The organism is Streptomyces sp. NPDC039424 (assembly GCF_055639495.1).
This window is the reverse complement of sequence record NZ_JBVKAI010000015.1, coordinates 55970-111841: the sequence shown is the minus strand read 5'-3', so window position 1 is coordinate 111841 and position 55872 is coordinate 55970. Positions and strand designations below refer to the sequence as shown.

54 protein-coding genes (2 of these 54 only partly in view) are annotated in these 55872 nt (G+C 70.4%); 28 read left to right on the top strand and 26 right to left on the bottom strand.

From position 1 onward, the window contains the following. From ACZ7L0_RS31070 to ACZ7L0_RS31060, 3 genes are all read right to left on the bottom strand, one after another. Positions 1-78: the 5' portion of an amidase domain-containing protein gene (locus tag ACZ7L0_RS31070; RefSeq protein WP_471245841.1), read on the bottom strand. It extends 1098 nt beyond the left edge of the window; only the first 78 of its 1176 coding nucleotides appear in the window; it begins with the start codon at positions 76-78; its stop codon lies off the left edge, out of view. 109 nt (positions 79-187) lie between these two features. Beyond that, entirely contained in the window at positions 188-1471 is a 1284-nt protein-coding gene (locus ACZ7L0_RS31065; protein ID WP_471245925.1) for a polysaccharide deacetylase family protein, read from the bottom strand. A 59-nt stretch (positions 1472-1530) separates the two neighbouring features. Continuing rightward, complete coding sequence (locus ACZ7L0_RS31060; RefSeq protein ID WP_471245840.1) at positions 1531-3900, bottom strand: transglycosylase domain-containing protein; 2370 nt, start codon at positions 3898-3900, stop codon at positions 1531-1533. A gap of 220 nt (positions 3901-4120) precedes the next feature. On the opposite strand from ACZ7L0_RS31060, the gene ACZ7L0_RS31055 reads away from it, so the two are divergent. Further along, entirely contained in the window at positions 4121-4345 is a 225-nt protein-coding gene (locus tag ACZ7L0_RS31055; protein WP_471245839.1) for an FmdB family zinc ribbon protein, read from the top strand. A 20-nt stretch (positions 4346-4365) separates the two neighbouring features. Here ACZ7L0_RS31055 and ACZ7L0_RS31050 read toward each other — a convergent pair whose 3' ends face one another. Genes ACZ7L0_RS31050 through ACZ7L0_RS31040 form a run of 3 tightly spaced genes read right to left on the bottom strand, consistent with a single transcriptional unit; the run spans position 4366 to position 8845 of the window. Further along, on the bottom strand, positions 4366-5178 hold the full coding sequence (locus tag ACZ7L0_RS31050) for an HAD family hydrolase (protein ID WP_471245838.1): 813 nt from the start codon (positions 5176-5178) through the stop codon (positions 4366-4368). Beyond that, entirely contained in the window at positions 5178-7652 is a 2475-nt protein-coding gene (locus ACZ7L0_RS31045) for a phosphoribosyltransferase (RefSeq protein WP_471245837.1), read from the bottom strand. The genes ACZ7L0_RS31050 and ACZ7L0_RS31045 overlap by 1 nt, the downstream gene beginning before the upstream one ends. A gap of 26 nt (positions 7653-7678) precedes the next feature. Continuing rightward, entirely contained in the window at positions 7679-8845 is a 1167-nt protein-coding gene (locus tag ACZ7L0_RS31040) for an HpcH/HpaI aldolase/citrate lyase family protein (protein WP_471245836.1), read from the bottom strand. A 186-nt stretch (positions 8846-9031) separates the two neighbouring features. Between ACZ7L0_RS31040 and ACZ7L0_RS31035 the strand changes: the two genes are divergently transcribed. After that, positions 9032-9838, top strand: coding sequence for a TerD family protein (locus tag ACZ7L0_RS31035; protein WP_471245835.1), 807 nt, complete (start codon positions 9032-9034; stop codon positions 9836-9838). Positions 9839-9884: 46 nt separating this feature from the next. On the opposite strand, the gene ACZ7L0_RS31030 is transcribed toward ACZ7L0_RS31035, so the two are convergent. From ACZ7L0_RS31030 to ACZ7L0_RS31005, 6 genes are all read right to left on the bottom strand, one after another. Next, a complete protein-coding gene (locus ACZ7L0_RS31030) occupies positions 9885-10622 on the bottom strand; it encodes a TerD family protein (RefSeq protein ID WP_471245834.1) in 738 nt (245 codons plus the stop codon). Between the two features lie 90 nt (positions 10623-10712). Next, complete coding sequence (locus ACZ7L0_RS31025) at positions 10713-11852, bottom strand: DUF475 domain-containing protein (protein WP_471245833.1); 1140 nt, start codon at positions 11850-11852, stop codon at positions 10713-10715. A 124-nt stretch (positions 11853-11976) separates the two neighbouring features. After that, complete coding sequence (locus ACZ7L0_RS31020) at positions 11977-12552, bottom strand: TerD family protein (RefSeq protein ID WP_471245832.1); 576 nt, start codon at positions 12550-12552, stop codon at positions 11977-11979. 103 nt (positions 12553-12655) lie between these two features. Further along, a complete protein-coding gene (locus tag ACZ7L0_RS31015) occupies positions 12656-13231 on the bottom strand; it encodes a TerD family protein (RefSeq protein ID WP_471245831.1) in 576 nt (191 codons plus the stop codon). Between the two features lie 148 nt (positions 13232-13379). Further along, the gene (locus ACZ7L0_RS31010; protein ID WP_471245830.1) at positions 13380-13838 is read right to left on the bottom strand and encodes a peroxiredoxin; all 459 of its coding nucleotides are present in this window, start codon (positions 13836-13838) and stop codon (positions 13380-13382) included. Positions 13839-13972: 134 nt separating this feature from the next. Further along, complete coding sequence (locus ACZ7L0_RS31005; RefSeq protein ID WP_471245829.1) at positions 13973-14410, bottom strand: DUF3052 domain-containing protein; 438 nt, start codon at positions 14408-14410, stop codon at positions 13973-13975. 356 nt (positions 14411-14766) lie between these two features. On the opposite strand from ACZ7L0_RS31005, the gene aceE reads away from it, so the two are divergent. Continuing rightward, positions 14767-17514 (top strand): pyruvate dehydrogenase (acetyl-transferring), homodimeric type, encoded by a 2748-nt coding sequence (gene aceE, locus ACZ7L0_RS31000; RefSeq protein WP_471245828.1) that lies wholly within the window; start codon positions 14767-14769, stop codon positions 17512-17514. A gap of 75 nt (positions 17515-17589) precedes the next feature. Beyond that, positions 17590-18342: a potassium channel family protein gene (locus ACZ7L0_RS30995; RefSeq protein WP_471245827.1), complete on the top strand. Its 753-nt coding sequence runs from the start codon at positions 17590-17592 to the stop codon at positions 18340-18342. Positions 18343-18393: 51 nt separating this feature from the next. Here the strand turns inward: ACZ7L0_RS30995 and ACZ7L0_RS30990 are convergent, their stop codons facing one another. Continuing rightward, the gene (locus ACZ7L0_RS30990) at positions 18394-18702 is read right to left on the bottom strand and encodes a small hydrophobic protein (protein WP_471245826.1); all 309 of its coding nucleotides are present in this window, start codon (positions 18700-18702) and stop codon (positions 18394-18396) included. A gap of 225 nt (positions 18703-18927) precedes the next feature. Then, positions 18928-20544, bottom strand: a complete 1617-nt coding sequence (locus ACZ7L0_RS30985) for an MFS transporter (RefSeq protein ID WP_471245825.1) — start codon at positions 20542-20544, stop codon at positions 18928-18930. A gap of 63 nt (positions 20545-20607) precedes the next feature. Between ACZ7L0_RS30985 and ACZ7L0_RS30980 the strand changes: the two genes are divergently transcribed. The 3 genes from ACZ7L0_RS30980 to ACZ7L0_RS30970 all read left to right on the top strand — a co-directional run bounded on the left by ACZ7L0_RS30980 (position 20608) and on the right by ACZ7L0_RS30970 (position 23453). After that, on the top strand, positions 20608-21234 hold the full coding sequence (locus ACZ7L0_RS30980) for a TetR/AcrR family transcriptional regulator (protein ID WP_471245824.1): 627 nt from the start codon (positions 20608-20610) through the stop codon (positions 21232-21234). 82 nt (positions 21235-21316) lie between these two features. Further along, positions 21317-22534 carry an alpha/beta hydrolase gene (locus ACZ7L0_RS30975; protein ID WP_471245823.1) on the top strand — a complete coding sequence of 406 codons (1218 nt, stop codon included), beginning with the start codon at positions 21317-21319 and terminating at the stop codon, positions 22532-22534. Positions 22535-22601: 67 nt separating this feature from the next. After that, positions 22602-23453: a DUF4429 domain-containing protein gene (locus ACZ7L0_RS30970; RefSeq protein WP_471245822.1), complete on the top strand. Its 852-nt coding sequence runs from the start codon at positions 22602-22604 to the stop codon at positions 23451-23453. Between the two features lie 13 nt (positions 23454-23466). Here ACZ7L0_RS30970 and ACZ7L0_RS30965 read toward each other — a convergent pair whose 3' ends face one another. Together ACZ7L0_RS30965 and ACZ7L0_RS30960 are read right to left on the bottom strand one after the other, a co-directional pair. Continuing rightward, positions 23467-24483, bottom strand: coding sequence for an aldo/keto reductase (locus ACZ7L0_RS30965; RefSeq protein WP_471245821.1), 1017 nt, complete (start codon positions 24481-24483; stop codon positions 23467-23469). Next, positions 24480-24950, bottom strand: a complete 471-nt coding sequence (locus tag ACZ7L0_RS30960) for a MerR family transcriptional regulator (protein ID WP_471245820.1) — start codon at positions 24948-24950, stop codon at positions 24480-24482. Before ACZ7L0_RS30960 ends, ACZ7L0_RS30965 begins: the two co-directional genes overlap by 4 nt. A gap of 99 nt (positions 24951-25049) precedes the next feature. Here ACZ7L0_RS30960 and ACZ7L0_RS30955 point away from each other — a divergent pair, with 99 nt between their 5' ends. Together ACZ7L0_RS30955 and ACZ7L0_RS30950 are read left to right on the top strand one after the other, a co-directional pair. Then, complete coding sequence (locus ACZ7L0_RS30955) at positions 25050-25520, top strand: GNAT family N-acetyltransferase (RefSeq protein ID WP_471245819.1); 471 nt, start codon at positions 25050-25052, stop codon at positions 25518-25520. Between the two features lie 18 nt (positions 25521-25538). Continuing rightward, entirely contained in the window at positions 25539-26360 is an 822-nt protein-coding gene (locus ACZ7L0_RS30950) for a serine hydrolase domain-containing protein (RefSeq protein WP_471245818.1), read from the top strand. A 13-nt stretch (positions 26361-26373) separates the two neighbouring features. Here the strand turns inward: ACZ7L0_RS30950 and ACZ7L0_RS30945 are convergent, their stop codons facing one another. Beyond that, positions 26374-27027, bottom strand: a complete 654-nt coding sequence (locus tag ACZ7L0_RS30945; RefSeq protein WP_471245924.1) for a pirin family protein — start codon at positions 27025-27027, stop codon at positions 26374-26376. A 74-nt stretch (positions 27028-27101) separates the two neighbouring features. On the opposite strand from ACZ7L0_RS30945, the gene ACZ7L0_RS30940 reads away from it, so the two are divergent. The 5 genes from ACZ7L0_RS30940 (at position 27102) to fabF (ending at position 32002) form a co-directional block, all read left to right on the top strand. Continuing rightward, entirely contained in the window at positions 27102-28307 is a 1206-nt protein-coding gene (locus ACZ7L0_RS30940) for a PucR family transcriptional regulator (protein ID WP_471245817.1), read from the top strand. An 89-nt stretch (positions 28308-28396) separates the two neighbouring features. Continuing rightward, the gene (locus ACZ7L0_RS30935) at positions 28397-29311 is read left to right on the top strand and encodes an ACP S-malonyltransferase (protein ID WP_471245816.1); all 915 of its coding nucleotides are present in this window, start codon (positions 28397-28399) and stop codon (positions 29309-29311) included. 12 nt (positions 29312-29323) lie between these two features. After that, the gene (locus tag ACZ7L0_RS30930) at positions 29324-30325 is read left to right on the top strand and encodes a beta-ketoacyl-ACP synthase 3 (protein WP_471245815.1); all 1002 of its coding nucleotides are present in this window, start codon (positions 29324-29326) and stop codon (positions 30323-30325) included. Between the two features lie 79 nt (positions 30326-30404). Next, entirely contained in the window at positions 30405-30653 is a 249-nt protein-coding gene (locus ACZ7L0_RS30925; RefSeq protein ID WP_015660680.1) for an acyl carrier protein, read from the top strand. Between the two features lie 86 nt (positions 30654-30739). Then, positions 30740-32002, top strand: coding sequence for a beta-ketoacyl-ACP synthase II (gene fabF / locus ACZ7L0_RS30920; protein WP_471245814.1), 1263 nt, complete (start codon positions 30740-30742; stop codon positions 32000-32002). A 70-nt stretch (positions 32003-32072) separates the two neighbouring features. Here the strand turns inward: fabF and ACZ7L0_RS30915 are convergent, their stop codons facing one another. Next, entirely contained in the window at positions 32073-32567 is a 495-nt protein-coding gene (locus ACZ7L0_RS30915; protein ID WP_361438040.1) for a DUF3145 domain-containing protein, read from the bottom strand. A gap of 264 nt (positions 32568-32831) precedes the next feature. On the opposite strand from ACZ7L0_RS30915, the gene ACZ7L0_RS30910 reads away from it, so the two are divergent. Further along, positions 32832-33725, top strand: a complete 894-nt coding sequence (locus ACZ7L0_RS30910; protein ID WP_471245813.1) for an SGNH/GDSL hydrolase family protein — start codon at positions 32832-32834, stop codon at positions 33723-33725. Positions 33726-33735: 10 nt separating this feature from the next. After that, a complete protein-coding gene (locus ACZ7L0_RS30905; RefSeq protein ID WP_471245812.1) occupies positions 33736-34710 on the top strand; it encodes an aldose epimerase family protein in 975 nt (324 codons plus the stop codon). On the opposite strand, the gene ACZ7L0_RS30900 is transcribed toward ACZ7L0_RS30905, so the two are convergent. Together ACZ7L0_RS30900 and ACZ7L0_RS30895 are read right to left on the bottom strand one after the other, a co-directional pair. Further along, complete coding sequence (locus ACZ7L0_RS30900; RefSeq protein ID WP_471245811.1) at positions 34707-35552, bottom strand: hypothetical protein; 846 nt, start codon at positions 35550-35552, stop codon at positions 34707-34709. The two genes, ACZ7L0_RS30905 and ACZ7L0_RS30900, sit on opposite strands and share 4 nt — an antisense overlap. A 280-nt stretch (positions 35553-35832) precedes the next feature. Beyond that, positions 35833-36162, bottom strand: a complete 330-nt coding sequence (locus ACZ7L0_RS30895; RefSeq protein ID WP_471245810.1) for a YrdB family protein — start codon at positions 36160-36162, stop codon at positions 35833-35835. Between the two features lie 109 nt (positions 36163-36271). Here ACZ7L0_RS30895 and ACZ7L0_RS30890 point away from each other — a divergent pair, with 109 nt between their 5' ends. Beyond that, positions 36272-37534, top strand: a complete 1263-nt coding sequence (locus ACZ7L0_RS30890) for a pyroglutamyl-peptidase I (protein WP_471245809.1) — start codon at positions 36272-36274, stop codon at positions 37532-37534. Positions 37535-37606: 72 nt separating this feature from the next. On the opposite strand, the gene ACZ7L0_RS30885 is transcribed toward ACZ7L0_RS30890, so the two are convergent. Together ACZ7L0_RS30885 and ACZ7L0_RS30880 are read right to left on the bottom strand one after the other, a co-directional pair. Beyond that, positions 37607-38398 (bottom strand): EI24 domain-containing protein, encoded by a 792-nt coding sequence (locus ACZ7L0_RS30885; RefSeq protein WP_471245808.1) that lies wholly within the window; start codon positions 38396-38398, stop codon positions 37607-37609. 42 nt (positions 38399-38440) lie between these two features. Continuing rightward, entirely contained in the window at positions 38441-38878 is a 438-nt protein-coding gene (locus tag ACZ7L0_RS30880; protein ID WP_471245807.1) for a MarR family winged helix-turn-helix transcriptional regulator, read from the bottom strand. A 120-nt stretch (positions 38879-38998) separates the two neighbouring features. Here ACZ7L0_RS30880 and ACZ7L0_RS30875 point away from each other — a divergent pair, with 120 nt between their 5' ends. Further along, positions 38999-39997, top strand: a complete 999-nt coding sequence (locus ACZ7L0_RS30875) for an NADP-dependent oxidoreductase (protein WP_471245806.1) — start codon at positions 38999-39001, stop codon at positions 39995-39997. A gap of 100 nt (positions 39998-40097) precedes the next feature. On the opposite strand, the gene ACZ7L0_RS30870 is transcribed toward ACZ7L0_RS30875, so the two are convergent. Then, on the bottom strand, positions 40098-41255 hold the full coding sequence (locus tag ACZ7L0_RS30870) for a serine hydrolase domain-containing protein (protein WP_471245805.1): 1158 nt from the start codon (positions 41253-41255) through the stop codon (positions 40098-40100). Between the two features lie 143 nt (positions 41256-41398). Between ACZ7L0_RS30870 and ACZ7L0_RS30865 the strand changes: the two genes are divergently transcribed. Then, positions 41399-42262, top strand: a complete 864-nt coding sequence (locus ACZ7L0_RS30865) for a hypothetical protein (RefSeq protein WP_471245804.1) — start codon at positions 41399-41401, stop codon at positions 42260-42262. Positions 42263-42389: 127 nt separating this feature from the next. Here ACZ7L0_RS30865 and ACZ7L0_RS30860 read toward each other — a convergent pair whose 3' ends face one another. Next, on the bottom strand, positions 42390-43217 hold the full coding sequence (locus tag ACZ7L0_RS30860; protein ID WP_471245803.1) for an SCO2400 family protein: 828 nt from the start codon (positions 43215-43217) through the stop codon (positions 42390-42392). A gap of 201 nt (positions 43218-43418) precedes the next feature. Between ACZ7L0_RS30860 and ACZ7L0_RS30855 the strand changes: the two genes are divergently transcribed. From ACZ7L0_RS30855 to ACZ7L0_RS30820, 8 genes are all read left to right on the top strand, one after another. Beyond that, positions 43419-44579 (top strand): mandelate racemase/muconate lactonizing enzyme family protein, encoded by a 1161-nt coding sequence (locus ACZ7L0_RS30855; RefSeq protein ID WP_471245802.1) that lies wholly within the window; start codon positions 43419-43421, stop codon positions 44577-44579. Continuing rightward, on the top strand, positions 44576-45580 hold the full coding sequence (locus ACZ7L0_RS30850) for a zinc-dependent alcohol dehydrogenase (protein WP_471245801.1): 1005 nt from the start codon (positions 44576-44578) through the stop codon (positions 45578-45580). The genes ACZ7L0_RS30855 and ACZ7L0_RS30850 overlap by 4 nt, the downstream gene beginning before the upstream one ends. Positions 45581-45691: 111 nt before the next feature. After that, the gene (locus tag ACZ7L0_RS30845; RefSeq protein WP_471245800.1) at positions 45692-46660 is read left to right on the top strand and encodes a hypothetical protein; all 969 of its coding nucleotides are present in this window, start codon (positions 45692-45694) and stop codon (positions 46658-46660) included. A gap of 38 nt (positions 46661-46698) precedes the next feature. Next, the gene (gene chvE / locus ACZ7L0_RS30840; protein ID WP_471245799.1) at positions 46699-47808 is read left to right on the top strand and encodes a multiple monosaccharide ABC transporter substrate-binding protein; all 1110 of its coding nucleotides are present in this window, start codon (positions 46699-46701) and stop codon (positions 47806-47808) included. 40 nt (positions 47809-47848) lie between these two features. Continuing rightward, positions 47849-49399, top strand: a complete 1551-nt coding sequence (mmsA, locus tag ACZ7L0_RS30835; RefSeq protein WP_471245798.1) for a multiple monosaccharide ABC transporter ATP-binding protein — start codon at positions 47849-47851, stop codon at positions 49397-49399. Then, complete coding sequence (gene mmsB / locus ACZ7L0_RS30830) at positions 49396-50640, top strand: multiple monosaccharide ABC transporter permease (protein WP_471245797.1); 1245 nt, start codon at positions 49396-49398, stop codon at positions 50638-50640. The genes mmsA and mmsB overlap by 4 nt, the downstream gene beginning before the upstream one ends. A 55-nt stretch (positions 50641-50695) precedes the next feature. Beyond that, positions 50696-51865, top strand: a complete 1170-nt coding sequence (locus tag ACZ7L0_RS30825; protein ID WP_471245796.1) for an aldose epimerase family protein — start codon at positions 50696-50698, stop codon at positions 51863-51865. Between the two features lie 102 nt (positions 51866-51967). Further along, positions 51968-53704, top strand: coding sequence for a pyridoxal phosphate-dependent aminotransferase (locus tag ACZ7L0_RS30820; protein ID WP_471245795.1), 1737 nt, complete (start codon positions 51968-51970; stop codon positions 53702-53704). A 24-nt stretch (positions 53705-53728) separates the two neighbouring features. On the opposite strand, the gene ACZ7L0_RS30815 is transcribed toward ACZ7L0_RS30820, so the two are convergent. Then, positions 53729-54688, bottom strand: coding sequence for an arabinan endo-1,5-alpha-L-arabinosidase (locus ACZ7L0_RS30815; RefSeq protein WP_471245794.1), 960 nt, complete (start codon positions 54686-54688; stop codon positions 53729-53731). A 173-nt stretch (positions 54689-54861) separates the two neighbouring features. Here ACZ7L0_RS30815 and ACZ7L0_RS30810 point away from each other — a divergent pair, with 173 nt between their 5' ends. Next, positions 54862-55650: an intradiol ring-cleavage dioxygenase gene (locus ACZ7L0_RS30810; RefSeq protein ID WP_471245793.1), complete on the top strand. Its 789-nt coding sequence runs from the start codon at positions 54862-54864 to the stop codon at positions 55648-55650. A 77-nt stretch (positions 55651-55727) separates the two neighbouring features. On the opposite strand, the gene ACZ7L0_RS30805 is transcribed toward ACZ7L0_RS30810, so the two are convergent. Further along, positions 55728-55872 carry the 3' end of a DUF4360 domain-containing protein gene (locus ACZ7L0_RS30805; RefSeq protein ID WP_471245792.1) on the bottom strand. Its footprint extends 506 nt past the window's final position, so the window shows 145 of its 651 coding nt (coding positions 507-651); the start codon falls outside the window, past its right edge; its stop codon occupies positions 55728-55730.

Genomic DNA, 55872 nt, shown 5'->3' with positions numbered 1-55872 from the left:
TCCGGCGACCACGGAGGCGGCAGCGGCCGTGATTATGGCGGTGCGGCTCCGCTTGCGGCTCAGTTTTCTAGATTTCAATGCTGTTCCCCTCTACACCGGTACACCTACCGGGGGATGGCATCTTCGCACGGCACGTGAGTCGGTTGTGAAGAGGGGATGCACAAGTGGAACCAACGGGTTACAGAGGTCACTTGACGACCGTCGACCAGTCTCCCGGCGCCTGCGCCGGGTCCAGGCTGCGCAGGTTCGCCAGGGTTTCGGGCTTCTGCACGTCCATCCAGTCGGCGAGCTCCTTGAAGGACACGCATTTGACGCCCTTTTTGGTGCACACGTTCTTGATGACCTGGTCGATGGCTTTCATGTAGATGCCGCCGTTCCAGTCCTCGAAGTGGTTTCCGATGAACATCGGCGCCCGGCTGCCGTAGTAGACGCGGTTGAAGCCGGCCATGTAGGCGTCGAGGGTCTGCTGCTCCCACTCGGCGTACTTGGCGGGATCGCCCTGGGTCTCACCGTTGGACTGGTTGTAGAGGAAGTTGAAGTCCATGGACAGGGCCTGGGTCTTGTCCGTGTACGGGAGCCCCTGCAGCGGGAAGTCCCAGATGCCGCTCTTCTTCTTCGGCCAGATCTGGAATTCGCCCGGGGAACTGGCGTCATAGCGCCAGCCGTAGCTCTTGATCGCCTTCAGCAGGTTGGGCTGGCCCTCCAGGCACGGCGCCCGGCCGCCGACGACCTCCTTCTTGAAGTCGAAGGGCAGCGCGGGGATGTCCTTGAAGCCGGTGTTGGTCTTCCACTTCTCCGCGAAGTCGAAGAACTGGTCTATCTCGCTCTTCCACTCCTTCACGCTCCAGTCGCCGCCGCCCTTGGCCTCGCAGAAGTGGCCGTTGAAGTGGGTGCCGATCTCGTTGCCCTCGTTGTACGACTCGCGCAGCTGCTCGATCGTGTCGCGTATGTGGTCGTCGGTGGCGTAGTCGATCGCGGCGTCGCCGGGCTTGTGCTGCGGGCCGTGGTAGAGGTCCTTCTTGCTCTTGGGCAGCAGGTAGATGCCCGTGAGGAAGAAGGTCATGTGGGCGTTGTACTCCTTGGCCAGCTCCCGGTAGTGCGAGAAGAGGTGGTCGTCGCCCTGCAGCGCGCCGTCCCAGGAGAAGACGACGAACTGGGGCGGCCGCTCACCGGGCTTGAGGGGCACCGGCTTCAACTGCCCCTTCTGCGGGCCCGTGTAGGAGGTCGACCCGTCCCCGAGGATCTTGGTCTTCCCGTCCCACTTGGGTTCCGCGGTGCTCTTGGGGGCGGCCTTGCCGGTCTCGCCCGCGCCGGCGGAGGCGGTGGGCGCGGTGCGGTCCGGCCGGGTCAGCACCAGGTAGCCCGCGATCACGGAGGCCACGACGAGGAGGGCGGCCAGGGTCATGACCTGCGGGCGGGTGGCCCGGGGGCGGCCTCGGGACTTGCGGCGGCGGCCGGTCGACGACTTCATGCGGGACATGCGCGGCTCATTCTGCGAGGGAGGTGGGGGTTCCATGGGGGCCACCGGGGTCAGCCGAGCCCCGTGGCACCCGACCAGACGGCGTACGGGACGCTGTCCGCGCCGGTGCCGGCCAGTCCCTTGAGCGGCAGCGGCTCCAGGGACTTGGTCAGATCGATGCGGTAGACGACCACCGCGGTGGACACGGAGGAGGCGGTCCCCGTGTACCAGGAGGCGGTTTCGTCCTCGGTGGTTCCGGCCTTTCCGGCCACCTGGGCGGTGGCGGGCGCCGCACTCGGGTGTGCGATGCGGAAGGACTCCGTCAGCGCCTTGGTGACCTGCTGGGCCACGTCCGCGCCGACCGCCCGCCGCGGGCGCGGGGTGGCCAGGGCGACCTGGGCGCCGTTGCGGGTGATCCGGCGCACCGAGTACGGCTCGGTGTGCTTGCCGGAGGCGGCGAACGTGGCGTATCCGCTCGCCATCCGGATGGCACTGGGCGTGGAGTTGCCCAGGGACAGCGCGGGTATCTGCGGGCCCATGCTGGAGGGGAGCAGGCCGGACGCCTCGGCGGTCTGGCGCACCTTGTCGAGGCCGGTGTCCATCCCGAGCTGCATGAAGGGCGCGTTCACCGACTGGGCGAGCGCACTGTCCAGGCTGATCGGCCCGTAGGACTTCCCGTCGTCGTTGTGGGCGGCGACCCTCTTGCCGCTGCGGTCCCAGTAGGGCCCCTCGGGCGTGGTGACGATGTGGCCGTCGTTGCCGTCGTAGACCGTCTCGGGCGTGACGGGGGTCGGGAGGCCGTTGCGCTTCTTGACGACGCCGTGCTCCAGACCGGCGGCGTAGACGAACGGCAGGAACGCCGAACCGGCCTTGACGGTGGTCGCGTTGGACTCGTTGTAGCCCTGTGTACGGTGGTCGGGGCCGCCGTAGACGGCGAGGATCCGGCCGTCGGCGGCCACCGAGGCGGCCCCGTAGTGCGCGGTCTTCGCCTCCTTGGGGTGGTTCTTCTTCGCCTGCTTGCGGGCCTTGGCGACGGCGTCGGTGAGCGCGGTCTCCCGCTTGCGGTCGAAGGTCGTGTAGATCTGGTAGCCGCCCAGGTCGAACTGCTTGTCCGTCATGTGCGCCGCCTTCTTGGCGTACTGCGAGGCGACCTCCACCAGGTAGTCGCTCTGCTTGCCGGTGTCGTACAGCGGGTTCGTCTTCAGGGGCTCGGGGAACTTCGTGTACTTGGCCCGCTCGGACCGCGACAGCTTGCCGATCTTGACCATCCGGTCCAGGGTCCAGGACCAGCGCTCCACGGCCCGCTTGTGGTTGGCCTTGCTGAGCGTCGGGTCGTACAGGCCGGCGCCCTTGAGCAGCGCGGCGAGGGAGGCGGCCTCGGAGGCGTTGAGCTTGCTGACGTCCTTGCCGTAGTAGGCCTGGGCGGCGCGCTGGATGCCGTAGGTGCCGCGGCCGAACCAGCTGGTGTTGAGGTATCCCTCGAGGATCTGGTCCTTGGTCATCTTGTTGTCGAGCTTGAGGGCGATCATCGCCTCGGTGAACTTGCGGCTGACCGTCTGGTTCTGGTTCAGGTAGACGTTCTTCACGTACTGCTGGGTGATCGTGGAACCACCCTCGGTGTCGCCCTCGCCGACCGTGCGCCACAGGGCCCGGGTGATGCCCTTGAGGGAGATGCCGGGGTCGCTGTAGAAGCTCTCGTTCTCCGCGGCGAGCACCGCCCAGCGGACGTCCTCGGGTATCTCCTTCAGCGGCATCGCCTGGCGCTGCACCCAGCCGGTGCGGGCCATGGGCGTGCCGTCGGACCAGAAGAAGACGTTGTCCTGCTGGGTGGCATAGGAGTTGAGGTTGTCGGGTATGTCCGTGGCGGCGTAGGCGACGACCAGGAACAGGCCGGTCAGGCCCACGGCCGTCATCCAGGCCCCCAGCCACTGGCGCCAGGAGGGTATCCAGCGGCGCCAGCCGGTGCGGCCGGGGCGCGGGTAGACCGGTTTCAGCTTCCGGGCGTACGGGGCTATTCGGGCGGCGTAGGGCGCGAGGTGCTGCGCGGCGGTGGCGGTGACACGAGCCAGGGCCGGTGGCAGTGCCGGTTTGGGGCGCGGTTTGCGGCGGCCGGTGGTCCGGGCGGGCTGCCGGGCGGGCTCCTTGGGCCGGAGCACGCGCAGCGCCATGGTCTCGTCCGGCCTGGGCGGGGCGTCCTCCTGGGGGGCGTCCTTACCGAGGGCTTTCTTGCGGAGGACGTCCTTGCGGAGGGCGTCCACGCTCAGCTGCATGGTTTCGTCGGCCTTGGGCAGGGCATCCGCACGTAGGGCGTCGACCTTCAGCTGCATCGTTTCGTCGGCCGGCAGCGGCGCCCCGTCCCCCTGCCGCCCGGGCGCGGCACGGCGCCCCCGGGAACGGCGGCCTTCCGGCGCAACGCCCTCCCCCTGCCCGTCCTCGGTCACTACTGCGTCTCCCTCCGCACTCCATGTTGCTCGCGCGGGTCGACGCAGCTGCCGCAGACACGGCTGCCGGCCCCCATTATCCCCCGCCGCCTCGCGGCTCTCGCGGCCCTACAAAATTATCAGCGATCTTTTCAATTTCTCCGCACAAGAGCCAGACAGAAACCAACACATAAGAAACGGAGAGCAGTGTGTGTTTGGTCTCGCCGGTTACCCTGGGCCCATGCCTCGCTACGAGTACCGCTGCCGGAGCTGCGGCGACACCTTCGAACTGAGCCGTCCCATGGCGGAGTCCTCCGCCCCGGCGAGCTGCCCCGCCGGCCACGACGACACGGTCAAGCTGCTGTCCACGGTCGCGGTCGGCGGCTCGGCCACCGCCCCGGCACCCGCGCCCCGCGCGGGCGGCGGCGGTGGCGGCGGGTGCTGCGGCGGGGGCTGCTGCGGCTGACGCCTTCGGGGCGCCGGCGGCTACCGGGGCGCCCGGGCCGCGCTCAGGAACTCCCGCAGGATCCGCTCCCCGGCCAGCACCCCGCGCTCGGGCAGGGCGGTGATCCCGGGCGCCGTCCAGCTGGTGTCGGCCAGCTCGCCGTGGCCCGGGCGCCAGCCCCGGTCCACCGCCAGCAGCAGGTCGGCGTCGAGGAGGGAGTCGCCCGCGCCGAGCACGAGCTCGGCGCCGGTGCGGCGGGCGACCTCGCGGACGGCGGCGCTCTTGGTGAGCGGGCCCGGCACGGCGTAGATCTTGCGGCCCTGCAGGGAGACCGTCCAGCCGAGGTTCTCCGCCCACACGGCGAGCTCCTTCACCCACTCCTCGGGCAGCAGCTCGCGCTCCACGACGAGGTAGGCGAACAGGTCCTCGGCGACGCGGTGCTTGCGCACCCAGACCGGGTCGGCGGTCCGCAGCAGATGGTCCTGCACCTGAGCGAGCGGCGCGCACTCGCCGGCCAGCCGGTCGGTGACCTGGCGGTGCCAGTCGCCGTCCGACACGCCGTCCACCAGCAGATGGCCGCCGTTGGCGCAGATCGCGTACGTCGGCTCCGGGCCCGGCAGGTTGATGCGCTGGTACTGCTTGCGGGTGCGGGTCGTCGTCGGCATGAACAGCGCCGTGTCGCCGAGGTCGGTGAGCAGCCGGGCCGCCGTCTCCGTCATGTACGACAGCGGCCTGCTCTCGTGCACCTCCACGCACAGCATCCGGGGGGCCCGAGCGTCCGGCATGGTCAGTGCCAGGGCCGCCGCGGAGTAGATCAGCGTACGGTCGAGGTCGCTCGCCACCAGCACCGGCATCAGACGTTCACCGCCTTGCCGTCGGCGCCGGTCGCGCCGCGCGTGTACTTGGGGTGGATCAGGCCCACGCAGGTGTACGGCAGGTCGTCCACCTCCTCCACGGGTACGCCCCGTTGCTCGGCCAGCAGGCGTACGTGGTCCAGGTCGGCGCCAGCCCCGGCCCGGGCCAGGATCTTCCACGGGACCCGGCGCAGCAGCACGCGGGTGGTCTCGCCGACGCCGGGCTTGACCAGGTTCACGTCGTGGATGCCGTACTCCTCGCTGATGCGTTCCACCGCCTTCCAGCCCTCCCAGGTGGGTGAGCGGTCACCGGCCGCGAGGTCCTTCACGGCCTCGGCCACGCCGTCCGCGACGTCCTGGAAGCGGGCGGAGACGGCGTCCAGGAAGGCCACGGACACATCGGCTCCGGCGAGTTCGCGGTAGAACTTCGCACCGTGGAAGTCGTGCGGGCCCACCAGGTCGGCGCGCAGCACGGTACGGGAGATCAGGCCGGAGACGGTCGAGTTGAGGCAGGCGGAGGGGATCAGGAAGTCCTCGCGGGTGCCGTAGGTGCGCACGCACGAGCCCGGGTCGGCCAGTACCGCGATCTCCGGGTCGAAGCCGGTGATGCCGTCGGAGGCCTCGAACTCCTCGATGGCGTCGGCGAGTTCCCGGGTGATGGCGCCCTTGCCGGTCCAGCCGTCGACGAAGACGACGTCCCTCGGGTCGTGGTGGGCGGCCAGCCAGCGCAGGGCGTTGGCGTCGATGCCCCGGCCGCGCACGATCGACACGGCGTAGTGCGGCAGTTCGAGGCCGTGCCGGAACTGGGCCCATCGGCGCATGAGGACGCCGACGGGGGTGCCGGCGCGGGCCAGGGAGACGAGGACGGGCCGCGGTGACCGCTCGGCGATCACCATCTCCGTCACCACGCCGACGGCCTGCGCGATCCGGGCGGCCGAGGTCTCCAGCGCCGCGTGGAACAGCGCCTGGTACCGCTCGCTCGGCTGGTACTCCACCGGCAGCGACTCGGCGTAGTGCGCCCCGCCGCTCTGGATCGCCTCCTCGCGCTCCTCGGTCGGCGCCTCCAGCGTCACGTCCGAGAGGTCCCGCAGCAGCCAGCCGACCTCCTCGGGCGCGTACGAGGAGAAGGCGGGGCCGCGGAGGGGCTCGGGCAGCATGGAGGGCCTTTCGGGGACGTACGAGGGTACGGCGGCGAGCAGGACGTGCGGCGTGTGCGCGGCGAGCTGGGCCAGCAGGCCGTCGGGGGCGTGCAGTGCGGGGGTGTCGGCGACCGAGTCGACGACGGCGACGACCGCGTCGAAGCCGGCGCCCGCTACGTTGTAGGCGTAGCGCTCGCCGGGGCCGTCGGCGGGGTCGTCGTGGGCGGGGAAGACGATCCGGCTGCGTATCGCGTAGCCCGGGTCGTCGACCGCGAGGACGGGCGAGCGGGTGGTCGTGGAGTACCGCACCTCGGCGTCCACCACCCGCTCCAGCGCCTCGGCCAGCCGCAGCGGGGCGTACATCAGCTCCTCGAACCCGAGCACCAGCACCCGCTGGGCGTCCGCGGGTATCACCTCGGCGACCCTGGCCGCCATGGCGGGCAGCGCCTCCTCCAGCCGGCCCCGGTGCCCGGGCGTGAACCCGTGCCGCCCCCCGTCGGGAAGCCCCACCGGCCAGTCGACCCGCATCCGCACGACCCGACCGGAAACACCCGCCCCGGCCCCCGCACCCTCGCCCGCCTCAGCCGCGCCCGCGCCGGACGCGCCCGGTGTGGCCGGCTCGTACCGGGACACCAGTTCCTGTCCCTTCGCGAGCACCCCCTCCGGGAGGAGGACCGTGCCGGAGGCTGCGGCGATCAGGTCCACACGGGCGCCGATCTCGTGGGCGAAGTCGGTGAGGCGGCCCAGGTCCTGCGGGGAGCGCATGTCGACCAGGGCGACCACGACGTACCGGTTGCGCGGGTAGCGCTCGTGGAGGTCGCGGATGGTGTTCAGGACCGTGTTGCCGGTGGAGAACTCGTCGTCGACCAGGACCAGCGGGCCGTCGCCGGTCAGCAGCGCCGGGTCCTCGGGGAGCAGCAGGTGCGAGGTGGCGTGCGAGTGGGACTCCTCGAAGCCGCCCGCCGGGGCGATGCCGGGGACCGGGCGGCGGGTGGAGTGCAGGTACGGGGCGAGGCTCAGGCCGTCGGCGACCGAGTGGCCGAGGCCGGTGGCGGTCTCCGCGTAGCCCAGGACGACCGCGCGGGCGGCCTCCTCGTCGCCGAGCAGGTCGCGGACCCGGCGGCCCAGGGCCACCCCGTGGCCGTACACCACCGAAGGGGACTGCGGTACGTGCTTGCCCAGCACGTTGGAGACGAGGAGGTGGGCCCGCTTGGGGTTGCGCCGCAGCGCGAGCCCCAGCAGGCCCGTCAGCGCGTCGTCGCCCGTGAGCTCGACCCCGAGCCGCTCGGTGACCCAGGCGCCGGACCAGACCCCGTCGTTCACTGCCTTGTTCATACGTCCCTTGTGTTCGAACCGGGTGTTCAGCCGGGTATCCCGGCGGCGAGCAGCTCCACGAAACCGACGTCCTCGTTGGCGACGCCGAACACCTCGGCGCGCAGCATGGTCCGCTCGGCCCAGGCGCGGTGCGGCTTCACCTCGTTCATCTTGTTCGTGTAGGCCGACCTGAGTACACCCCCGCCGCCCCGTTCCGGCCGCAGGATGTCCGCCGCGTCACTGAACTCCTCGTGACTGACCACGGACAGCGCGTGCACCGGGAGCACGTGGGAGGGGTGGATGCAGGTCTTGCCGAGCAGGCCGTTGGCCTGGTCGAGGGAGATCTCCCGCAGCAGCCCGTCCATGGCGTGCTCGATGAGCCTCTCGCGCAGGTCGACGGCCTGCCCCTCCAGGAAGGGGCTGTGCCGCAGCATCGGCTTGAACATGCGCTCGGGCACCCGGAAGTACTCCCACACCGGCCCGGTCACCGTGAACCCCGTCCCGTCGGCCCGTCCCAGCATGTTCACCACGTCGGCGATCACGGAGGCGACGATCTGGACGTCGTACGCGGTCATGTCGGGGGCCCGGCGCAGCCCGTAGGAGGAGCAGAAGTCGGTGACACCGAGGCGCAGGGCGAGCACCCGGTCGCGGTACTTGTCGACCGCGCGGAAGATCCCCTCCAGCGTCTCCACCCGCGACTCGCGGTACAGCAGCTCGGGCGACTCCAGCACCGGCATGACGAACAGCCGGCGCCCGGTCTCCGCCTCGGCGGCCGACAGCGCCTCCAGGAAGGGGATGCCGCGCTCCTCGGTGAACTTGGGCAGCACGAATCCGGACAGCAGCCGGATGCCGGGCCCCAGGCGGCGGGCGAGGTCGGGGATCTGCTCGGGGACACGGACCCGGATGAAGAGCAGGGGCAGCTGCACACCGTCCCGCCCGGCCAGGTCGGCGAACTGCTGTACGAGGTTCTCCTCGCCCGCCACGACGTCCGCGTCGGCGATCGAGTCCTCCAGGCACAGCACCATCGAGACCACGCCGTGTCCGGCCTGCTTGACGATGTCGTCGGCGAGCCGCGCCCGGGTGGCCGGGCTGTACAGCGTGGCGCCCAGGGCCGCGGAGAGCAGCCGGGCCGGGGAGTCGGCGGTGAACTCGCACGGCTCCTGGTGGAAGAGGCGCTGCCGCACCTCAGGGGCGATGTGCCCGAAATGACGCATATAACTCCCCCGTGGCACAAAGTAAGCCTGTGGATTCCGCAAACAGGTGGCCGGTAATAGTACGTAGGGATCCATGTCACGGGTTCCCCCCGGTCATGAATTTCAAGTAACGCCAGGTGAGCAAGGCCGTGACGGCAGCGGCACCCCGCATTGTCGTGGCCAGGACCGAGAGGGCAGGATGATCGCATGACGCACGCCATGCTGAAGGGGTCGAACGTCCCGCTCGAAGCCACGACGGTGCGCGCCGTGCTGCGCTGGGCGCCCGGGCAGGGGGTCCCGGACGTCGATGCCTCGGCGCTGCTCCTCGGCCCCGACGGTCGTGTGCGCTCCGACGAGGACTTCGTCTTCTACAACCAGCCCCGGCACCCCTCCGGGAAGGTGTGGCGGCTCGGCAAGAAGCGGGTCGCCGAGGGCCTCACCGACACGATCCAGACGGATCTCACCGGTGTCGAGCCCGGCGTCGGCCGGATTCTGCTCGTCGCTTCGGCGGACGGCGTTCCCTTCGACCACGTACAGGCCCTGCGCATCCTGCTGTACGACGCGGCCGTACCGGACGGGGAGCCGCTGGCCCACTTCGACATCAAGCCCGAGACCGGCGCGGAGACCGCGCTGATCTGCGGTGAGCTGTACCGGCGCGGCGAGGGCTGGAAGTTCCGCGCGCTGGGCGAGGGCTACTCCAACGGCCTCAGGGGCCTCGCGACCGACTTCGGTATCTCGGTGGACGAGTCGGAGGCGGCGGAGGAGTCCTCCCCGTCGCAGCCCCTGCCCCCCGAGCAGCCGACCACCTCGGTCCCGCCGCAGCCGGCGTACGGCTATCCCCAGCAGCAGCCCGCGACCGTGCAGCCCGTGACCATGCAGCCGCCGACCACGCAGCCCGCGTACGGCTACCCCCAGCCGGCCGGCCGTCCCGCGTACGGCTACCCGCCGGCGGCGGCGTTCCCGGACGCGGACTTCCGGCTGCCGCCGCAGGGGCCGCAGTTCGTCGGTCGGTGACCGGCGGGCCGCTGACCGGGGGGCCGGTGTCCGGCGGGCGGGTGGGTCACTTCTCCGCCTTGGCCTTGTAGCCCCGCCCCCACTGCAGGCCCCACCCGTAGAGCCGGTCCAGCTCGGCCTGGAAGCCGTACACGAACTTGACCTCGCGCCGGACGACCAGTTCCCCCTTGACGTTCTCGATCATCACCACGGCGCATGAGCGCGCCTGCTGGTGCCGTTCGTCCAGGCCTATCTCGATCCGGGGGCCGTTGCTGGGGTACAGCGTGACGATCGCGTGGGTGCGGTCGAAGGCCGGTGTCTGGTCGTAGATGTAGACGAAGACCAGCAGCCGCTTGATGTTCTCCCGGTGGTCCAGGTTGACGTACATCGTCTCGCCGGACGCCGAGCCGAACCGGTCGTCGCCGCTGAGCTTGACGTACGGCGGCGCGTTGACGTCCCCGAGGTAGCCGCCGAGCGGCTGTACGACTCCCTTGGTGCCGTCCATGAGCTCGTACAGGCAGCCCAGGTCGAGGTCGACGTTGACCATGCTCTGCCCGTGTCCGAGGACCTCCGGCGGCTTGAGCGCCTTGAAGGGGTCCCGGAACAGGCTCGGGCGCGGGCCGCCGTCGAGGTCGGACGTCCGCATCCGCCAGGTCAGGTTGACGCGCAGGTGCCCGGTGGCCGCGCCCTGCTTGGTGAGGGACACCTGGTGGTGCCGCTTGGTGAGCTTGATGGAGTTCGTGGCGGAACTGCCCGAGTCGAAGTCGTCCGCACGCGCGCCCAGCAGCCCGTCGAAGAAGCCCATTCCCGCCCCCAGGTACTCAGGTCAAAACAGCAGCGGGACGGCCGCCATCGACGGCCGCCCCGCTCAGAGCGTTCCTCACTCGGGGGTGCGTCACACCCCGGAGGAGACCTCAGCCTTCCTGCCCGCTTTTCCCTCCGCGTCCGCGAGGGCGCGGTTGCGGCGGACCGAGGACCAGAAGGACCAGGCGATCAGGATCACGCCGACGAGACCGGTGATCACCTCGTTGATCTGGTACTGGATGGTGACCATGAGGATCACGGCCAGCGCGCCGATCGCGTAGTGGGCGCCGTGCTCCAGGTAGACGTAGTCGTCCAGGGTGCCCTGGCGGACCAGGTAGACGGTGAGCGACCGGACGTACATCGCGCCGATGCCCAGGCCCAGCGCCATCAGCACGATGTCGTTGGTGATGGCGAACGCGCCGATCACACCGTCGAAGGAGAAGGACGCGTCGAGGACCTCGAGGTAGAGGAACATGAAGAACGCGGCCTGGCCGGCCAGCACGACCGCCGAGCGCTGCTTTCCGGTGCGGGCGGCCTCTTCCTCCTCCTCGTGCTCGCGCTCCTCCTCTTCCTCCAGCTTGTCCTCGAAGTAGCCGGAGAGACCGCCGACGACCATGTACGTGATCAGACCGGCGATGCCGGAGATCAGGACCGTCTGCGCCTTGTCGACGTGCGCGCCGCCGTGCTGGTGGGCGTGGGTGGCGAAGGTGAAGGAGGTGATCAGCAGGACGACCAGGGCGATGCAGACCGACAGCATGTCGACCTTGCCGAGCTTGGCCAGGGGCTTTTCCAGCCAGTTCAGCCACTTGATGTCGCGGTCCTCGAAGATGAAGTCGAGGAAGATCATCAGCAGGAACATGCCACCGAAAGCGGCGATCGCCGGGTGCGCGTCGGTGACGAGCTCCTGGTAGTGGTCCTTGTTGTTCAGCGCGAGGTCGACCGCGGCGATCGGGCCGATCTTGGCGCTGATGGCGACGATGACGACCGGGAAGACCAGCCGCATACCGAAGACCGCGATGAGCACGCCGACCGTCAGGAAGATCTTCTGCCAGAAGGCGTTCATCTTCTTCAGGATCCCGGCGTTGACCACCGCGTTGTCGAAGGACAGCGAGATCTCGAGGATGGACAGGATCGCCACGATTCCGAAGGCTTCCCACCCCCCGTACAAGACCGCCGCGGCCAGGCCGAGCACGGTGATCGCGAACGACCAGCCGAAGGTTTTGAGAAGCACTGCTTACCCCATCGTCTCTGTACGGGTCCGCCCCGCGCCGTACTCGGCTTTACTCACTGTTGACCCCGAAGTCTAGATCGTGCCTCTCGAGCCCGGCCAGGAGGGGCGTCCAGGCCGCCGAGCGCTACGAGACGTTGACGCCGAAGTCCAGGGCGATGCCCCGCAGCCCCGACGCGTACCCCTGACCCACCGCGCGGAACTTCCACTCGCCGCCGTAGCGGTAGAGCTCGCCGAAGATCATGGCCGTCTCGGTGGAGGCGTCCTCACTCAGGTCGTACCGGGCCAGTTCCTGGCCGTCGGCCTGGTTGACGACGCGGATGAAGGCGTTGGAGACCTGGCCGAAGGTCTGGCCGCGCTCATCGGCCATATGGATGGAGACCGGAAAGACGATCTTGTCGCAGCCGGCCGGCACCTTCGGCAGGTCGACCAGGATGGACTCGTCGTCGCCGTCGCCGTCACCGGTGAGGTTGTCCCCCGTGTGCTCCACCGAGCCGTCCGGGCTCTTGAGCTGGTTGTAGAAGACGAACCACTCGTCGCCGAGCACCCGCCCGCTGCTGCACAGCAGCGCGCTGGCGTCCAGGTCGAAGGGGGCGCCGGTGGTGGAACGGGCGTCCCAGCCGAGTCCGATCATGACGTTGGTGAGATTCGGTGCGGCCTTGGAGAGGGAGACGTTGCCTCCCTTGGCGAGCGTGACGCCCATGATGCTGGTCCTCCCCTGGTGATGCTTCTTCGGTTGTCCTGCGCGTCCGGCGCCGACCGTAAACGGTGCGGCGCCGGACAGGCCGTTGAGCGGTCGGGGTGCCTCAGACGTTGACGCCGAAGTCCTGGGCGATGCCGCGCAGGCCCGAGGCGTACCCCTGGCCGATGGCGCGGAACTTCCACTCCGCGCCGTGCCGGTACAGCTCGCCGAAGACCATGGCCGTCTCGGTGGAGGCGTCCTCACTCAGGTCGTACCTGGCGATCTCCTGTCCGCCGGCCTGGTTGACCACGCGGATGAACGCGTTGCGCACCTGGCCGAAGGACTGCTGGCGGTTCTCGGCGTCGTAGATCGACACCGGGAAGACGATCTTCTCCACCTCGGTCGGCACGCCGGCCAGGTTGACCTTGATCTGCTCGTCGTCGCCCTCGCCCTCACCGGTGAGGTTGTCACCGGTGTGCTCGACGGAGCCGTCCGGGCTCTTGAGGTTGTTGAAGAACACGAAGTTCGCGTCGCTGCCGACCTTGCCGGAGTTGTTCAGCAGCAGCGCACTCGCGTCGAGGTCGAAATCGGTGCCGGTCGTGGTGCGGACGTCCCACCCCAGACCGACGATGACCGCGGTCAGGCCGGGGGCCTCCTTGGTCAGCGAAACGTTGCCGCCCTTGCTGAGGCTGACTCCCACGGGGTCCTCCATGTGGTGTCCAGGGGCGGGGAGCCCCGTCGTGCGTCGGATACCGGATCAACGAGTCGATCCTAGTAACGGGTTCCCGCCCCCCGCAGTCCCTGGAGGCGGACAATCGCCGGGTGTCGAGACCGGATGGCGTGAAGATCTAGATGGTGTCGAGCGCCTTGACGTACTCGCTCAGGTCGCGGGCGTCCGGCAGGGCGTTGACGACCGTCCAGCGGACCACGCCCTCCTTGTCGATGACGAAGGTGCCGCGCACGGCGCAGCCCTTGTCCTCGGCGAAGACCCCGTAGGCACGGGAGACCTCACCGTGCGGCCAGAAGTCGCTCAGCAGCGGGTACTCCAGGCCCTCCTGCTCGGCGAAGACGCGCAGGGAGTGGATGGAGTCGTTGGAGACGGCGAGCACCTGGGTGTCGCGGTCGGCGAACTTCGGCAGGTTGTCGCGCACCTCGCACAGCTCACCGGTGCACACGCCGGTGAAGGCGAAGGGGTAGAAGAGCAGCACCACGTGCTTCTGGCCGCGGAAGTCGGACAGTTTCACGGCGCGGCCGTGGTTGTCCTTGAGCTCGAAGTCGGGGGCCTTGTCGCCGACCTGGATCGCCATCGTTTCTGCATCCCTCTCGGTGGGCTGTTCGGGTGAGAGCACCTGAGTGCGAGAACTCAGGCCCACCCTACGCAGCCGTCACCCCGGGACATGCGGCGGCCGGGCCGGGCACACGGCCCGACCCGGCCGGGACGTCACCTCTTGGACTTCGCGGCCTTGGGCGTGGCCAGCCGCGAGCCGCTCCAGTCCTTGCCGACGCTGACGCTCTTGGACGCCGTCAGCCCGGCGGTGGCAGCGGCTTCCGAGATGTCACTCGGCTCCACGTACCCCGCACGGCCCGTCTTCGGTGTGAGGAGCAGGATCGCGCCGCCTTCCTCGATGTACGTGGTGGCATCCACCAGCGCATCCGTCAGGTCGCCGTCCTCGTCGCGGAACCAGAGCACGACGGCATCGGCCACGTCGTCGTAGTCCTCGTCCATCAGCTCGCTGCCGATGACTTCTTCGATGGACTCGCGGAGCTCCTGGTCGACGTCGTCGTCGTAGCCGATCTCCTGGACCACCTGCTCGGGCTGGAACCCCAGCCTGACGGCAGGGCTCGTCCGCTCCTCCGCGTGGTCCGCGGTCGCGCTCACGGGTTGCCTCCTGATCATGTCTTGGTGAATATCTCAGCCACGCGCGTGCGCGAAGCATTGGCCGTAGTCCACACGGGCGGGGCGGATCGCGCAAGTACCCGGCGGTTCGGACCGCCGAAACGGTGACGATCCCGGCCGTGTCGCCGCAACTTACGGCACCGTATCGCGAGCCCTGCGGACGTACACCACACCGTTGTGCCCTGTTTGCGAGGTTTGGAATCATATGGCTTGAGGGGGGCCAGACGGATGCCTCGGTTACCTCACGGTAGAGATGACGTACGCCTTCCCGAGGTACACGATGGGGAACGGTGTAGGTACGAGCAAAAAAAGTGGCCCTCTGACAGGTAAGGAACAGCGTGGCTTCCGGATCCGATCGCAACCCGATCATCATTGGCGGCCTTCCGAGTCAGGTTCCTGACTTCGATCCCGAAGAGACCCAGGAGTGGCTCGACTCCCTGGACGCCGCCGTCGACGAGCGCGGCCGGGAGCGGGCCCGCTACCTCATGCTCCGGCTGATCGAACGAGCCCGCGAGAAGCGCGTGGCCGTGCCCGAGATGCGCAGCACGGACTACGTCAACACGATCCCCACCAAGAGCGAGCCGTTCTTCCCCGGCAACGAGGAGATCGAGCGCAGGATCCTCAACGCGACCCGCTGGAACGCCGCCGTGATGGTCTCGCGCGCCCAGCGGCCGGGTATCGGCGTCGGCGGCCACATCGCCACCTTCGCGTCCTCCGCCTCGCTCTACGACGTGGGCTTCAACCACTTCTTCCGGGGCAAGGACGAGGGCGACGGCGGCGACCAGGTCTTCTTCCAGGGCCACGCCTCCCCGGGCATCTACGCCCGCGCGTACATGCTCGACCGGCTCACCGAGGCGCAGCTGGACGGCTTCCGCCAGGAGAAGTCGAAGTACCCCGACGGCCTGTCCAGCTACCCGCACCCGCGCTCCATGCCGGACTTCTGGGAGTTCCCGACGGTCTCCATGGGCCTCGGCCCGCTCGGCGCGATCTACCAGGCGCGGATGAACCGCTACATGGAGGCGCGCGGTATCGCCGACACCTCCAAGTCGCATGTGTGGGCGTTCCTCGGCGACGGCGAGATGGACGAGCCGGAGTCGCTCGGCCAGTTGTCCATCGCCGCCCGCGAGGGCCTGGACAACCTGACCTTCGTGGTCAACTGCAACCTGCAGCGGCTGGACGGCCCGGTGCGCGGCAACGGCAAGATCATCCAGGAGCTGGAGTCGGTCTTCCGGGGCGCCGGCTGGAACGTGATCAAGCTGGTCTGGGACCGCTCCTGGGACCCGCTGCTGGCGCAGGACCGGGACGGGATCCTGGTCAACAAGATGAACACCACGCCGGACGGCCAGTTCCAGACGTACGCGACCGAGACCGGCGGCTACATCCGCGACCACTTCTTCGGCGACGACCACCGGCTGCGCGCGATGGTCGAGAACATGACCGACGACCAGATCCTGCACCTGGGGCGCGGCGGTCACGACCACCGGAAGATCTACGCGGCGTTCAAGGCGGCCAAGGAGCACAGGGGCCAGCCGACGGTGATCCTGGCCAAGACGATCAAGGGCTGGACGCTGGGCCCGAACTTCGAGGGCCGCAACGCCACGCACCAGATGAAGAAGCTGACGGTCGACGACCTCAAGCGCTTCCGCGACCGCCTGCACCTGCCGATCTCCGACAAGGAGCTGGAGTCCGGCGCGCCGCCGTACTACCACCCGGGGCGCAACTCCGAGGAGATCCAGTACATGCACGACCGGCGCAAGGGGCTCGGCGGGTACGTCCCGACGCGCGTCGTGCGCTCCAAGCCGCTCGCGCTGCCGGACGACAAGACGTACGCGACCGTGAAGAAGGGCTCGGGTCAGCAGTCCATCGCCACGACCATGGCCTTCGTCCGGCTGCTCAAGGACCTCATGCGGGACAAGGAGCTCGGCAAGCGGTTCGTGCTGATCGCGCCGGACGAGTACCGCACGTTCGGCATGGACTCCTTCTTCCCGAGCGCGAAGATCTACAACCCGCTGGGCCAGCAGTACGAGGCGGTGGACCGGGACCTGCTCCTGGCCTACAAGGAGTCGCCGACCGGGCAGATGCTGCACGACGGCATCTCGGAGGCGGGCTGCACGGCCTCGCTGATCGCGGCGGGCTCGGCGTACGCCACGCACGGCGAGCCGCTGATCCCGGTGTACGTCTTCTACTCGATGTTCGGTTTCCAGCGCACGGGTGACCAGTTCTGGCAGATGGCCGACCAGCTCGCGCGTGGTTTCGTCCTGGGCGCGACCGCTGGACGTACGACCCTGACCGGTGAGGGTCTGCAGCACGCGGACGGCCACTCGCAGCTGCTCGCCTCGACGAACCCGGCCTGTGTCGCCTACGACCCGGCGTACTCGTACGAGATCGCGCACATCGTGCAGGACGGGCTGCGCCGGATGTACGGCGGGACGCCCGAGCACCCGCAGGGCGAGGACGTCTTCTACTACCTGACCGTCTACAACGAGCCCATCCAGCACCCGGCCGAGCCGGCGAACGTGGACGTCGAGGGCATCCTCAAGGGCATCCACCGGATCGGCGAGGGCGCCTCGGGCTCGATCCCGGCGCAGATCATGGCGTCCGGCGTGGCGGTCCCGTGGGCGCTGGAGGCCCAGCGGATCCTCGGCGAGGAGTGGAACGTCAAGGCCGACGTCTGGTCGGCGACCTCCTGGAACGAGCTGCGGCGCGAGGCCGTGGCCGTCGAGGAGCACAACCTGCTGCACCCCGAGGAGGAGCAGCGGGTGCCGTACGTGACGCGGAAGCTGACCGGCTCCGAGGGGCCGTTCGTGGCCGTGTCCGACTGGATGCGGTCGGTTCCGGACCAGATCGCGCGGTGGGTGCCGGGGACGTACCAGTCGCTGGGCGCGGACGGCTTCGGCTTCGCCGACACCCGGGGCGCGGCCCGCCGGTTCTTCCACATCGACGCGCAGTCGATCGTGGTGGCGGTGCTGACCGAGCTGGCCCGGGAGGGCAAGGTCGACCGTTCGGTGCTGAAGCAGGCCATCGACCGGTACCAGCTGCTGGACGTGTCGGCGGCGGACCCGGGGGCGGCCGGAGGCGACGCCTGACGCGACGCCGCGTGAACGGGTGAAGGGCGGCGGGCTCGGCTCCGCCGCCCTTACCTTTTCTTTACGATTACGGTCATGAACGAACAATCGGCGCAGGCCCGTTGGGAACGGCACACCCAGCGTCCGTTGCTGGCGCTCGCGGTGGCGTTCGCCGTCGCCTACGCCGTGCCGATCGTGGACAGCTCCGCCGACCGGTTCCTGACGTCCCTGTGCACGGCCACGGAGTGGGTGGTGTGGGCGGCGTTCGCCGTCGACTACCTGATGCGGCTCGCGCTCGCCCCGCGCCGCCGGGAGTTCGTGCGGACGCACTGGATAGACCTGTGCGCGGTGGTCCTGCCGATGCTGCAGCCGCTGCGTCTGCTGCGGATGGTGTCGACGCTGCTGCTGGTGGGGCGGCGGGCGCGGATGGCCTCGCAGATCCGGCTGACGACGTATGTCGCCGGTGCGGTGGTGGGCTTGCTGATGTTCGGGTCGCTGGCGGTGCTGTCCGTCGAGCGGGAGTCGCCGCGGGGGAACATCCGGACACTGGGTGACGCGGTGTGGTGGTCGTTCACGACGATGACGACCGTGGGGTACGGGGATCACGCCCCGACGACCGGGCTGGGGCGGATGATCGCCGTCGGGCTGATGCTGTCGGGCATCGCGCTGCTGGGTGTCGTCACCGCGAACATCGCCGCGTGGTTCATCGCGCGGTTCGAGAAGGACGACGTGGAGGAGCGGCGGCAGACGGAGGCCATCGAGACGCTGACCGAGGAGGTCCGTCTGCTGCGGGCGGAGGTCGCGGCGCTGTCCGCGCGGGAGCAGGTCGCGCAGGAGCAGCCGCGTTGAGGCCGGACGGGGGTCCGGGGGGAAGCCCCCGGAGACCGCCCGGGGAACCCTCTAGAACATCCCGTTGCCCATAGTCGCCGACCCCGCCAGCCAGATGATGGCCAGCAGGGTGTCGATGGCGCCCAGGACCAGAGCCACCAGCGCGGGGATGTTGCGGTCGGAGGACCATGTGCGGCCCATCGCCAGCCAGCCGCAGACGACGGCCGCCGGGCCGAGGATGATGCCCAGCGTGAAGAAGCCGGCGACCGCACAGATGGTTCCGATGATTCCGAGCGTCGCGCGATCCGGCCCGCTCCGAGACCACGTCCGGCCGCGTGAACGGGGGTACCTGCGCGTTCCGTGCCCGAATCCCGCCATCATCAACTCCCTGGTCCTTCATGGACAGTTCGGGTTCGATGCTCGGGTACCCCTGTTCCGCGGTCCCAGACCTGCCCGCGCGCCGCCCCCCTCCGGCAGCGCGCCGCGGCCCGGGTGCCCCCCATGCCCTGCGGAGGACTTGACCCACTGTGACCTGCGGCGCGTGCCAGGGGCGAGGAATCTTCGGCGGCGTCACCCTGATAGGCGAACTCCGCCCGGACAGCGGGCTCAGATGTGGCCCACGCCCGCTCCCGCCTCCGTGTTCGCACCCCGCTTGGTGAGCAGGGCGACCAGGACGGCCACCGCCGCCACGCCCGCCGCGACCAGGGACGCCAGGCTCATGCCGGAGATGAAGGTGTCGTGGGCCACGGAGGTGATCTTCGCGACCAGCGGCTCGGGCGTGCCCTTGGCCACCGGCGCGACACCGACCTGGACCGCCTCGGAGGCCTTGTCCAGCTGGTCGGGGGTGAGCTTCGGGAGGCCCGCGCCGGCCCAGTTGGCCGGCAGGTCGCTGTCGACCTTGGAGGCCATCACGGCACCGAGGACCGCCGTACCGAGGCTGCCGCCGATCTGCATCGCCGCCTGCTGGAGGCCGCCGGCCACACCGGAGAGCTCCATCGGGGCGTTGCCGACGATGACCTCCGTCGCGCCGACCATGACGGGCGCGAGGCCGAGGCCCAGCAGGGCGAACCAGAGCGACATCACGGCGCTGCCGGTGTCCGTCTCCAGCGTGGACATGCCGTACATGGCGATCGCGGTGGCCGCCATGCCGCCCGCGAGCGGGATGCGCGGGCCCAGCTTGGTGATCAGGACACCGGCGACCGGGGAGCCGACGATCATCATCCCGGTGAGCGGGAGCAGATGGAGTCCGGCGTCGATCGGGCTCATGCCGTGCACGTTCTGGAGGTAGAACGTGACGAAGAACAGGCCGCCCATGAACGCGATGGCCATCAGGACCATCAGGACCACGCCCGCCGACAGCGGGACCGAACGGAACAGGCCGAGCGGGATCAGCGGCTCCCTCACCTTCGTCTCCCAGACGGAGAACACGGCGAAGAGCACCACCGACGCGGCTATGAACGCCCAGGTCCTGCCCGCGCCCCAGCCCCAGGTGGGGGCCTTGATGAGCGCCCAGACCAGGCAGAACATCGCGCCGGAGAGCAGGGCGATGCCGAAAACGTCGAAGGAGCGGGGGGCGTTCTCGGCGCGGTGGTCCCTGAGGATCAGCAGGCCCAGGGTGAGGGCGATCAGGCCGACCGGCACGTTGATGAAGAACACCGACTGCCAGTTGACGTGCTCGACCAGCACACCGCCGAGGATCGGGCCGCCCGCGGTGGACGCGCCGATGACCATGCCCCAGATGCCGATCGCCATGTTGAGCTTGTCGGCCGGGAAGGTGGCCCGCAGCAGCCCGAGGGCGGCCGGCATCAGCAGCGCGCCGAACAGGCCCTGGAAGACCCGGAAGGTGACGACCATCGCGATGCTGTCGGACAGGCCGATGGCACCGGAGGCGGCGGCGAAGCCGGTCACGCCGATGAGGAAGGTCTGCCGGTGGCCGAACCGGTCGCCGAGCTTGCCCGCGGTGATCAGGGAGACGGCCAGGGCGAGGAAGTAGGCGTTGGTGATCCACTGCACGTCGGCGAAACTGGCGTGCAGGTCGTGCGCGATGGCCGGGTTGGCGATCGCCACAATGGTGCCGTCGAGGGCCACCATCATGACGCCGACCGCCACGGTGATCAGGGTGAACCACGGGTGACCGCGCAGCCCCCCGGCCGGGGTCGGGCCCGACGGGGCGTCCGGCGCCTTGTCCCCCGGCCCCGTCGCGTCGATGGTCTGACTAGTCATACGCGCGAGGCTAGTGTCAGCCGCTGACAATTGACAAACAGCTTCAGTTATAAGGAGACACTCATGGATGGGCTGCGCGAGCGCAAGAAGCAGCGCACCCGGGACGCCCTGCTGCGGGCCGCGCTCGAACTGTTCCTCACCCAGGGGTACGAGCACACCACCGTCGACGAGATCGCCGAGGCCGTCGACGTCTCGCAGCGCACCTTCTTCCGCTACTTCGCCGGCAAGGAGGACGCGGCCTTCTTCGTCCTCCGGCTCGCCGAGTCGCACTACGTCCGGGCGGTGCGCGAGCGTCCGCCGCACGAGGCCCCGCTGGAGGCGCTGCGGCAGGCCGTGATGGCGAGCTGGGACACCATCGGGGAGGCCATCGAGCAGGTCGTCCCGGTCGAACTGCACCTGCGCGCCCAGCGGATGATCGAGGCCACGCCCGCGCTGCTCGCCGCCCATCTGCGGCGCCAGGAGGAACTGGAAGGCGAGATCGCGGGGATCATCGCCGAGCGCGAGGGCCTCGACGTGGACGCGGACCCGCGACCACGCCTCCTGGTGGCCCTGTTCGGCGCGGTGATGCGGGTCACCCAACGGGCCTGGTCGGTGGGCGAGGAGTGCAGCGTCGAGGCGATCCGCGAACTCACCGTCGCCCACCTCGACCAGGTGGGCCCGGCACTGGCCGGGACCTGGCGAACCGACTGAGGCGACCATCACGCACACCGAAACGTGATCCCTGTCACTCGGTTACCGCGAGACCCTCCCGTTCTCTTAGTGTGTCCTCCCAGTGACTTCCTTCGACACCTCCCCGCAACTCAACGTCTGGCGAGCGCTGCTCGCTCTGGCCGTCGTGTTCGTCATGCTCGCGACCACCGGCTGGACGGCCCTGCGCACCCACCGGGAGACGACCCCGCTGCGGGCCTCGCTCACCGCCTGGGAACACGGCCGCGTCGACGGGCGCCGGCTGCCGGACCCGGAAGCGGGCCCCATCCGGCTCGGCCGCTTCTTCGCCTCGCTCACCGCCGGGCAGCGCGCCGAACTGGCCCACAGCTACCCGCTCGCGGTCGGCAACATGAACGGCGCTCCCGTCGAGCTGCGCTACCGGGCCAACCGCATCGCGCTGAAGAAGGCGCGCAAGGCGGAGAAGAAGCGCATGCACGACAGCCGGCTCTCGCCGGCCGGGCAGCAGCAGGCGGGCCGCCTCATGCACCGCTTCGAGGCGCTGATGCGCGGCGACCGCCACATCCTCGCCTTCGACCCGGACGGCTCCGGCCGGATCGCCGAGGTGTTCGGCGACCTCGACAGGGCCGAGCGGATCTCCGTGATCGTCCCCGGCGTCGACACCGACCTGCTCACCTTCCAGCGGACGTACCGCAAGTACTCCGCGCCGGTCGGCATGGCGAAGGCCCTGTACGCGGCCGAGCACACGGCGAGCCCCACCACCCGTACGGCCGTGATCGCCTGGGCCGACTACACCGCGCCCAGCGGGCTCGGCGTCGACGCGGCCACGGCGATGCGCGCCGACGACGGGGCCGTACGCCTGAACGGGCTGCTGCGGGCGCTGCCCGGCAACGCGCCGGTCTCCATGTTCTGCCACAGCTACGGCTCCGTGGTCTGCGGTGTGGCGGCGCGCGAGATGCCCGGCCGGGTGGCCGACATAGCGGTGGCCGCCAGCCCCGGCATGCGGGTCTCCCGGGCCTCGCGCCTGGGCACCGGGGCCCGGGTGTGGGCGATGCGGGACGCCGACGACTGGGTGCAGGACGTGCCGTACCTGGAGGTCGGCGGGCTCGGGCACGGCGCCGACCCCGTGTCCTCCTCGTTCGGCGCGCGGGTGCTGTCGGCACGGGACGCCAAGGGACACAGCGGCTATTTCGAGCCGGGCACGGACAGCCTGCGCAACCTCGCCGACATCGGGGTCGGCGCGTACGACGCGGTGGACTGTGCACATGACGATGACGGGTGCCGGGCGGGTTTGTCCGGTGCGATGACGGCCGGACGCGCGTAGAAACAGCAGGAAGTGCGGTCCGCGCGGGGAGGGACGTGAGAAGCGGATGCCCCATACGATGAGCCGCATGGGTGACGTACTGGCCGGATTTCATGCCGCCTGGGAGTTCGAGTCCGACTCCGTGCTCATCCGTTATGAACGGGGGATTCGAACACCGAAGCTGTTCCAGGCGCTCGGCGAACGGCGCATCCCGCTGTCCGCGCTCGAAGGCGTGACGCTCAGCCCCGGCAAGCGCGGGACCGTCGTCCTGCGGGCCGAGCCCCGGGCCGGCGCCGATCCGCTGATCGAGGCGGCGGCCGGGCAGCTGAAGGAGGCCTACGACCCCTACCGGCTGGTGCTGCCGGCCGAGCGGGAGACGCTCGCGGAGTACTACGCCGACGAACTGCGGGGGCTGCTGACCGAGTCCGGGCCGACGGAGCGGCACCTGGTCGCGGCGCCGTCGGGACCGCTGCAGTTCAAGGCCTACGACGGCAAGGCGTACTTCGACGGGACCTCGGTGCGGTTCCGCTGGTTCTGGACGGGCGCGTCCTCGGCCAAGTGGAAGGCCGGCGACCAGAGCTTCGCGGTCGCCGACCTGAACGGGGTGGAGTGGCGCTCGCCCGAGGTCTTGGAGGGCCACCTGCGTCTCGTACCGCGCGACGCCGCGACCGAACGGCCCGTGCCGCCGGACCAGGATCCGGCGACGGTGGTGTTCGGGCTCGGGTACGGCCCCGTCCACGAGTCGCTGCCCTTCGCCGCGGCCGTCCTGGCGGCGGTACGGGCGAAGAGGCCGGGGGCCGCGGTACCGGCCACGCCGGGGCGCCGCGACCCCGCCGACATCGCCGAGCGGATCCGTCATCTCGGGGAGCTGCACCAGGCGGGGCTGGTGACGGACGAGGAGTTCTCCTTCAAGAAGGCCGAACTCCTCGCGGAGTTGTAGGGGAGGGCCTCCCCTACTCCCGCCCCGCCGACGCGAACGACATGTCCGCGTACCGCGCGCCCGCCACCTTCGCGGCGATCGGCTCCAGCAGGGCCAGCTCGTCCTCGGTGAGGACGATCGCGGTCGCCGCCACGTTCTCCTCCACCCGGCGCCGCTTGGTCGTACCGGGGATCTGGACCACCGGCAGGCCGTGCACCGCCGACCGCTGCTGGACCCAGGCCAGGGCGATCTGGGCGAGGGAGACCCCGTGGGCGGCGGCCACCTCGCGGATCGGCTCCAGCAGGGCCACGTTGGCGGCGGCGTTGTCGCCGGTGAAGCGGGGCTGCAGACGGCGGAAGTCGTCGGTCGTCAGATCCGTCTCGGCGTTGCCGAAGGAGCCGGTCAGAAAGCCCCTGCCCAGCGGCGAGTACGGCACCAGCGCGACGCCCAGCTCACGGGCGGCCGGCACCACCTTCGCCTCGATGTCCCGGCTGAACAGCGACCACTCCGACTGCACGGCCGCGATCGGGTGCACGGCCCGGGCCGCCCGCAGCTCGTCGCCCGTGACCTCGCTCAGCCCGAGGTGCTTGACCTTGCCCTCGCGCACCAGCTCGGCCATCGTCCCCACGGTCTCCTCGATGGGGACGTTCACATCGCGGCGGTGCATGTAGTAGAGGTCGATGACGTCGACCTCCAGGCGCCGCAGGCTCGCCTCGACGGCCTGCCGGATGTACGGCGGGTCGTTGCGGATGACCCGCCGGGTCGGATCGTCCGGCGGGATCGACAGGGCGAACTTGGTCGCGAGGACGACCTCGTCCCGGTGCGCCTTGAAGAACGGGGCGAGGAACCGCTCGTTCTCCCCGGAGCCGTACATGTCCGCCGTGTCGTAGAGGGTCACGCCCAGCTCCAGCGCCCGCTCCAGCGCGGCCCGGGACTCCCCCGCGTCGGCGGGACCGTACGCGGCGCTCATTCCCATGCAGCCGAGGCCCTGTACGCCGACCTCCGGTCCGCCCTCGCCGAGTCGTACCGTCGGGATCCTGGCGTCGGTCATCGAGTTGTCCCCTCCTGGGCGTAGAAACCGATCTTCCGGTCGAGCACGGCGAGCGTGTCCCGCAGTTCGGCGATCCGGCCCAGCACGTCCCGCCGGGTCGACTCCAGCAGCGCGCGCCGCTCCGCGTAGGTGCTCTCGCCCTCCCGCACCAGTTCCGCGTACCGGACCATGTCCGCCACCGGCATGCCGGTCAGCCGCAGCTTGGTCACGAAGTCCAGCCAGTCCAGGTCGCGGTTGCAGTACCGGCGCTGGCCGGTGTGCGAGCGGTCGATGTGGGGCATCAGGCCGATCCGCTCGTACCAGCGCAGGGTGTGGGCGGTGAGGCCGGTGAACGCCACGACCTCGCTGATCGTGTATCTGTCCTGGCCCTCGGGACGCGGGTGCCGCCGGGGTGGGGCGGAGCAGATGGGGGCGGGCTGGGTGGCTTGTCGCTCGGCGGCCGCTGGCGGGGTCTGCATCACCGTCATGGGCCCCACGCTATGGCCTTCGAGTGCACTCCAAGCAAGCGGATACCGGTAAGAAAATCCGCACGACGGGCCGGGGACGCGGTCGCTAGCGTGCGGGGCATGAGTCTCGTACGCCGTGCCACGCCCGAGGACGCCGCCGAAGTACTGCGGCTGCGTCAGGTGATGATCGACTCCGTCTTCCCGGCGGCCGGTTCCGCGGACTGGCACGGGGAGTCCCTGCCGAGCCTGCGGGCCCGTCTCGCCGAGCCCGACGGCGACTTCGCGGCGTTCGTGGTGGACCGTCCCGAACGGCCGGGCGCGCTGGCGGCGCTGTCGGTGGGGACACTCGAGTACCGGATCGGGCGGGCGGACAACCCGCACGGGCGGGTCGGGTACGTCTTCAGCGTCGCCACCGACCCCGACGCACGGCGCCGGGGGTACGCGCGCGCGTGCATGGAGGAGCTGCTCGACTGGTTCCGGGAGCGGGGTGCCCGGCACGTCGACCTCAACGCGTCCGCCGAGGCCGAGCCGCTGTACGCGGCGCTGGGCTTCGTCCGCAAGCCGGACCCCTCGATGCGGTTGGCGCTCTGAGGCGCATAGGCTCGGGCCATGGCGTTGAAGAGCTTGGCGTTGATCGAGAACTGGCCCGTGCCCACCGCGGCGGCGGGTGTCGTGCGGGCCGATGGCACGGTCCTGGGCACCCATGGGCCGGCCGGGCGGCGCTTCGCGCTGGCCTCGGTCTCCAAGCCGCTGGCGGCGTACGCCGCGCTCGTCGCGTACGAGGAGGGGGCGATCGAGCTCGACGAACCGGCGGGGCCGCCCGGTTCGACGGTCCGTCACCTGCTCGCGCACACCTCGGGGCTGGCCTTCGACGAGCACCGGGTGACCGCCCCGCCCGGGGAGCGGCGGCTGTACTCCAACGCCGGGTTCGAGCAGCTCGGGGACCACATCGCCAAGGCGGCGGACATTCCCTTCGCGGAGTATCTGCGGCAGGCGGTGCTGGAGCCGCTGGGGATGACCTCGACCTCGCTGGACGGCTCCCCCGCGAAGGACGGGGTGTCGACGGTGGACGATCTGCTGCGGTTCGCGGCCGAGGTGCAGGCGCCGCGGCTGCTGGATCCCCGTACGGTCGCCGAGGCGATGACCGTGCAGTATCCGGGGACGAAGGGCGTCCTGCCGGGGTACGGGCACCAGAACCCGAACGACTGGGGGCTGGGCTTCGAGATCCGGAACTCCAAGTCGCCGCACTGGACGGGGGCTTCGTCCTCTCCGCGGACCTTCGGGCACTTCGGGCAGGCCGGTACGTTCCTGTGGATCGACCCGGAGGCGGGGGTGGCCGGGGTCGCCCTCACGGACCGGGCGTTCGGGCCGTGGGCGATCGGGGCGTGGCCGGCGTTCACGGACTCGGTGCTGGCGGAGTCGCGCGGCTGAAGCCGGCCGGCGGCTACGCCGTCATCTCCCACAGCAGCAGCTCCGCCGCCGTGACCCCCAGCGCCTCCAGTTCCCGCTCGTCCGTGAGCCGGGCCGAATCGCCGGGGCCCAGTTCCTCGCCCGCCAGCCGGATCTCGCCGCGCACCACGTGGACGTACACGTAAGGGGCGTCGGGTACGGCCGTGCGCTCCCCCGGTGCCAGGCGGCGTACATGGAGCATCGCGGCGGCCTCGGGGACGGCGTAGGGGGTGGAGTCGGCGATGCCGTGCACGATCTCGTAGGCGGGGTCGCCGCCGGGGTCGAGCGGGGCCAGCCACATCTGGACGAAGGTGAGAGGGGTGCCGGCGGCGTTGCGCTCGACGTGGCGGACGCCCGACGCGGTGCTCAGGCGCTGCACGTCGCCGGGCCGGACGCGCGTCTCGTGGCCCGTGGAGTCGCGGTGGGTCAGCTCCCCCTCGACCACCCACGTCACGATCTCGGTGTGGCTGTGCGAGTGCTCGTCGAAGCCGGCGCCGGGGGCGAGCCGCTCCTCGTTGCAGGCGATCACGGCGCCGAAGCGGAGATTGTCCGGGTCGTAGTGCGGCCCGAAGGAGAAGGCGTGGCGGGAGTCGATCCCGGCGTCCGGGTCGCCCCCTGGGTAGCGCTGCGCGGCGCGCCTCACGTCCATCACGCACACCACCGTAGACCTCGGTCCCGACCCGGCGGCGCACGGTCCCGTCCCGATAAGGCAGTCTTGTCCACGTGCCCGAACCCGAAACAAGCAAGATCCAACACGCAGCGCACGACATCCACCCGCACCAGGCGACCTTGAGGCGGCTGGAGAAGTCCTCCGGGAGTCTCGCGGCGCAGGCCATCGCGCGGATGGACGAGACGCTGTCGTGGTACCGGGCGATGCCCCCGGAGAACCGTTCCTGGATCGGGCTCGTGGCCCAGGCCGGCATCGCCGCCTTCACCGAGTGGTTCCGGCGCCCGGACGCCCCGCAGGCCATCTCGACGGACGTGTTCGGCACCGCCCCGCGCGAGCTGACCCGGGCCATCACGCTGCGGCAGACCGTGGAGATGGTGCGCACCACCATCGAGGTCATGGAGAGCGCGATCGACGAGGTCGCGGCTCCGGGGGACGAGAGCGTGCTGCGCGAGGCGCTGCTCGTGTACGCCCGGGAGATCGCCTTCGCCACCGCCCAGGTGTACGCCCAGGCCGCCGAGGCACGCGGTGCCTGGGACGCGCGTCTGGAGTCCCTGGTCGTCAACGCCGTGCTCAGCGGCGAGGCCGACGAGGGCGCGCTGAGCCGGGCCGCGGCGCTGGGCTGGAACGCGCCCGAGCATGTGTGCGTGGTCCTGGGCACCGCCCCGGACGGGGACAGCGAACTGACCGTCGAGGCCATCCGGCGGGCCTCGCGCCACGCCAAGCTGCAGGTGCTGACGGGGGTGCTCGGGGACCGGCTGGTGGTCATCGCGGGCGGCAGCGACAATCCGCTGGCCGTCGCCCGGTCGCTGATCGGGCCGTTCGCCGCCGGGCCGGTCGTGGCGGGGCCGGTGGTACCCGATCTGCTGGCCGCGACCCGGTCCGCGCAGGCCGCGGCGGCCGGGCTCAAGGCCTGTTCCGCCTGGCAGGACGCGCCCCGGCCGGTGCTGGCGGACGATCTGCTGCCGGAGCGGGCCATCGCGGGCGATCCGGGTGCCCGCGAGCAGTTGGTGGAGGAGATCTACAGACCACTGGAGGAGGCGGGTTCGGCCCTCCTGGAGACGCTCGCCGTCTATCTGGAACAGGCGAGCAGCCTGGAAGGCGCCGCACGGATGCTGTTCGTTCACCCCAACACCGTGCGCTACCGGCTTCGACGTGTGACTGATGTCACCGGTTGGTCACCCTCCGATGTACGATCCGCGTTCACGCTGCGGATCGCGCTGATCCTGGGGCGTCTGGCCGATGGGGATGCCCAACCCTAGGCTTTTGTCGGGGGCCCACAAAACCCCCTCGTGTTCTTCGTCCCTGTCCTCACGGGCGGCCGTGGCCGTCCCCAAGAGAGAGTGTGAGAGTGCTCGTACTCGTCGCTCCCGGCCAGGGCGCCCAGACGCCCGGCTTCCTGACTCCCTGGCTCGAACTCCCCGGTGCCGCCGACCGCGTCGCCGCCTGGTCGGACGCCATCGGACTGGACCTCGCCCACTACGGCACGCAGGCCGACGCGGACGCCATCCGGGACACCGCGGTGGCTCAGCCGCTGCTGGTCGCGGCCGGGCTCCTGTCCGCCACGGCACTCGGTGACACTCACCCGGGCGCGGTGGCGGGACACAGCGTGGGAGAGATCACCGCCGCCGCCTTCGCGGGCGTGCTGGACGACACCGCCGCGCTGGACCTCGTACGCAAGCGCGGTCTGGCGATGGCCGAGGCCGCGGCGATCACCGAGACCGGTATGTCGGCACTGCTCGGCGGCGACCCGGAGGTGTCGGTCGCGCATCTGGAGAAGCTGGGGCTGACCCCGGCCAACATCAACGGCGCGGGCCAGATCGTCGCCGCGGGCACGCTGGAGCAGCTCGCCGCGCTGAGCGAGGACAAGCCCGAGGGCGTCCGCAAGGTCGTCCCGCTGAAGGTCGCCGGCGCCTTCCACACGCACCACATGGCCCCCGCGGTGGAGACCCTCGCCAAGGCCGCCGCGGGCCTCGCGCCGGCCGACCCGAAGGTCACCTACGTCTCCAACAGGGACGGCGCGGCGGTCGCCTCCGGCTCCGAGGTGCTCGAACGGCTGGTCGGACAGGTCGCCAACCCGGTCCGCTGGGACCTGTGCATGGAGACCTTCAAGGAGCTCGGCGTCACCGCGCTGATCGAGGTGTGCCCGGGCGGCACGCTGACCGGCCTGGCCAAGCGCGCTCTGCCCGGCGTGCGGACGCTGGCGCTGAAGACCCCCGACGACCTCGACGCCGCTCGCGAGCTCATCGCCGAGCACGGTGCCTGACAAGGAGCCCTGATGGCGAAGATCAAGCCCAGCAAGGGCGCCCCGTACGCGCGCATCCTCGGCGTGGGCGGCTACCGCCCGACCCGGGTGGTGCCCAACGAGGTGATCCTGGAGACGATCGACTCCTCCGACGAGTGGATCCGCTCCCGCTCCGGCATCGAGACCCGGCACTGGGCGAACGACGAGGAGACCGTCGCCGCCATGTCGGTCGAGGCGTCCGGCAAGGCCATCGCCGACGCCGGGATCACCGCCGAGCAGATCGGCGGCGTGATCGTCTCGACGGTCTCGCACTTCAAGCAGACTCCGGCCGTCGCCACCGAGATCGCCGACAAGCTCGGCACGAACAAGGCCGCGGCCTTCGACATCTCGGCGGGCTGCGCGGGCTTCGGCTACGGCCTCACGCTCGCCAAGGGCATGATCGTCGAGGGCTCGGCGGAGTACGTCCTCGTGATCGGTGTCGAGCGTCTGTCCGACCTGACCGACCTGGAGGACCGGGCGACGGCCTTCCTGTTCGGCGACGGCGCGGGCGCGGTCGTGGTGGGCCCCTCCCAGGAGCCCGCGATCGGCCCGACCGTCTGGGGCTCGGAGGGCGACAAGTCCGAGACCATCAAGCAGACCGTGCCGTGGACGGACTACCGGTCCGGCACGGTCGAGAGGTTCCCTGCGATCACGCAGGAGGGCCAGGCGGTGTTCCGCTGGGCCGTGTTCGAGATGGCGAAGGTCGCCCAGCAGGCGCTGGACGCGGCCGGGATCACCTCGGACGACCTGGATGTCTTCATTCCGCACCAGGCCAACGAGCGGATCATCGACTCGATGGTGAAGACGCTGAAACTGCCGGAGCACGTCACGGTCGCCCGCGACGTGCGCACCACCGGCAACACCTCGGCCGCCTCGATCCCGCTCGCGATGGAGCGGCTCCTGGCGACCGGCGAGGCGAAGAGCGGCGACACCGCGCTCGTCATCGGATTCGGGGCGGGTCTCGTCTACGCCGCCACGGTCGTTACCCTCCCCTAGGCACTCCGTGCCGGATCATGCTTCCGGTACGGGAACAATCGCCACAAACCGTCTGGATATCTAAGAAGGAGCGCCTGACATGGCCGCCACTCAGGAAGAGATCGTCGCCGGTCTCGCCGACATCGTGAACGAGATCGCCGGCATCCCGGTTGAGGACGTCCAGCTGGACAAGTCCTTCACCGACGACCTGGACGTCGACTCGCTGTCCATGGTCGAGGTCGTCGTCGCCGCCGAAGAGCGCTTCGACGTCAAGATCCCGGACGAGGACGTCAAGAACCTCAAGACCGTGGGCGACGCGACCGACTACATCCTCAAGCACCAGGCCTGAGTCACCGCTTAGGCCCGCAGGCTGCAATGCCCCGCCACCCGGCGGTGGCGCCGCTGAATCCCGTATCCGTTGGAGAAAGAATTCCCGTGAGCCCGACCAATCACACCGTGGTCGTCACCGGTATCGGCGCAACCACACCGCTGGGTGGCGACGCAGCTTCGTTCTGGGAGGCCCTCGTCGCCGGCAAGTCCGGCGTCGGCCCCCTGGAGCAGGAGTGGGCGGCCGAACTGCCGGTCCGTATCGCCGCGCAGATCGCCGTCGAACCGGGTGAGATCATCCCCCGCCCGCAGGCCCGCAAGCTGGACCGCTCGGCGCAGTTCGCGCTGATCGCCGCTCAGGAGGCCTGGAAGGACGCCGGTTTCACCGCCAAGGCCGGCGAGGACGCGTCCGTGAACCCCGACCGGCTGGGTGCGGTCATCGCCTCCGGCATCGGCGGCGTGACGACCCTGCTCGACCAGTACGACGTGCTCAGGGAGAAGGGCGTACGCCGCGTCTCCCCGCACACCGTGCCGATGCTGATGCCCAACTCCCCGGCGGCCAACGTCGGCATCGAGCTGGGCGCCCGCGCCGGTGTGCACACCCCGGTCTCGGCCTGCGCCTCGGGGGCGGAGGCCATCGGCTACGCCATCGAGATGATCCGCACCGGCCGCGCCGACGTCGTCGTCGCGGGTGGCACGGAGGCGGCCATCCACCCGCTGCCGATCGCCGCGTTCGGCAACATGATGGCGATGTCCAAGAACAACGACGACCCGCAGGGCGCCTCGCGCCCCTACGACTCCGGCCGGGACGGCTTCGTCCTCGGCGAGGGCGCGGGCGTCATCGTCCTGGAGTCCGAGGAGCACGCGAAGGCCCGCGGCGCCCGGATCTACGTCGAGGCCGTCGGCCAGGGCATCTCCGCCGACGGCCACCACATCACCCAGCCCGAACCGTCCGGCAACGGCATCGCGCACGCGCTGCAGAACCTGCTGGACAGCTCCGACCTCAAGCCGGCCGAGGTCGTGCACGTGAACGCGCACGCCACGTCGACGCCTCAGGGTGACGTGGCCGAGATCAAGGCGCTGCGCAAGGTGTTCGGCGACGACGTCGACCACATGGCGATCTCCGCGACCAAGTCGATGACCGGTCACCTCCTCGGTGGCGCCGGTGGTATCGAGACCGTCGCGTCGATCCTCGCCCTGACCAACCGGCTGGCCCCGCCGACCATCAACCTCGACGAGGTCGACCCCGAGGTCAACGCGGACGTGGTGCGCGGTGAGGCCCGTCAGCTCCCCGAGGGCCGGATCGCCGCGCTGAACGACTCGTTCGGCTTCGGCGGCCACAACGTGGTGCTGGCGTTCCGGACCGTCTGAGAAACGCCCGTACGAACGTGAAGGGCCCCCACCAGCGGGTGGGGGCCCTTTCGTGCGTGGAGAGCGGAGATCACACCACCTGGTGCAGCCAGCGGACCGGGGCTCCCTCGCCGGCATAGCGGAACGGCTCCAACTCGTCGTCCCACGGCTTGCCCAGGAGCTTGGCGATCTCGGCCTCCAGGTCCGTCTCCTCGCGCTGGGACCGCGTCAACGCCGCGCGCAGCCGGTCCTCCGGAATGAGGATGTCGCCGTGGATGCCGGTGACGGCGTGGAAGATGCCGAGGTCGGGGGTGCAGCTGTAGCGCTCACCCTCGGCGGTGGGGCAGGGCTCGGCGGTGACCTCGAAGCGCAGGAGGTGCCAGCCCCGCAGCGCCGAGGCGAGCTTGGAGGCGGTGCCGGCCTGGCCCTGCCAGGAGAACTCCGAGCGCCAGGTGCCGGGCGCCGCGGGCTGCCGGATCCAGTCCAGGCTCACGCGGGTGCCGAGCACCCCGGCGACGGCCCACTCGACGTGCGGGCACAGCGCGCGCGGCGCGGAGTGCACGTACAGAACTCCACGTGTCGTCACCGGAACCTCCGGGCAGAGCGGGACATCTTGCTTGCTGGCTGGCGGCAGTGGCACGACGGCCGCGTTGATGGCGAGGCTACCGTGCGGCGGGGCAGGGAGTGTGACGTACCGTCGGTCCCACTGCCCAGAAACGCCCGCCATTCACCCAGGGGGACGCTTGTACGGGTGTGAGCCGTTCCATGCCACCTACCGGGAACCCTCGCACGTTGTTATGGGTTGGGGAGCATGACGGCACGACAACACGACAAGGGGATGGGCCTGGGCATGCGAAACCGACGCCGGCGTTCACAGGCCGCTTGCGCCGTCCTGCTGGCGGCGGCACTGGGCCTGGCCGGCTGTGACGCCCTGGGCGGCGACTCCCCGGACCGGGGCGGCACCAAGACGCGGGCCTCCCGGCCGGCCCCGGTGTGGGACCGCAGCCCTTCCTCGATCGCCGCCGTGGGCGACTCCATCACGCGCGGCTTCGACGCGTGCACGGTGCTGTCGGACTGCCCCGAGGTGTCCTGGGCGACCGGCACCAGCGCCCAGGTCGACAGCCTGGCGGTACGGCTGCTGGGGCGGGCCCGGGCGGCCGAGCGCAGCTGGAACTACGCGGTGACCGGCGCCCGGATGGCCGACCTGCCGGGGCAGATGGCCCAGGCGGTCGCGCGCGCGCCGCAGTTGGTGACGGTGATGGTCGGGGCGAACGACGCCTGCCGGGCGACGCCCTCGGCGATGACCTCGGTGGCCGACTTCCGGGCCGGCTTCGAGGAGGCGATGAGCACGCTGCGCGAGTCGCTGCCGAAGACACAGGTGTACGTGGCGAGCGTGCCGAACCTCAAACGGCTGTGGTCCGAGGGCCGGACCAACCCTCTGGGCAAGCAGGTGTGGAAGCTGGGCATCTGCCCGTCGATGCTGGGTGACGCGGACGCCCTGGACACGGCGGCCACCCTCAGGAGGGACACGGTGCAGCATCGGGTGGAGGCCTACAACAAGGTGCTCGAGGAGGTCTGCGCCAAGGACCGGCGGTGCCGCTTCGACGGGGGCGCCGTCTTCGACTACCGCTTCGGCACCGACCAGCTGAGTCACTGGGACTGGTTCCACCCCAGCAGGGACGGCCAGGCCCGGCTGGCGGCGATCGCGTACCGGACGGTCACCGCGAAGGAGCCGGTGACCTAGGGTTTCCCACATGAGTGAACTTTTCGGCACACTTTCCGACGGCACAGAGGTCCACCGCTGGACGCTGGAGCGTGCCGGGACACGGGTGCGGGTCCTGACGTACGGCGGGATCGTCCAGTCGGTCGAGGTGGCGGACCGGGAGGGGCACCCGGCGGACGTGGTGCTGGGGTTCGCCGCCCTGGACGGCTACCTCGCGCACCCGGGACCGTACCTCGGCGCCCTGGTGGGCCGGTACGCCAACCGGATCGGGGGCGCCCGCTTCACGCTCGACGGCCTCACCCACGAGCTCGCCCCGAACAACGGCCCCAACTCCCTGCACGGCGGCGAGCGCGGCTTCGACAAGCGGGTGTGGGACGCGGAGCCGGTCGAGCACGGGGTGCGCCTGAGCCGGGTCAGCCCGCACGGGGAGGAGGGCTTCCCGGGCCGCCTGGACGTCTCGGTGACGTACGCCCTGGACGCCTCCGGCGCGCTGCGGATCGCCTACGAGGCGGTGACGGACGCGCCGACCGTGGTGAACCTGACCAACCACAGCTACTTCGACCTCAGCGCCGGGCGGAACCCCGGCGGTCACGAACTCCGGCTCGCCGCCTCCCGGTTCACCCCGGTCGACGCCGACCTGATCCCGACCGGCGTCCTGGAGGACGTCACCGGCTCCCGCTTCGACTTCCGCACGGCCCGCGAGGTCGGCGCCGGCTACGACCACAACTTCGTGCTCGACAAGGGCGTCACGGACACCCCCGTCGAGGTCGCCGAGCTGCACGACCCGGCGTCCGGACGCCTGCTGACGGTCGCGACGACCGAGCCCGGCCTCCAGCTCTACACCGCCGACCACCTGGACGCCCCCTTCTCGCCCGGCGACGGCATCGCCCTGGAGACCCAGCACTTCCCCGACTCCCCCAACCGCCCGGAGTTCCCCGGCACGGAGCTGCGGCCGGGTGCGGTGTACCACTCGGAGACGGTGTACGGCTTCGGCGTCCGCGCCTAGGCGGCTTCGCCGCGCATCCTCTTGACGGCCCTGCCCAGCACGGCCATCGCGCCCAGGCAGACCAGCAGGGTCGCGCCGCCGATCAGGACCGCGAGCGGCGTGCGGCTCTTGATGCCCTCGCCGGTCACGGTGGTGGCCAGCACGAGGATGACCGAGTACAGGCTCCGGCCGACCCTGGCGCCGGCCGGGATCACCTGGAGCAACTGCGGGACGGTGGTCGCGGCGGCGAGGCCCATGCCGAAGGGCACGGCGGCGCCGAGCATCAGCGCGCCGAAGCCGAAGGAGTTGCCGTACGCGCCCCACCCGGCGCCCTTGACCAGCAGATAGCCCGCCGCGCCGAAGGACAGCAGGACCAGCAGGCCGTTGACGTACGCGGCCTGCGTGGCCGCCATGCGGGCGCCGGGCAGGTGGGCGGCCGGGGAGCGCCAGGCGTCCGGGGTGATCAGCCGCAGCCGGCGCTTCATCGCCTGCATCCGCAGCAGGGTGAGGACACCCACGGCCACCAGCGCCAGCCCGACGGCCGCACCGGCGAAGCCGATCGGGGCGCGGGTGACGCCGTAGTGGGCGCCGCCGAAGGTGAGCGGGATGCCGAGGACGAACCCGTAGGCCATGAACTTGGCCTGCTGCTGGATCTTCACCACCAGCTCGCGCTGCCCCGGCGTCAGGTTCGGGTCGGGCCGCATCCGGCCCTCGCCGAGGTGCTGCCCGGGAGGCTGGGGCGGGTACGGCTGCCGCGGGGGCTGCTGCTGGTAGGGGTTGTACGCCTGCTGAGGCGGATACGGCTGGTACGACGGCTGCTGACCGTACGGCCCCGGCTGCTGCTGACCCTGGCCTGGATGCATGGCGTGGCTTCTCTCCCCCGAACCGGCGTGTGCCGGCGACTTGCGGTGTCTCGCGGCCCGGGAGTCTGCCACACGTATCCGGGACACCCGAGCCCCGGCCCAGGGGTCAGGGTCCCGGGCCGGGGCTGCTCGTGGGGGGGTGTCCCGGGTGAGACGTTAATCGCCGCGGAGTGCCTGCGGTCGGCGATCGAGCGGCCTGCCTGGATTTCGTACGAACCTTTCACAAAGGCCCACCCGTTCTCCCCGGATCACGAAAGCGCGGCGCGGCCACCGGCCCGTTCTACTGCCCCCAGGCGACGGCCAGCGTCTTGCTCAGCAGACAGGCGAGGGCGAGGGCGAGGGCCCACCCCCACGCCCCGGCGAGGAACAGCGCGGCCACGCCGGCGCCGAACCACAGCAGTTCGAAGCCGACGCGGACCGCGCCGCGCGTCTTGTACGTCGCCCTCGGGGACCCGAACAGCGCCCACAGCACGACCAGCACCGCGGGCGCGCCGATCCCGAACAGCCAGGCGAGCGGGGCGGCGGTGTCGAGGGTGAACCCCCAGTACGCGGCGGCCGCCAGGGCGCCGAGTTCGATGAGAAACAATCCGCCGAGGTTGACTGCCTTCATGGGGGCAGTATCACGTGAACTGCCCCATGGCGTCGCCCACTTCCGTCACGCGATACTTCGCCCGTCCGGTACGACCGCACCCCACTGCGACGGAAGGGCCCGAACCGCCTTGACTGCCATACGCCTTCGGATCGGCATCCTCGGACTGACCCTGCTCGCGGGGCTGGCCTCCCCCGCGACGACGGCCTCCGCCGCGACGGCGCCCGCGCCGACGGTCGAGGAACAGCGGCTCGACAAGGCCGTGCCCCGGGAGATCCTCCAGCGCTCCGGATTCGACAGCGTCGCCCCGGACTTCGCCCGCGCGCTGGGCCGGACGCGGAGTTACGCGCAGGCCCGCCACCTCGTCGTGCGCGAGGGGTCGGCGCTGTGGCGGCGGGCGGTGGACCGGGCGCAGGGGCGGTGGCCGCTGGGCGGGGACCTCAGCCGGGACGACGACCGGCCGCTGTACTGGGCGCGGCTGGGGATGACGCGGGAGCTGCGGACCTGGGAGCCGGGGTTCGGGCTCGGCGACACGCAACGTGCCGCGCTGCTGGACGAGTTGGAGCGCACGTCACGCGGTCGGGCCGACATCCGGTATCCGGCGCGCGGCAAGGGCCTCAAGCGTGTCCTCGTCACCGGCTTCGACCCCTTCACCCTCGACCGTGACATCCGCATCTCCAACCCGTCCGGGGCGACCGCGCTCGCCCTGGACGGCACGGTGATCGAGACGGCGGACGGGCCGGCGCGGGTGGAGACGGCCGTCTTCCCGGTGCGCTGGCAGGACTTCGCGGACGGGGTCGTCGAGCGGACGCTGCGGCCGTACCTGCCGAAGGTGGACCTGTTCGCCACCGTGAGCCAGGGCCGGACCGGCCGGTTCGACATCGAGCGCGCCAACGGGGCCTGGCGGGGCGGCTACCCCGACAACGACAACGTCTCCCGCACGGAGACCGTCCCGGTCGCCGACCCGGCCTCGCAGCCCCAGTGGACTACCACGACCCTCCCGTACGCCGCCGTCACGGCTGCCGGCACCGGCCGCTTCCCGGTGTACGACCACACGGAGGTCACCGAGGTCCCGGCGGGCGGCACCGACCCCGTCGTACGGCCCGACGGACCCACCCCCGGCTCCACCGCACGGGCCGGGGGCGGCGGGAACTACCTCTCCAACGAGATCGCCTACCGCGCAACCCTCCTCCGCGACCGTCTCGGCCTCCACGACACCCTCCCGGGCGGCCATGTGCACACCCCGGTCCTCCAGTTCGGCACCGGCAACACCGACCCGGCGACCGGCACGGTCACGGACCCGGAGTTCGTGCGGAACCGGCTGGACATCATCGACCAGGTACGGGCGATCGTGACCGTCGCGATCAATGAGACGGAGCGAGCGCGAGGCTGACGCCGAGGCCGGCCGGTGACATGAACAGGCCGAACAGTCGCACGGTGCTGACGGCGACGGCGAATGTCCGCGTCACCGGACGACGTCCTGCTCCTCCGGGGCGGACTCCTCCTCGTCGGTCTCCTCTCCCAGCAGGTCCCGGGCCAGCAGGGTCGCGCCCGCGACCGCGCCGGGCATCAGGAACACGGCGACGAAGGGGACGAGGAAGGCCAGGCCCAGGGGGGTGCCGAAGCCCCAGACGAGGGTCTTGCGGGAGCGCAGGAGGGCGAGGCGGGTGCGGAGGTCGACGTCGCGGCGCTGGAGGGCGACGGCGGTGAGTTCCTCGGTGAGGAAGAAGCCGGTGACGAAGAAGCCGATCACGGGGACGACCGTCTGGCCGACGAAGGGCAGGAAGCCGAGGGCGAACAGCAGCACACCCCAGACGAGGGCACGGAGCACGATCCGGAGGCTGTCGCGGGCGGAGATCCACAGCTCGCGCCAGAGCGGGAGGTCCGACTCGGGGGCCGTGCCGTCGGGCGAGACGTCCCGGTCGACCGTCTCGGACAGGCTCTCGTAGAAGGGCTGGCCGATCAGCAGGGTCACCGCGGTGAAGGTGACGACGGCGAGCAGGAGGCTCAGCGCGACCAGGACCACCGTGAGGAAGCCGCGGAACAGGCCCTGCCAGGGGCTCGACCAGTCGTCGGCGAACGGGGTCGCCCAGCCGACGAAGTCCTCGCCCCACACGGCGAGGGCGACCAGCGCCGCCGCGTACAGGACCAGGGTGATCAGACCGGGGAGCAGCCCGAAGCCGTACTGCTTCCCGTGCCTCGCCACCCAGCGCTGGCCCTTGAGGAGATAACCGAAACCCGCCCCGAGATCACGCATGGGGAAACCCTATCGGGGCGGGTCGGGGCCCCGGCTCGGGCCTCAGGCGGACAGCATCCGCCGCAGCAGGTCCCGCAGGGCGAGCCGCTCCTCGTCGGAGAGTCCGGCCAGCGGTTCACGGGCGAAGCGCAGGCCCTCGCGCAGGTCCCGGGCGACCCGGCGGCCCTCGTCGGTGGCGGCGGCCAGCTTCACCCGGCGGTCGGCCGGGTCGGGGCGGCGCTCGACCAGGCCCCGAGACTCCAGGCGGTCCACGATCCCGGTGACGTTCGACGGCTCGCACTTCAGCTTCTGCGCCAGCTTGCGCATGGGCAGCGGCTCCAGGGAAAGCAGACTCAGCAGACGGGCCTGCGCACCGGTGAGCGTGTGCTCCCCCGCCGCCTCCTCGTAGTCGGCGTAGAACCGGGCCACGACGTCCCCGATGAGCTCGACGACCTCCATGGACAGCTCGTCGGGGCGGCGGGTCTTCGATGGGGTGGACATGTCCTCCAGGGTACCCGGTTACTTGACATCCTGAAATATTCAGGAGCATGGTTGTTTCAGGTACTGAAGTAAATTTCAGAGTCGCAAAGAGTCAATGACGCACATGGAAAGGCGCAACTCATGATCAACCGCGAATGGCACCTGCTCAGCCGCCCGGTCGGCTGGCCGAAGCCCGAGGACTTCGCCCTGGTCGAGGCGGAGGTACCGACGCCGGGTGAGGGCCAGGTGCTGGTGCGGAACAAGTACCTCTCCGTCGACCCGTACATGCGCGGCCGCATGAGCGCCGCCAAGTCGTACGTCGCCCCCTTCGAGCTGGGCAAGGCCATGCAGGGCGGGGCCGTGGGCGAGGTCGTCGCCTCCAACGCCGAGGGCATCTCCGTCGGCGACCACGTGCTGCACTTCCTCGGCTGGCGCGAGTACGCGGTCGTGGGCGCGAAGACCGCCGTCAAGGTCGACCCGGAGGCCGCGCCCCTGTCGACGTACCTCGGCGTCCTCGGCATGACCGGCCTGACCGCCTACGCCGGCCTGCTGCGCACCGCCTCCTTCAAGGAGGGCGACTCCGTCTTCGTCTCCGGCGCGGCCGGTGCCGTGGGCAGCCAGGTCGGCCAGATCGCCAAGCTCAAGGGCGCCTCGCGGGTCATCGGCTCGGCCGGGTCCGACGAGAAGGTGAAGCTGCTCGTCGAGGAGTACGGTTTCGACGCGGCCTTCAACTACAAGAACGGCCCCGTGGGCGAGCAGCTGCGCGAGGCCGCCCCCGACGGCGTCGACGTCTACTTCGACAACGTCGGCGGCGACCACCTGGAGGCGGCCATCGGCTCCCTCAACGAGGGTGGCCGGATCGCGGTCTGCGGCATGATCTCGATCTACAACAACACCGAGCCCGCCCCCGGCCCGAAGAACCTCGCCCGCCTCATCCAGACCCGGGGCCGCATCGAGGGCTTCCTGGTCAACGACCACTACGACCTCCAGCCGCAGTTCGTCCAGGAGGTCGGCGCCTGGGTCCGCTCCGGCGAGCTGAAGTACCGCGAGACGGTCGTCGAGGGCATCGAGAACAACCTGGAGGCGTTCCTCGGCGTCCTGCGCGGGGACAACACCGGGAAGATGATCGTCAAGCTCTGACATCCCCGTGACGCCGGTCCGGCCGCGGTCGTTGCGTACGGCGGAGGCCGCACCCCTGGACGTGGGGTGCGGCCTCTCGGCGATCACGGCGGTACGGGCGTCAGCCCGCCAGCGCCGCCCTGTGCACCGCCCCGACCAGCCGGTCGTTCTCCGGTGCCGCCCCGCCCGGGAAGGCGCACCGGCGCCGGGCGTAGCCGTAGGCCAGACCGCTCAGCGGGTCGGCGAAGGCCTGGGAGCCGGCCGCGCCGCTGTGCCCGAACGCCCCGGCACCCAGGAAGGGGTGCCAGGTGTCGGCGGTCGCCTGGAAGCCCAGGCCGTACGACTTGTGGGAGCGGGCCACCAGGTCGTACCCGGCGGAGTGCAGCTGCCCGAACTCCGCCACCGTGTCCGGCTTCAGCAGGGGCGCCTTGCCGTCGACCTCGCTGATCACCGCCGCGTACAGCCCGGCCAGGCCGCGCGCCGAGGCCACCCCGCCGACCGACGCCGGGCCCTTGGCGCGGACGCACCGGTCGTTCGGCAGCGTCTGCAGGTCGGTCGGTTCGGCCGCGTGCCGGTTGAAGGCGATCGACGCCAGCGTGTGCGGCCCGGTCGGCAGCGCGTCCAGCAGCGCCTGCTGCTTCGCGGTCGGGAGCATCGGCTGGGCGGTGCGGAAACGGGACTCGCGGGACGCGGGCAGGCCCAGGTAGAAGTCCAGGCCGTAGGGGGCGCGCACCCGTTCCTCGTGCAGTTCCTGGATCGTACGGCCGGTGGCGCGCCGTACGACCTCGCCGGTCAGCGCGCCGATGACCAGGGCGTGGTAGCCGAAGCCGGTGCCGGGCCGCCAGAACGGCCGCTGGTCGGCGAGGCGTTCGGCCATCACCCGGTCGTCGGCCAGCTCCGCCGGGGTGAAGCCGGTGTCGGTGCCGACCAGGCCCGCCCGGTGCGCGAGTACGTCACGCAGGGTCAGCGAGCCCTTGCCCTCCGCCGCGAACTCCGGCCAGTAGTAGGTGACTTTGCGGTCCAGTTCCAGTGTGCCGTCCTGCACGAGCAGCGCGACCACGAGATGGGCGGCGCCCTTGGTGGACGAGTGGACCCCGTACAGCGAGTCCCCGCCGGCGGACTCGCCCGCCCACAGGTCGACGACCCGCCGCCCGTGTACGTACGCGCACAACTGCCCCTCGTAGTCGCCGCGTTCCTCGGCGACGAACGCGGCGAACTCCTCGCGTACCGCCTCGAAGCCGTCGGCGACCGTGCCATGGACGGTGATCTCCTGCGTCATCCGCGTGCCTCCTCCGGGTGATTCCCTAGATCGAATACGGCGGGACGCGTCCCTTCGACTCAACAGCCCCTGCACAGGCGCCGCAGGGGGCATGCTGGTGACGACAGGGCCCGGGGCGGGCACAGGCGAGGCGGGAGGGGCCCGTGGCGACCATTCCTTCGCTCCCCAGCAGGGGCGCCGTGCTGCGCATGGTGCGCAGCGGCACCGACATCACCGGCCAGCTCCTGGACACGGCCGGGAACATCACCAAGATCGCGGTCAACACCCTCGACCCACGGGACGGTTCGGGCACCGAGCTGCTGCGGGTGCTGCGCCGGACCACGGCCGAACTGGCCGAGGTCAGCGCCTCACCGCAGGCTCAGGAGGCGTTCTACCGCGTCCTCGACACCCTGACCCGCCTGGGCGCGACCGGCGCCCCGCTGGCCACGCACCCGGTCAGCGAACCCGCCCAGGCCCTGCTCGCCGCCCTCGGCGACAGCCTGCTGCCGGTGCTGGACGCGGTGGAGCCGGCGGTGGAGGAGTGCGCGGCGGTGGCCGGGGAGCTGACCGAGGCGCTGTCCCCGCTGCTGCCCGCCACCGCGGGCCTCGCCGCGGGCGCCCTCCTGGCCCTCACCCCGGTACTCCGGGCGGCGGCCGAGGTCCTGCGCGACTCCACCCCCGAGCTGCGCCGCATCGCCGACGCGCTGACCGCGGCGCTCGCTCCCCTGCTGCCCCTCCAGGTGGCCCTCGCCGAACGCGCGGCCACCGTCGGCGCCGGCCTCGCCCGCGCCACGCTCCCACCCCTCGCCGACCTCACGGAGGCCGCCGCGGCCACCACCAAGGCCGCCCGTCCCCTGCTGGTCGCGGGCGAGGAACTGCTGGTGGCGAGCCTGGAGCAACTCCAGCCCCTCCTCCTCGCCACCGCCTCCCACACCGGCCGGGCCACCCGTGCCGCAGCGGTCCGGCTGTCAGCAGCGGTCAGCCCCGCGGTCGACCGGGGGGTGGTCGTGGCGGTGACCCCCACGTAACAGCCCGCCCAGGACACGCCCGGGCCGGTGGCTCAGCGTCACACCCGCACCCGGGACACGCCCGGGACGGTGACCCAGCGTCACAACCCCGGCCGGGGACACGCCCGGGGCAGGGGTGGCCGTCAGGTCATGTGCACCACCACAGGAAGCGGTTGCACGTCTGCGACGGGGACGGTTCGGGGGTCGGGGCGGAGGTTGTCGGGGCCGTGGTGGGGGTGGCCGTGGGCTGGGTGGTGGCGGGGGAGGTGGGGGCGTGGGCGGCTCCGCCCGGGGTTGTCGTCGCCGACTGCTGGGACTTGTCGGTGCTCTTGGCGTCGGGGGACTCGGACGCCTTGGCGGACTTCGAGGCCGAGGCCGAGGGCGACGCGGACGCGTCCGGCGTGGCCGTGCCCGTGCCCGTGCCCGGTGAGGCGCCCTCCAGGGGCCGGGCCGACTGCTCCGGGCCGGTGGAGGACGTACCGCCGTCCGCGGACTCGTCGCCGGACGCCGCGGGCTTCTGACCCGGGAATCCGGGAGCGTCGATGCCCAGCTCCGCGAGGCTCAGCCCGCCCGCCGCCAGGACGAAGCCCGCGGCGATCAGGAGGGTGCGCCGCCGCCGGCGACGGTGCGCCGCGGCCTTGCGGTCGCGACGACTCGCCGCCGCGCCCGCCGGACCCTCGTCATCCCCGCCGCGCCCGCGCGACCGGCGCCGGTCCGCCGCCCGGCCCCGCGGCTCGTCGTCCGCGGTGTCCACGGCGTTCGCCGACTCGTCACCGTCCGCCAAGTCCGCCTGGGCGTAGGGCGCTTCGGCTTCCTCGTGCGCGTAGGGGGCTACGGCATCTCCGTGCGGCGCGTACGGCGCTCCGGCGCCCTCAGGAACATACGCGTACGCGCGAAGCGTCTGCGCTGGTGCGCCGCACCCCGGGCAGGCGAGGGCGCCGTTGAGGTGCCGTCGGCACGGGTGGCAGTAGTCCATGACGCGGGAAGACTAAGTTCCCGGCGGGTCACGTTCCTAGGCGCCACTGTGAAGGTTTCGTGGGGGACCGAAAGAATTCTCGAAAGCCTTGTCGAAACCGTTATCCGTTCGACCCATTGACACCCCGACCGCCCCGTCCTTACTGTCACGCCAGCATTTCGAACGTGTGACGAAATCTCGAACAGCTGAGGGGCAACCGCCGTGCGCATCACCGGAATCAGCACACACGTGGTCGGGACGCCGTGGCGCAACCTGACCTACGTCCAGGTGCACACCGACGAGGGAATCACCGGAGTCGGCGAGACCAGGATGCTCGGTCACACCGACGCGCTGATCGGCTACCTCCGCGAGGCGGAGGCCAACCACATTCTCGGTTCCGACCCGTTCGCTGTCGAGGACCTCGTACGCCGGATGAAGTACGGCGACTACGGCCGTGCGGGTGAGATCGTGATGTCCGGCATCGCGGTCGTCGAGATGGCCTGCTGGGACATCAAGGGCAAGGCGCTGGGCGTCCCGGTCTGGCAGCTGCTGGGCGGCAAGGTCACCGACAAGGTGAAGGCCTACGCCAACGGGTGGTACACGACCGAGCGCACCCCGGAGGCCTACCACAAGGCCGCCCAGGGGGTCATGGAGCGCGGTTACAAGGCGCTCAAGATCGACCCCTTCGGCACCGGCCACTTCGAGCTCGACCACGAGCAGAGCCTGTACGCCGTCTCCCTGATCGAGGCCGTGCGGGACGCCATCGGCCCGGACGCCGAGCTGATGCTGGAGATGCACGGCCGCTTCTCCCCCGCCACCGCCGTCCGCCTGGCCAAGGAGCTGGCCCCCTTCAAGCCGGCCTGGCTGGAGGAGCCGGTGCCGCCGGAGAACCTCAAGGCGCTGGAGAAGGTCGCCGCCAAGGTCGACATCCCGGTCGCCACGGGTGAGCGGATCCACGACCGGATCGAGTTCCGCGAGCTCTTCGACAGCCAGGCCGTGGACATCATCCAGCCGGACGTCGGCCACATCGGCGGCATCTGGGAGACCCGGAAGCTGGCCGCGACCGCCGAGACCCACTACATGCTGGTGGCCCCGCACAACGTGGGCGGTTCGGTCCTGACGGCCGCGAGCCTCCAGGTCGGCTTCACCTCCCCCAACTTCAAGATCCTCGAGCACTTCAACGACTTCGCCGACGCGGACATCAAGAAGGTCGTCAAGGGCGCCCCCGAGGTCGTGGACGGCTACTTCCACCTCTCCGACAAGCCCGGCCTCGGCGTCGAGCTGGACACCGACGCGGCGGCCGAGTTCCCGCAGCAGCAGGCCCGGTTCGACCTGTGGGCCGAGGGCTGGGAGCAGCGCAAGCCGAAGGGCACCCAGAAGTGAGCACCGCGGTCGTCATCGAGGCACCGGGCGCCCACCAGGTCGTCCCGCACGAGCCGCGCGAGCCCGGTCCGGGCGAGGCGCTGGTCGCCGTGCACGCCGTGGGCATCTGCGGCAGCGACCGCGAGGTCTACCAGGGCAACCGGCCCGAGGGATACGTCCGCTACCCGCTCACCCCCGGCCACGAGTGGTCCGGGACCGTGCGGGCGGTGGGCGCCGGGGTGCCCTCGTCGCTGGTCGGCCGCAAGGTGGTCGGCGAGGGCTTCCGCAACTGCCAGGTGTGCGACCGCTGCCACGCGGGTGAGACCACCCTGTGCAGCGCGGGGTACGAGGAGACCGGCTTCACCCAGCCGGGCGCCATGGCCACCACGCTCACCCTCCCGGCCCGGCTGCTGCACGCGCTGCCGGACGACGCCGACCTGACCGCCGCCGCCCTGCTGGAGCCGGCCGCCTGCATCGCGGCCGCCGCGCTGAAGGCGAACGCCCAGCCGGGCGAGCGGATGGCGGTGGTGGGCACCGGGACGCTCGGGATGTTCGCCGTGCAGTTCCTGAAGGCGGTCTCCCCGGCCGAACTGCTGGTCGTCGGCACCCGGGGCGACCGGGAGGCGCTGTCCAGGCAGTTCGGCGCCACCGACTTCCGCCTCAAGGACCAGGAGCTCCCGGACGACTTCGACGTCGTCATCGAGACCGCCGGGTCCGCGTCCGCCGCGCGCACCGCCGCCTCCCTGCTCAGGCGCGGCGGACGCCTGGTCCTGACAGGGATCCCGGCGCCGGGCGCCGACGGTCTCGACCCGACCGACCTCGTCGTACGGCAGCTGGAGGTGCACACCGTCTTCGGTGCGCCGCCGGACGCCTGGGCGCACACGGTGCGGGTGTTCGGCGCCGGACTGCTGGATCCGTCGCCACTGGTCACGCACGAGCTGCCGCTGACCGAGTTCTCGCAGGCCATCGAGCTGGTGGGAGCAGGCGACCCGAAGGTCGGCAAGGTACTGCTCCGCCCCTAGCCGTACGCCGGTACGGGGGTGACCTGACCACCCCCGTACCGGTGTACATCCGGCTTTTTCGTACCCCGAGCCGCGAACCTCGTCCGACATACCGAACACTAAGGACAGCTTGTGACCGACGCTTCCGCCACGGCAGCCCGCAGGCCCGGTGAGCAGGCGCTCGCCGCCCTCGGCCTGGGCGCGCCCGCCCTCGACCCCGCCGACGCCTCGCCCCACTCCTTCCCGGGCGGCGGTCGCTGGCGCACCGAGATCCCCTCGTGCGAGGGTCCCGAGGCGCTGGCGGTCGTCCTGAAGGAGGCCTCGCGACTCGACGTGCCCATCCACCGCATCAGCCAGGGCAGCGGCGTGTGGATGCTGACCGACGCCGAGATCACCGAGATGGTCGACTCCACGGCCGAACGCGACATCGAACTCTGCCTGTTCACCGGCCCGCGCGGCACCTGGGACATCGGCGGCTCGGTGCGCACCGACTCGCGCGGCGCGGGCCTTCGGGCGCGCGGCCACGACGCGGTCGCCGGCTGCGTCGAGGACGCCGTCCGGGCCACCGAGCTGGGCGTCAAGTGCCTCCTCGTCGCCGACGAGGGCGTGCTGTGGACGCTGCACCGGGCGCGCCGGGAGGGCATCATCCCGGCCGACACCACCCTGAAGGTGTCGGCGCTGATCGGGCCGGTCAACCCCGCCTCGTATGCGGTGTACGAGGGGCTGGGCGCCGACTCCGTCAACGTGCCCAGTGACCTGACGCTCGATCACCTCACAGAGATCAGACGGGTCTCCGGCGCCCCCATGGACATGTACATCGAGGCCCCCGACGACCTCGGCGGATACATCCGGATGTACGAGGTCGCCGAGCTGATCCGGCGCGGCGCACCGCTCTACCTGAAGTTCGGCCTGTCCAAGGCTCCCGGCATCTACCCGTGGGGCACCCACCTGCGGGACGTGACCCTGGACACCGCCCGGGAGCGGGTGCGGCGCGGCCGTCTCGCCCTGGACCTGCTCGCCCGGCACGGCGCGGACGGCGACATGGCGCCGCTCGGCTCCCGGCTGCCCGGCCCGCTCAACCGCTTCCCCACCAACGCGTGACCCCTCTCAACGACGAGACGACCAAGGACTGATTCATCATGCGCAACCGCAGAGCCGCACTCGCCGCCATAGCCGGAGCCGCCTCCCTCGCCCTCACCCTGTCCGCCTGTGGCCAGAGCGGCGAGGGCGGCAGCAAGGAGAAGACGGGCAGCAGCAAGGGCGGCACCATCGGCATCGCGATGCCGACCAAGTCCTCCGAGCGCTGGATCAACGACGGCAAGAACGTCGAGAAGGACCTCCAGGCCAAGGGCTACAAGACCAAGCTGGTCTACGGCGAGGACGACCCGGAGCAGCAGGTCTCGCAGATCGAGAACCTGATCACCCAGGGCGTCAAGGGCCTGATCGTCGCGGCGATCGACAACAAGTCCCTGAACAGCGTGCTGCAGCAGGCCGCGGACGCCAACATCCCGGTCATCTCCTACGACCGCCTGATCCTCGGCACCAAGAACGTCGACTACTACGCGTCCTTCGACAACGAGAAGGTCGGCCGGCTGCAGGGCACGTACATCGTGCACAAGCTCGGCCTGGACAGCGGCAAGAAGGGCCCGTTCAACATCGAGCTGTTCGCCGGCTCGAACGACGACAACAACACCCGGTACTTCTTCAACGGCGCGATGAGCGTCCTGAAGCCGTACATCGACAAGAAGCAGCTGGTCGTGCGCTCCGGCCAGACCGCGCTCAACAAGGTCACCACCCTGCGCTGGGACGGCGCCACCGCCCAGCGGCGCATGGACGACATCCTCACCTCCTCGTACAAGAGCGAGAAGGTCGACGCCGTCCTCTCGCCGTACGACGGCATCTCCATCGGCATCCTCTCGGCGCTGAAGTCGGACGGCTACGGCTCCAAGACCAAGCCGCTGCCGGTCATCACCGGCCAGGACGCCGAGCTCGCCTCGGTGAAGTCGATCATCGCCGGTCAGCAGACGCAGACCATCTACAAGGACCTCCGCAAGCTCGCCGAGGTCGCCTCGACGATGGTCGACGACGTCCTGAAGGGCAAGAAGCCCGAGGTCAACGACACCAAGTCGTACGACAACGGCACCAAGGTCGTCCCCGCCTACCTGCTGCAGCCGGTGAGCGTCGACAAGACCAACTACGAGGACGTGCTGGTCAAGGGCGGCTACTACACGGACGGCCAGCTCAAGTAACCGCCGCACCCCTGACCGCACACGACTGGAAGGCACGACCATGGCGGGACCCGTCCTGGAAATGCGCTCGATCGTCAAGACCTTTCCCGGTGTCAAAGCGCTCTCGGACGTCACACTGACCGTTCGTCAGGGCGAGGTCCACGCCATCTGCGGCGAGAACGGCGCCGGAAAGTCCACCTTGATGAAGGTGCTCTCCGGTGTCCATCCGCACGGCAGTTACGAGGGCGAGATCCTCTTCGAGGGAGAGCTCTGCAACTTCAAGGACATCCGGGCCAGTGAGCACCACGGCATCGTCATCATCCACCAGGAACTGGCGCTGGTGCCGTACCTCTCCATCGCCGAGAACATCTTCCTCGGCAACGAACACGCCACGCGCGGGTTCATCAACTGGAACGACACGCTCAAGCACGCCACCGAACTGCTGCGCCGGGTCGGTCTGAACGACCACCCGGAGACCCGCGTCGCCGACATCGGCGTGGGCAAGCAGCAGCTCGTGGAGATCGCGAAGGCGCTGTCGAAGAAGGTGAAGCTGCTCATCCTGGACGAGCCGACGGCGGCGCTGAACGACGAGGACAGCGGCAAGCTGCTCGACCTCATCCTGGAGCTGAAGAAGCAGGGCATCACCTCGATCATCATCTCCCACAAGCTCAACGAGATCCGCCACGTCGCCGACTCGGTGACGATCATCCGGGACGGGCACTCCATCGAGACGCTCGACGTGAAGGCCGCGGAGACCACCGAGGACCGGATCATCAGCGGCATGGTCGGCCGCGACCTCGACCACCGCTTCCCCGAGCGCACCCCGCACCAGCCGGAGGAGGGCGCGGCCCCGGCCCTGGAGATCCGCGACTGGACCGTGCACCACCCGATCGACCAGCAGCGCAAGGTGGTCGACGACGTGTCGATCGAGGTGCGCCGGGGTGAGATCGTCGGCATCGCGGGCCTCATGGGCGCCGGCCGCACCGAACTCGCCATGAGCGTCTTCGGGCGCTCCTACGGCCGGTACGCGGGCGGCACGGTCCTCAAGGACGGCAAGGAGATCCGTACCAAGTCCGTCGCGGAGGCGATCGGGCACGGCATCGCCTACGTCACCGAGGACCGCAAGCACTACGGCCTCAACCTCATCGACACCATCAACCGCAACATCTCGCTGACCTCCCTGAACAAGGTGGCCAAGCGCGGTGTGGTCGACGAGCACGAGGAGCGCCAGGTCGCCGAGCGGTTCCGCAAGTCCATGAACATCAAGGCGCCGACCGTCTTCGAGCCGGTGGGCAAGCTCTCCGGCGGCAACCAGCAGAAGGTCGTCCTGAGCAAGTGGATCTTCGCGGGTCCGGACGTGCTGATCCTGGACGAGCCGACGCGCGGCATCGACGTCGGCGCCAAGTTCGAGATCTACACGGTCATCGACCAGTTGGCGGCCCAGGGCAAGGCCGTCGTCTTCATCTCCTCCGAGCTGCCGGAGCTGCTCGGCATGTGCGACCGCATCTACACGATGGCCGCGGGGCGGCTGACCGGCGAGTTCTCACGGGCCGAGGCCTCGCAGGAATCGCTGATGCGACAGATGACGAAGGACAAAGAGGTAACCCGATGAGCACGGACGTGACCGCCAAGACCCCGGCCCCGGCGCCGCCCGGGAAGAGCGGCGACTCGGCCTCCGGCGGCCTGCTGCAGCTGATGCTGGACGGCCTGCGCAACAACATGCGGCAGTACGGCATGCTGATCGCGCTCGGCCTGATCGTGGCCCTGTTCGCGGTGTGGACCGACGGCGACCTGCTGCTGCCCCGCAACGTCTCCAACCTGGTGCTGCAGAACAGCCACATCCTGATCCTCGCGATCGGCATGATGCTGGTGATCATCGCGGGCCACATCGACCTGTCGGTCGGCTCACTGACGGCGTTCATCGGCGCCTTCGCGGCCGTACTGACGGTGGAACACGGTGTGTCCTGGCCCGTCGCCCTGGTGCTGTGCCTGGTGGTGGGCGCGGTGGCGGGCGCGGTGCAAGGGTTCATGATCGCCTACTTCGGCATACCCTCGTTCATCGTCACCCTGGCCGGGATGCTGATCTTCCGCGGTCTGACGGAGATCTTCCTGGAGGGCCAGACCCTCGGCCCGTTCCCGGACGGCCTGCAGAAGATGGGCAACGGCTTCCTCCCGGAGGTCGGCCCGACCACCAACTACCACAACATCACGCTGCTGCTGGGCCTCGCCCTGATCGTCTTCACGGTCCTTCAGGAGTTCCGCGACCGCAAGCGCCAGCAGGAGTTCTCGCTGGACGTGGTGCCGACGAACATCTTCCTGCTCAAGCTCGTCGCCATCGTCGCCGCGATCCTCGTCGTGACGATGCTGCTCGCCAGCTACAAGGGCGCGCCGATCGTCCTGATCATCCTCGGCGCGCTGGTGGTCGGCTACGGCTACGTCATGCGCAACGCCGTCTTCGGCCGCCACATCTACGCGATCGGCGGCAACCTGCCGGCGGCGAAGCTGTCCGGCGTCAAGGACAAGAAGGTCACCTTCTACGTCTTCCTGAACATGGGCGTGCTCGCGGCCCTGGCGGGTCTGGTGGTCGCCGCCCGCCTCAACGCGGCCTCTCCGAAGGCGGGCCTGAACTTCGAACTCGAGGCGATCGCCTCGTCGTTCATCGGTGGCGCGTCCATGAGCGGCGGTGTGGGCACCGTCCTCGGCGCGATCATCGGCGGCCTCGTCCTCGGCGTGCTGAACAACGGCATGAACCTCCTGAGCGTCGGCACCGACTGGCAGCAGGTCATCAAGGGCCTCGCCCTTCTGGTGGCGGTCGGCTTCGACGTATGGAACAAGCGCAAGTCCGGTTCGTAAGTCAGCTCGGGCCCCGCCGGAAACGGCGGGGCCCCTCCCTTTGCAGGAGCCGCAAGTGGAACTGAACAGACGTACGGTCATCGCAGGCGCCGCGGCCACGGGCATAGCCGCGACCACCCTCGGCACGGGCACGGCCGAGGCCTCCCCGGCCTCGTCCTCCTCGGGAGGAAGGAAGCCGGTGAAGGAGCTCTTCGGCAAGCTCGCCGACGGCACGAAGGTGTACCGCTGGTCGCTGGAGAACGGCGGCACGCGGCTGAAGGTCCTCTCCTGGGGCGGCGTCGTCCAGTCCCTGGAGATCCCCGACCGGCACGGCCGCCTGGCCAACGTCTCCCTGGGCTTCGACAACATCGAGGACTACGTCGCCAAGACCCCGTACTTCGGCGCCCTGATCGGCCGCTACGGCAACCGCATCGACAAGGGCCAGTTCACCCTGGACGGCAAGAGCTACCAGCTCTCCGTCAACGACGGTGTGAACAGCCTGCACGGCGGCACCAAGGGCTTCGACAAGCACACCTGGGACGTCGAGCCGTTCACCAAGGGCTCCGACGTCGGCCTGCACCTGTACTACACCAGCGTCGACGGCGAGATGGGCTACCCCGGCACGCTCAAGGTGAAGGTGACGTACACCCTCACCAAGCACGGCGACTGGCGCATCGACTACGCGGCCACCACCGACAAGGCCACCGTCGTCAACCTCACCAGCCACGTCTACTGGAACCTGGCCGGCGAGGGCAGCGGCACCATCGAGAACCACGAGCTCACGATCGCCGCCTCCCGCTACACGCCCACCGACTCGGGCCTGATCCCCACCGGCGAGCTGGCGAAGGTCTCCGGCACCCCCTTCGACTTCCGCAGGACCAAGACGATCGGCCGGGACATCCGGGCCGGGCACGTCCAGCAGGTGCAGGCCAAGGGCTTCGACCACAACTGGGTCCTGGACAAGGGCATCACCGCCAAGCCCGAGCACGTCGCCACCCTGCGCGACCCGCGCTCCGGCCGCACCCTGAAGATCGCCACCGACCAGCCCGGTCTGCAGTTCTACTCGGGCAACTTCCTCGACGGCACCCTGACCGGCACCGGTGGCGACACCTACCGCCAGGGCGACGCCCTCTGCCTGGAGACGCAGCACTTCCCGGACTCGCCGAACCAGCCGTCGTTCCCGTCGACGGTGCTGCGGCCCGGGCAGACATACCGGACGACGACCATCCACTCGTTCGGCGCGTGAAGTCACACTTCTTTCACTTGAGTTGAACGCGGTCACCTCCGTCCGCGTATCCATGGGTGGCCCGTGCTCCCCCGCACGGGCCACCCATAGACGGAGGTTCCCTTGGCTGACAACGTCACCTCGTTGTTCCGCAACACGGCGGCGCACAGCCCCTCGATGGCGGCGCTGACGCGCGAGGGCGACGGTTCAGGCCCGGTGGACTTCTGCATCCCGTGCAACCCGTACTTCCCCACCCCCGCCATGTTCGAGGGCATGGCGGCCCGGTTGCGCGACATCATCACGTACTACCCCAGCAGCGCCGACACGATCACTGCCGAGCTGTGCAACCTCCTCCAGCTCCCGCCGCAGTGCGTGGCCATGGGCAACGGCTCGACCGAGCTGATCACCTGGATCGACCACCTCCTGGTCCGCGAGTCCCTCGCCATCCCGGTGCCCACCTTCGGCCGCTGGACCGACCAGCCGATGGAGACCGGCAAGCGGGTCGACATGTTCCCGCTCCAGGAGTCCAGCGGCTTCGCCCTCGACCTCGCCCAGTACGCCGAGTTCATCCGGGCCCGCGGCACCCGGGTCGCGGTCATCTGCAACCCCAACAACCCCGACGGCGGCTATCTGCGCAAGCAGTCGGTGGTGCAGTTCATGGACGCGATGGCCGACCTGGACCTGGTGGTGATCGACGAGTCCTTCCTGGAGTTCGCCGACGCGGAGGCCGACCCGAGCGTGGTCCAGGAGGCGATGCTCAGGCCCAACGTGGTGGTCCTGCGCAGCCTGGGCAAGAACTTCGGCCTGCACGGCATACGCTTCGGCTACCTGGTCGCCAACCCGTCGCTCGCGACCAAGGTCCGTTCCATGCTCCCCAAGTGGAACCTCAACTCCTTCGCCGAGCACGTGGTGTTCATGCTCAAGGAGCACGGCACCGAGTACGCGCAGAGCCTGATGCAGGTCCGCCGCGACCGCCTCGACATGGCCAGCCAGCTCTCCGCGCTGCCCGGCCTCACCGTCTACCCCTCACAGGGCAACTTCCTCTTCGTGCGCCTTCCCGTCGGCGCCGAAGGCACCGTGGTCCGGGATCGGATGCTCACCGAGCACCGGATCCTGGTCCGTGAGTGCGGCAACAAGATCGGTTCGTCCAGTCGCTTCCTGCGGCTCGTGGTGCGCCCCCAGGTCGACGTGCGTCGCCTGGTATCCGGCCTGGAGTCGGTGCTCTACGGGACCAGGAGGGGAGCCGCCGTGCCCGAGCTGGGTACAGGGACCAACTACAGCTCGGGTACGGCGGCTGTCGACCGCCTGGTCAGCGAGACCAACGGAGCCGGAATGCTGGGGCTTGCCGCGCAGGCCGTCGGTGCCGGCCCCGCCCCGGGTCTGCCGACCGCCCCCGCCGCCGGCACCGGCATGCCGCTCCCCGCCGCCGCACCGTCGGTCGGCGGCGGGATGCCGATGCCGGCGGCAGCCCAGGCGTTCGCCCAGGCCGTCCCTCAGCAGGTTCCCCAGCAGATGCCGCAGCAGATGATGCCCCAGCAGATGCCGCAGCAGGCCCCCCAGCCGGTCGCGGCGGCACCCGCCCCGGCGCCGGTGCCCGCCCCGACACCGTTCCCCACGCCGACCCCGGCGCCGTTCCCGACGCCCACCCCGACCCCGGCCCCTGCCCCGGTACCCGCCCCGGCCGCCATGACCGGCCCCACCCCGCCCGGGGTCCCCGCCCGCGGCGGCCTCACCGCGGCCCAGGTCCGCGGCATGACCGCCCCGGCCCCCGGCGCCCAGGGCCTCTCCCCCGCCCCGGCCACCGGCTGGCCCAACGCGCAGAGCTGGCCGAACGCGGCGGGCATGGGGCAGGCCGGGTAGCGGCTTGAGCAGCGGCCGGGAAGGCTAGTAGGCCACGGGCCAGCCGCTGCTCCAGTTCAGCAGGTTGATCCCCAGCTTGGGTGTGCCGTTGTCGTTGCCGTCGTAGTAGTGGTAGACGATCAGGTCCCCGTCGGTGTCGTTCATGACGGACTGCCCGCCGGGCCCGATCACACTGCCGTGCGACTCCAGGACCGCGGTCCCGCCGTTGCTCGTCATGGCGACGCCGCTCCTGTCGTAGTAGGGCCCCGTGACCTTCGTGGCCCGCCCCACCTTCACCTTGTACGTCGAAGCGGTGCCCTGGCAGCAGACGTCGTAGGAGGCGAAGAGGTAGTAATAGCCGCCCCGCTTCACGACGTACGGGGCTTCCACGGCCTTGCTGCCGGTCGGCCGGGACGCGATCGAGTACCGGGTGGTGTCCCCGGAGTACTGCTTCCCGGTCGCCGGGTCGATCCGGATCATCTTGATGCCGGTCCACCAACTGCCGAAGGACAGCCACCACGTGCCGTCGTCGTCGACGAAGAGGTTCGGGTCGATGGCGTTGTAGTCGGCGGCGGTGGTGGAGGTGTACACGATTCCGTAGTCGCTCCAGGAGCCGGGGAGCCCGGTGCTGGAACCGGCCAGCCCGATCGCCGACTTGTTGGACCCGAAGGCCGAGACGGCGTAGTACATCAGGTACTTCCCGCCGTGGTACGAGATGTCCGGCGCCCAGGCTTCCGTCGCGTACGACGACCACCAGGCGGGTTTCGTGGCGAAGGCGTCGCCGCCGGAGGTGAAGGCGATCCGGTCGGTCGAGGTCCGGTACCCCAGACCGCCGCCGGTGGCGTACAGCAGGTAACGGCCGGACGGGGTACGGACCATCGTCGGATCGTGCACGACGACGCTGCCGGTGACCTTCCCCGGGGCGGGGTAGGCGGAGGCGGCCGTGGGGACGAGGGCGAGGAGGAGGGCTGCGGGGAGGGCGAGGAGGGTCCGGTGGGGGGTCATGCGGCGGACCGTAGGATCCGGTCCCGGACGCGTCAACGGTGCTCGCGGTGACCCGAAAGTCTTCGACAGTCGCGGGCGCCCCCGGCCCCCTTGTCCGGCCTCGGCCTTGACGCCCCGCGACTTTGCCCAACTGACAGGGAATCGACAGCATCCCCTCCTACGGTGCCGTGTCCATGACAGACACCCCACACACGCCGGGCACCCCGGACACCCCCACCGCCCACTCGGTCAGGCGCCGGACCGTACTGATCGCCACCGGCACCACGGCAGCCGCGCTGGCCGTGGGAGCCGCCTCCACGCAGACCGAACGGACCGCGCAGACACCGGACACCGCGCCGGTCGCCGCCGCGGCGGTCTGCAGCCTCACGAAGGAGATGACCGAAGGCCCCTACTACCTCGACGGAGCGCTCGTCCGCACCGACATCACCGAAGGCAAGGCGGGCGTCCCGCTCAAGCTCGCGCTGACCGTCGTCAACTCCGCCTGCACCCCCATCAGCAACGCCCTGGTGGAGATCTGGCACGCCGACGCGCTCGGCGAGTACTCCGGCTACGTCGGCAGCAACGGCCACAGCGAACCCGACGACGGCACCTTCCTGCGCGGCGGCGTGCTCACCAACTCCAGCGGGGTCGCCAGCATCACGACCATCTACCCGGGCTGGTACCGGGGCCGCTGCATCCACATCCACGTCAAGGTGCACACGGGCGTCACACTGACCTCCGACGGTTCGTTCACCGGAGGCAAGACCGTCCACACCGGTCAGCTGTTCTTCAACGAGACGATCACGACGGCGGTCGCCAAGGTCTCGCCGTACTCGACCAACACGGTCACCCGCACCACCCTCTCCCAGGACTCCATCTACGACGGCGGAGGCGCCGCGTCCGGCCTCCTCGCCCTCACCGCCCTGGGCAGTTCGGCCTCCTCCGGCTACAGCGGGACCCTCGCCCTGGGTGTCTCCGGCTGACAGCCCCCGCACACCGGCCCCGGCCCGCCCGGCCGTACCGGGCGAGCCGGGGTCGTCTCACGCGGGGACCCGGGCCGTCAGGAGCCCGGACACGTCTTCCACGCCATGTGGTACACCGTGCTGATGTCGCCGTCCGTCGAGTCCATGGTCATGAAGCTGACCTTGCCCGGCGCGGTGCTCCCCGCGTTCACCCGGAGCTCGGTGTTGATGTTGAAGTTGCGC

Excerpts from the sequence above, each read along its gene's own strand:
- ACZ7L0_RS30930 (WP_471245815.1), top strand. The coding sequence starts at position 29,324 with ATGGCGAAGATCAAGCCCAGCAAGGGCGCCCCGTACGCGCGCATCCTC.
- mmsB (WP_471245797.1), top strand. The coding sequence starts at position 49,396 with ATGAGCACGGACGTGACCGCCAAGACCCCGGCCCCGGCGCCGCCCGGG.
- ACZ7L0_RS30815 (WP_471245794.1), bottom strand. The coding sequence starts at position 54,688 with ATGACCCCCCACCGGACCCTCCTCGCCCTCCCCGCAGCCCTCCTCCTC.
- ACZ7L0_RS31065 (WP_471245925.1), bottom strand. The coding sequence starts at position 1,471 with ATGAAGTCGTCGACCGGCCGCCGCCGCAAGTCCCGAGGCCGCCCCCGG.
- ACZ7L0_RS30905 (WP_471245812.1), top strand. The coding sequence starts at position 33,736 with ATGAGTGAACTTTTCGGCACACTTTCCGACGGCACAGAGGTCCACCGC.
- ACZ7L0_RS30925 (WP_015660680.1), top strand. The coding sequence starts at position 30,405 with ATGGCCGCCACTCAGGAAGAGATCGTCGCCGGTCTCGCCGACATCGTG.
- ACZ7L0_RS30880 (WP_471245807.1), bottom strand. The coding sequence starts at position 38,878 with ATGTCCACCCCATCGAAGACCCGCCGCCCCGACGAGCTGTCCATGGAG.
- ACZ7L0_RS31035 (WP_471245835.1), top strand. The coding sequence starts at position 9,032 with ATGACGCACGCCATGCTGAAGGGGTCGAACGTCCCGCTCGAAGCCACG.
- ACZ7L0_RS30900 (WP_471245811.1), bottom strand. The coding sequence starts at position 35,552 with ATGCATCCAGGCCAGGGTCAGCAGCAGCCGGGGCCGTACGGTCAGCAG.
- ACZ7L0_RS31055 (WP_471245839.1), top strand. The coding sequence starts at position 4,121 with ATGCCTCGCTACGAGTACCGCTGCCGGAGCTGCGGCGACACCTTCGAA.
- ACZ7L0_RS31040 (WP_471245836.1), bottom strand. The coding sequence starts at position 8,845 with ATGCGTCATTTCGGGCACATCGCCCCTGAGGTGCGGCAGCGCCTCTTC.
- ACZ7L0_RS30945 (WP_471245924.1), bottom strand. The coding sequence starts at position 27,027 with ATGGACGTGAGGCGCGCCGCGCAGCGCTACCCAGGGGGCGACCCGGAC.
- ACZ7L0_RS30885 (WP_471245808.1), bottom strand. The coding sequence starts at position 38,398 with ATGCGTGATCTCGGGGCGGGTTTCGGTTATCTCCTCAAGGGCCAGCGC.
- ACZ7L0_RS30870 (WP_471245805.1), bottom strand. The coding sequence starts at position 41,255 with ATGACGCAGGAGATCACCGTCCATGGCACGGTCGCCGACGGCTTCGAG.
- ACZ7L0_RS30895 (WP_471245810.1), bottom strand. The coding sequence starts at position 36,162 with ATGAAGGCAGTCAACCTCGGCGGATTGTTTCTCATCGAACTCGGCGCC.
- ACZ7L0_RS31045 (WP_471245837.1), bottom strand. The coding sequence starts at position 7,652 with ATGAACAAGGCAGTGAACGACGGGGTCTGGTCCGGCGCCTGGGTCACC.
- ACZ7L0_RS30985 (WP_471245825.1), bottom strand. The coding sequence starts at position 20,544 with ATGACTAGTCAGACCATCGACGCGACGGGGCCGGGGGACAAGGCGCCG.
- ACZ7L0_RS31010 (WP_471245830.1), bottom strand. The coding sequence starts at position 13,838 with ATGGCGATCCAGGTCGGCGACAAGGCCCCCGACTTCGAGCTCAAGGAC.
- mmsA (WP_471245798.1), top strand. The coding sequence starts at position 47,849 with ATGGCGGGACCCGTCCTGGAAATGCGCTCGATCGTCAAGACCTTTCCC.
- chvE (WP_471245799.1), top strand. The coding sequence starts at position 46,699 with ATGCGCAACCGCAGAGCCGCACTCGCCGCCATAGCCGGAGCCGCCTCC.
- ACZ7L0_RS30965 (WP_471245821.1), bottom strand. The coding sequence starts at position 24,483 with ATGACCGACGCCAGGATCCCGACGGTACGACTCGGCGAGGGCGGACCG.
- ACZ7L0_RS30860 (WP_471245803.1), bottom strand. The coding sequence starts at position 43,217 with ATGGACTACTGCCACCCGTGCCGACGGCACCTCAACGGCGCCCTCGCC.
- ACZ7L0_RS30970 (WP_471245822.1), top strand. The coding sequence starts at position 22,602 with ATGGGTGACGTACTGGCCGGATTTCATGCCGCCTGGGAGTTCGAGTCC.
- ACZ7L0_RS30875 (WP_471245806.1), top strand. The coding sequence starts at position 38,999 with ATGATCAACCGCGAATGGCACCTGCTCAGCCGCCCGGTCGGCTGGCCG.
- ACZ7L0_RS30810 (WP_471245793.1), top strand. The coding sequence starts at position 54,862 with ATGACAGACACCCCACACACGCCGGGCACCCCGGACACCCCCACCGCC.
- ACZ7L0_RS30990 (WP_471245826.1), bottom strand. The coding sequence starts at position 18,702 with ATGATGGCGGGATTCGGGCACGGAACGCGCAGGTACCCCCGTTCACGC.
- ACZ7L0_RS31050 (WP_471245838.1), bottom strand. The coding sequence starts at position 5,178 with ATGCCGGTGCTGGTGGCGAGCGACCTCGACCGTACGCTGATCTACTCC.
- ACZ7L0_RS31020 (WP_471245832.1), bottom strand. The coding sequence starts at position 12,552 with ATGGGCGTCACGCTCGCCAAGGGAGGCAACGTCTCCCTCTCCAAGGCC.
- ACZ7L0_RS30960 (WP_471245820.1), bottom strand. The coding sequence starts at position 24,950 with ATGACGGTGATGCAGACCCCGCCAGCGGCCGCCGAGCGACAAGCCACC.
- ACZ7L0_RS30955 (WP_471245819.1), top strand. The coding sequence starts at position 25,050 with ATGAGTCTCGTACGCCGTGCCACGCCCGAGGACGCCGCCGAAGTACTG.
- ACZ7L0_RS30995 (WP_471245827.1), top strand. The coding sequence starts at position 17,590 with ATGAACGAACAATCGGCGCAGGCCCGTTGGGAACGGCACACCCAGCGT.
- ACZ7L0_RS30910 (WP_471245813.1), top strand. The coding sequence starts at position 32,832 with ATGCGAAACCGACGCCGGCGTTCACAGGCCGCTTGCGCCGTCCTGCTG.
- ACZ7L0_RS30980 (WP_471245824.1), top strand. The coding sequence starts at position 20,608 with ATGGATGGGCTGCGCGAGCGCAAGAAGCAGCGCACCCGGGACGCCCTG.
- ACZ7L0_RS30950 (WP_471245818.1), top strand. The coding sequence starts at position 25,539 with ATGGCGTTGAAGAGCTTGGCGTTGATCGAGAACTGGCCCGTGCCCACC.
- ACZ7L0_RS31030 (WP_471245834.1), bottom strand. The coding sequence starts at position 10,622 with ATGGGCTTCTTCGACGGGCTGCTGGGCGCGCGTGCGGACGACTTCGAC.